At 72.6% G+C, this 56,253-nt stretch carries 52 protein-coding genes and 1 pseudogene (1 of these 53 cut by a window edge); 23 read left to right on the forward strand and 30 right to left on the reverse strand.

Annotation, left to right across the window (positions count from 1 at the left end):
• Positions 1-238: 238 nt before the first annotated feature.
• Together ACFZB9_RS18580 and ACFZB9_RS18585 are read left to right on the forward strand one after the other, a co-directional pair.
• Positions 239-1,414 carry a sensor histidine kinase gene (locus tag ACFZB9_RS18580; RefSeq protein ID WP_391448368.1) on the forward strand — a complete coding sequence of 392 codons (1,176 nt, stop codon included), beginning with the start codon at positions 239-241 and terminating at the stop codon, positions 1,412-1,414.
• 228 nt (positions 1,415-1,642) lie between these two features.
• The gene (locus ACFZB9_RS18585; protein WP_391448370.1) at positions 1,643-2,620 is read left to right on the forward strand and encodes a heme o synthase; all 978 of its coding nucleotides are present in this window, start codon (positions 1,643-1,645) and stop codon (positions 2,618-2,620) included.
• A gap of 133 nt (positions 2,621-2,753) precedes the next feature.
• On the opposite strand, the gene ACFZB9_RS18590 is transcribed toward ACFZB9_RS18585, so the two are convergent.
• From ACFZB9_RS18590 to ispG, 6 genes are all read right to left on the reverse strand, one after another.
• The gene (locus tag ACFZB9_RS18590; RefSeq protein ID WP_391448372.1) at positions 2,754-3,008 is read right to left on the reverse strand and encodes a hypothetical protein; all 255 of its coding nucleotides are present in this window, start codon (positions 3,006-3,008) and stop codon (positions 2,754-2,756) included.
• A 390-nt stretch (positions 3,009-3,398) separates the two neighbouring features.
• Positions 3,399-4,445 (reverse strand): Rieske 2Fe-2S domain-containing protein, encoded by a 1,047-nt coding sequence (locus ACFZB9_RS18595; protein WP_391448374.1) that lies wholly within the window; start codon positions 4,443-4,445, stop codon positions 3,399-3,401.
• 118 nt (positions 4,446-4,563) lie between these two features.
• Positions 4,564-6,006, reverse strand: coding sequence for a cytochrome P450 (locus ACFZB9_RS18600; RefSeq protein ID WP_391448377.1), 1,443 nt, complete (start codon positions 6,004-6,006; stop codon positions 4,564-4,566).
• A gap of 41 nt (positions 6,007-6,047) precedes the next feature.
• The gene (locus ACFZB9_RS18605) at positions 6,048-7,103 is read right to left on the reverse strand and encodes a terpene synthase family protein (protein WP_391448379.1); all 1,056 of its coding nucleotides are present in this window, start codon (positions 7,101-7,103) and stop codon (positions 6,048-6,050) included.
• A gap of 15 nt (positions 7,104-7,118) precedes the next feature.
• Complete coding sequence (locus ACFZB9_RS18610; protein ID WP_391448381.1) at positions 7,119-8,195, reverse strand: polyprenyl synthetase family protein; 1,077 nt, start codon at positions 8,193-8,195, stop codon at positions 7,119-7,121.
• Positions 8,192-9,325: a flavodoxin-dependent (E)-4-hydroxy-3-methylbut-2-enyl-diphosphate synthase gene (gene ispG, locus ACFZB9_RS18615; protein WP_391448383.1), complete on the reverse strand. Its 1,134-nt coding sequence runs from the start codon at positions 9,323-9,325 to the stop codon at positions 8,192-8,194. Before ispG ends, ACFZB9_RS18610 begins: the two co-directional genes overlap by 4 nt.
• 455 nt (positions 9,326-9,780) lie before the next feature.
• Between ispG and ACFZB9_RS18620 the strand changes: the two genes are divergently transcribed.
• Both ACFZB9_RS18620 and ACFZB9_RS18625 read left to right on the forward strand, forming a co-directional pair.
• Positions 9,781-10,110 carry a polyhydroxyalkanoate synthesis regulator DNA-binding domain-containing protein gene (locus ACFZB9_RS18620; RefSeq protein ID WP_391448385.1) on the forward strand — a complete coding sequence of 110 codons (330 nt, stop codon included), beginning with the start codon at positions 9,781-9,783 and terminating at the stop codon, positions 10,108-10,110.
• Positions 10,111-10,183: 73 nt separating this feature from the next.
• Positions 10,184-11,689, forward strand: coding sequence for an ABC1 kinase family protein (locus tag ACFZB9_RS18625; protein ID WP_391448387.1), 1,506 nt, complete (start codon positions 10,184-10,186; stop codon positions 11,687-11,689).
• Positions 11,690-11,720: 31 nt separating this feature from the next.
• Here the strand turns inward: ACFZB9_RS18625 and ACFZB9_RS18630 are convergent, their stop codons facing one another.
• The 11 genes and pseudogenes from ACFZB9_RS18630 to ACFZB9_RS18680 form a co-directional block, all read right to left on the reverse strand.
• Positions 11,721-12,827, reverse strand: coding sequence for an amidohydrolase family protein (locus ACFZB9_RS18630; protein WP_391448389.1), 1,107 nt, complete (start codon positions 12,825-12,827; stop codon positions 11,721-11,723).
• A gap of 444 nt (positions 12,828-13,271) precedes the next feature.
• On the reverse strand, positions 13,272-14,420 hold the full coding sequence (locus ACFZB9_RS18635; RefSeq protein ID WP_391448391.1) for a D-alanyl-D-alanine carboxypeptidase family protein: 1,149 nt from the start codon (positions 14,418-14,420) through the stop codon (positions 13,272-13,274).
• A gap of 513 nt (positions 14,421-14,933) precedes the next feature.
• Positions 14,934-16,367: an LCP family protein gene (locus ACFZB9_RS18640; protein ID WP_391448393.1), complete on the reverse strand. Its 1,434-nt coding sequence runs from the start codon at positions 16,365-16,367 to the stop codon at positions 14,934-14,936.
• A 111-nt stretch (positions 16,368-16,478) separates the two neighbouring features.
• Positions 16,479-17,489: an SDR family NAD(P)-dependent oxidoreductase gene (locus ACFZB9_RS18645; RefSeq protein ID WP_391448395.1), complete on the reverse strand. Its 1,011-nt coding sequence runs from the start codon at positions 17,487-17,489 to the stop codon at positions 16,479-16,481.
• A 35-nt stretch (positions 17,490-17,524) separates the two neighbouring features.
• Positions 17,525-18,724, reverse strand: coding sequence for a glycosyltransferase (locus tag ACFZB9_RS18650; protein WP_391448397.1), 1,200 nt, complete (start codon positions 18,722-18,724; stop codon positions 17,525-17,527).
• A 121-nt stretch (positions 18,725-18,845) separates the two neighbouring features.
• Positions 18,846-19,082 (reverse strand): hypothetical protein, encoded by a 237-nt coding sequence (locus ACFZB9_RS18655; protein ID WP_391448398.1) that lies wholly within the window; start codon positions 19,080-19,082, stop codon positions 18,846-18,848.
• Between the two features lie 268 nt (positions 19,083-19,350).
• The gene (locus tag ACFZB9_RS18660; protein ID WP_391448400.1) at positions 19,351-19,716 is read right to left on the reverse strand and encodes a hypothetical protein; all 366 of its coding nucleotides are present in this window, start codon (positions 19,714-19,716) and stop codon (positions 19,351-19,353) included.
• Positions 19,717-20,054: 338 nt separating this feature from the next.
• A complete protein-coding gene (locus ACFZB9_RS18665; RefSeq protein ID WP_391448402.1) occupies positions 20,055-20,468 on the reverse strand; it encodes a hypothetical protein in 414 nt (137 codons plus the stop codon).
• An 81-nt stretch (positions 20,469-20,549) separates the two neighbouring features.
• Positions 20,550-21,401, reverse strand: a complete 852-nt coding sequence (locus ACFZB9_RS18670; protein WP_391448404.1) for a nucleic acid/nucleotide deaminase domain-containing protein — start codon at positions 21,399-21,401, stop codon at positions 20,550-20,552.
• Entirely contained in the window at positions 21,365-21,613 is a 249-nt protein-coding gene (locus tag ACFZB9_RS18675) for a GMC family oxidoreductase N-terminal domain-containing protein (RefSeq protein ID WP_391448406.1), read from the reverse strand. The genes ACFZB9_RS18670 and ACFZB9_RS18675 overlap by 37 nt, the downstream gene beginning before the upstream one ends.
• 22 nt (positions 21,614-21,635) lie before the next feature.
• Positions 21,636-21,803, reverse strand: a pseudogene (locus ACFZB9_RS18680) (lycopene cyclase family protein); the annotation flags it as partial.
• A gap of 477 nt (positions 21,804-22,280) precedes the next feature.
• Here ACFZB9_RS18680 and ACFZB9_RS18685 point away from each other — a divergent pair.
• Positions 22,281-22,796, forward strand: coding sequence for a universal stress protein (locus ACFZB9_RS18685; RefSeq protein ID WP_391448408.1), 516 nt, complete (start codon positions 22,281-22,283; stop codon positions 22,794-22,796).
• Between the two features lies 1 nt (position 22,797).
• Here ACFZB9_RS18685 and ACFZB9_RS18690 read toward each other — a convergent pair whose 3' ends face one another.
• The 3 genes from ACFZB9_RS18690 to ACFZB9_RS18700 all read right to left on the reverse strand — a co-directional run bounded on the left by ACFZB9_RS18690 (position 22,798) and on the right by ACFZB9_RS18700 (position 27,904).
• Positions 22,798-25,038, reverse strand: coding sequence for an FUSC family protein (locus ACFZB9_RS18690; protein WP_391448410.1), 2,241 nt, complete (start codon positions 25,036-25,038; stop codon positions 22,798-22,800).
• Positions 25,039-25,408: 370 nt separating this feature from the next.
• Complete coding sequence (gene zwf / locus ACFZB9_RS18695; protein ID WP_391448411.1) at positions 25,409-26,881, reverse strand: glucose-6-phosphate dehydrogenase; 1,473 nt, start codon at positions 26,879-26,881, stop codon at positions 25,409-25,411.
• Between the two features lie 447 nt (positions 26,882-27,328).
• Complete coding sequence (locus tag ACFZB9_RS18700; RefSeq protein ID WP_391448413.1) at positions 27,329-27,904, reverse strand: universal stress protein; 576 nt, start codon at positions 27,902-27,904, stop codon at positions 27,329-27,331.
• Between the two features lie 467 nt (positions 27,905-28,371).
• Between ACFZB9_RS18700 and ACFZB9_RS18705 the strand changes: the two genes are divergently transcribed.
• Positions 28,372-28,731 (forward strand): hypothetical protein, encoded by a 360-nt coding sequence (locus ACFZB9_RS18705; RefSeq protein WP_391448415.1) that lies wholly within the window; start codon positions 28,372-28,374, stop codon positions 28,729-28,731.
• 110 nt (positions 28,732-28,841) lie between these two features.
• Here the strand turns inward: ACFZB9_RS18705 and ACFZB9_RS18710 are convergent, their stop codons facing one another.
• On the reverse strand, positions 28,842-29,291 hold the full coding sequence (locus ACFZB9_RS18710; protein WP_391448416.1) for a universal stress protein: 450 nt from the start codon (positions 29,289-29,291) through the stop codon (positions 28,842-28,844).
• A 320-nt stretch (positions 29,292-29,611) separates the two neighbouring features.
• Here ACFZB9_RS18710 and ACFZB9_RS18715 point away from each other — a divergent pair, with 320 nt between their 5' ends.
• From ACFZB9_RS18715 to ACFZB9_RS18725, 3 genes are all read left to right on the forward strand, one after another.
• The gene (locus ACFZB9_RS18715) at positions 29,612-30,652 is read left to right on the forward strand and encodes an NAD(P)-dependent alcohol dehydrogenase (RefSeq protein ID WP_391448418.1); all 1,041 of its coding nucleotides are present in this window, start codon (positions 29,612-29,614) and stop codon (positions 30,650-30,652) included.
• An 88-nt stretch (positions 30,653-30,740) separates the two neighbouring features.
• Positions 30,741-31,427: a response regulator transcription factor gene (locus ACFZB9_RS18720; RefSeq protein WP_391448420.1), complete on the forward strand. Its 687-nt coding sequence runs from the start codon at positions 30,741-30,743 to the stop codon at positions 31,425-31,427.
• Positions 31,424-32,821, forward strand: coding sequence for a sensor histidine kinase (locus tag ACFZB9_RS18725; RefSeq protein WP_391448422.1), 1,398 nt, complete (start codon positions 31,424-31,426; stop codon positions 32,819-32,821). Before ACFZB9_RS18720 ends, ACFZB9_RS18725 begins: the two co-directional genes overlap by 4 nt.
• Positions 32,822-32,856: 35 nt before the next feature.
• On the opposite strand, the gene ACFZB9_RS18730 is transcribed toward ACFZB9_RS18725, so the two are convergent.
• A complete protein-coding gene (locus ACFZB9_RS18730; protein ID WP_391448424.1) occupies positions 32,857-33,507 on the reverse strand; it encodes a histidine phosphatase family protein in 651 nt (216 codons plus the stop codon).
• A gap of 175 nt (positions 33,508-33,682) precedes the next feature.
• On the opposite strand from ACFZB9_RS18730, the gene ACFZB9_RS18735 reads away from it, so the two are divergent.
• A complete protein-coding gene (locus tag ACFZB9_RS18735; RefSeq protein ID WP_391448426.1) occupies positions 33,683-34,711 on the forward strand; it encodes a GNAT family N-acetyltransferase in 1,029 nt (342 codons plus the stop codon).
• 122 nt (positions 34,712-34,833) lie between these two features.
• Positions 34,834-35,454, forward strand: a complete 621-nt coding sequence (locus ACFZB9_RS18740) for a TetR family transcriptional regulator (RefSeq protein WP_391448428.1) — start codon at positions 34,834-34,836, stop codon at positions 35,452-35,454.
• On the opposite strand, the gene ACFZB9_RS18745 is transcribed toward ACFZB9_RS18740, so the two are convergent.
• Complete coding sequence (locus ACFZB9_RS18745) at positions 35,451-36,968, reverse strand: MFS transporter (protein WP_391448429.1); 1,518 nt, start codon at positions 36,966-36,968, stop codon at positions 35,451-35,453. The two genes, ACFZB9_RS18740 and ACFZB9_RS18745, sit on opposite strands and share 4 nt — an antisense overlap.
• An 11-nt stretch (positions 36,969-36,979) precedes the next feature.
• The gene (locus tag ACFZB9_RS18750) at positions 36,980-37,792 is read right to left on the reverse strand and encodes a YoaK family protein (RefSeq protein ID WP_391448431.1); all 813 of its coding nucleotides are present in this window, start codon (positions 37,790-37,792) and stop codon (positions 36,980-36,982) included.
• 288 nt (positions 37,793-38,080) lie between these two features.
• On the opposite strand from ACFZB9_RS18750, the gene ACFZB9_RS18755 reads away from it, so the two are divergent.
• Positions 38,081-40,216 carry an FUSC family protein gene (locus tag ACFZB9_RS18755; RefSeq protein ID WP_391448433.1) on the forward strand — a complete coding sequence of 712 codons (2,136 nt, stop codon included), beginning with the start codon at positions 38,081-38,083 and terminating at the stop codon, positions 40,214-40,216.
• A gap of 74 nt (positions 40,217-40,290) precedes the next feature.
• Here the strand turns inward: ACFZB9_RS18755 and ACFZB9_RS18760 are convergent, their stop codons facing one another.
• Positions 40,291-41,844, reverse strand: a complete 1,554-nt coding sequence (locus ACFZB9_RS18760) for an MFS transporter (RefSeq protein ID WP_391448435.1) — start codon at positions 41,842-41,844, stop codon at positions 40,291-40,293.
• Between the two features lie 35 nt (positions 41,845-41,879).
• Positions 41,880-42,980, reverse strand: coding sequence for a hypothetical protein (locus tag ACFZB9_RS18765; protein WP_391448437.1), 1,101 nt, complete (start codon positions 42,978-42,980; stop codon positions 41,880-41,882).
• 237 nt (positions 42,981-43,217) lie between these two features.
• On the opposite strand from ACFZB9_RS18765, the gene ACFZB9_RS18770 reads away from it, so the two are divergent.
• Together ACFZB9_RS18770 and ACFZB9_RS18775 are read left to right on the forward strand one after the other, a co-directional pair.
• A complete protein-coding gene (locus ACFZB9_RS18770) occupies positions 43,218-43,670 on the forward strand; it encodes a hypothetical protein (RefSeq protein ID WP_391448439.1) in 453 nt (150 codons plus the stop codon).
• 512 nt (positions 43,671-44,182) lie between these two features.
• Positions 44,183-44,962 carry a hypothetical protein gene (locus tag ACFZB9_RS18775; RefSeq protein WP_391448441.1) on the forward strand — a complete coding sequence of 260 codons (780 nt, stop codon included), beginning with the start codon at positions 44,183-44,185 and terminating at the stop codon, positions 44,960-44,962.
• A gap of 64 nt (positions 44,963-45,026) precedes the next feature.
• Here ACFZB9_RS18775 and ACFZB9_RS18780 read toward each other — a convergent pair whose 3' ends face one another.
• Positions 45,027-46,490 (reverse strand): MFS transporter, encoded by a 1,464-nt coding sequence (locus ACFZB9_RS18780; RefSeq protein ID WP_391448442.1) that lies wholly within the window; start codon positions 46,488-46,490, stop codon positions 45,027-45,029.
• Between the two features lie 327 nt (positions 46,491-46,817).
• Here ACFZB9_RS18780 and ACFZB9_RS18785 point away from each other — a divergent pair, with 327 nt between their 5' ends.
• The 4 genes from ACFZB9_RS18785 to ACFZB9_RS18800 all read left to right on the forward strand — a co-directional run bounded on the left by ACFZB9_RS18785 (position 46,818) and on the right by ACFZB9_RS18800 (position 49,277).
• A complete protein-coding gene (locus ACFZB9_RS18785; RefSeq protein WP_391448444.1) occupies positions 46,818-48,101 on the forward strand; it encodes an MFS transporter in 1,284 nt (427 codons plus the stop codon).
• 19 nt (positions 48,102-48,120) lie between these two features.
• Complete coding sequence (locus tag ACFZB9_RS18790; protein ID WP_391448446.1) at positions 48,121-48,417, forward strand: hypothetical protein; 297 nt, start codon at positions 48,121-48,123, stop codon at positions 48,415-48,417.
• 110 nt (positions 48,418-48,527) lie between these two features.
• Positions 48,528-49,004: an SPW repeat protein gene (locus ACFZB9_RS18795; RefSeq protein WP_391448448.1), complete on the forward strand. Its 477-nt coding sequence runs from the start codon at positions 48,528-48,530 to the stop codon at positions 49,002-49,004.
• An 87-nt stretch (positions 49,005-49,091) separates the two neighbouring features.
• Positions 49,092-49,277 (forward strand): hypothetical protein, encoded by a 186-nt coding sequence (locus ACFZB9_RS18800; RefSeq protein ID WP_391448449.1) that lies wholly within the window; start codon positions 49,092-49,094, stop codon positions 49,275-49,277.
• Between the two features lie 7 nt (positions 49,278-49,284).
• Here the strand turns inward: ACFZB9_RS18800 and ACFZB9_RS18805 are convergent, their stop codons facing one another.
• Together ACFZB9_RS18805 and ACFZB9_RS18810 are read right to left on the reverse strand one after the other, a co-directional pair.
• A complete protein-coding gene (locus ACFZB9_RS18805) occupies positions 49,285-49,749 on the reverse strand; it encodes a universal stress protein (RefSeq protein ID WP_391448450.1) in 465 nt (154 codons plus the stop codon).
• The gene (locus ACFZB9_RS18810; protein ID WP_391448451.1) at positions 49,746-50,246 is read right to left on the reverse strand and encodes a universal stress protein; all 501 of its coding nucleotides are present in this window, start codon (positions 50,244-50,246) and stop codon (positions 49,746-49,748) included. The genes ACFZB9_RS18805 and ACFZB9_RS18810 overlap by 4 nt, the downstream gene beginning before the upstream one ends.
• A 465-nt stretch (positions 50,247-50,711) precedes the next feature.
• Here ACFZB9_RS18810 and ACFZB9_RS18815 point away from each other — a divergent pair, with 465 nt between their 5' ends.
• The 5 genes from ACFZB9_RS18815 to ACFZB9_RS18835 all read left to right on the forward strand — a co-directional run bounded on the left by ACFZB9_RS18815 (position 50,712) and on the right by ACFZB9_RS18835 (position 55,492).
• The gene (locus ACFZB9_RS18815) at positions 50,712-51,257 is read left to right on the forward strand and encodes a universal stress protein (protein ID WP_391448453.1); all 546 of its coding nucleotides are present in this window, start codon (positions 50,712-50,714) and stop codon (positions 51,255-51,257) included.
• A gap of 50 nt (positions 51,258-51,307) precedes the next feature.
• A complete protein-coding gene (locus tag ACFZB9_RS18820; RefSeq protein ID WP_391448454.1) occupies positions 51,308-51,835 on the forward strand; it encodes a universal stress protein in 528 nt (175 codons plus the stop codon).
• A 167-nt stretch (positions 51,836-52,002) separates the two neighbouring features.
• Positions 52,003-54,054 (forward strand): SpoIIE family protein phosphatase, encoded by a 2,052-nt coding sequence (locus ACFZB9_RS18825; RefSeq protein ID WP_391448455.1) that lies wholly within the window; start codon positions 52,003-52,005, stop codon positions 54,052-54,054.
• 88 nt (positions 54,055-54,142) lie between these two features.
• Complete coding sequence (locus tag ACFZB9_RS18830; protein WP_391448456.1) at positions 54,143-54,790, forward strand: response regulator; 648 nt, start codon at positions 54,143-54,145, stop codon at positions 54,788-54,790.
• 105 nt (positions 54,791-54,895) lie between these two features.
• Positions 54,896-55,492, forward strand: coding sequence for a TetR/AcrR family transcriptional regulator (locus ACFZB9_RS18835; RefSeq protein ID WP_391448458.1), 597 nt, complete (start codon positions 54,896-54,898; stop codon positions 55,490-55,492).
• Positions 55,493-55,573: 81 nt separating this feature from the next.
• Here ACFZB9_RS18835 and ACFZB9_RS18840 read toward each other — a convergent pair whose 3' ends face one another.
• A protein-coding gene (locus ACFZB9_RS18840; RefSeq protein WP_391448460.1) for a CARDB domain-containing protein crosses the window boundary here: on the reverse strand, positions 55,574-56,253 show its 3' portion. Its footprint extends 2,323 nt past the window's final position; 680 of the gene's 3,003 nt are visible here — the last part of the coding sequence; its start codon lies off the right edge, out of view; its stop codon occupies positions 55,574-55,576.

Genomic DNA, 56,253 nt, shown 5'->3' on the forward strand with positions numbered 1-56,253 from the left:
GGCCTGCCCCGGAAGCGGGCTCCGGCCTGATCCGGGCAGCTGTGATCCGACAGCCATCCGGGCGAGATGCGCCCCCGGTGCCCCCGGGCACGGGCCCGCGCCGCGCCCTGACGGCTACCGTGAGGCCGGTGCCGCGGCACCGGCCGGCTCCGGCGGCGGGCCGCCCCACCATGCCCGTGCGAACCCAGCCGATTGGTGTGCGATGACGACCCGGTGGCGTGATCATCAGCTCAGCGGGATGGCCGAGCTGACCTATCGCTACGTCGCCTGGCTGCGCCTGCCCTTCCTGGTCCCCCTGCTGCTGGCCGGCTGGGACTGGCCCGGCCATTCGGTGGGCGTCTGGTTCTACGTCACCCTGGCGGCCTACGCCGCCTGGGCCGTGGTGCGGCTGGTGACCGTCTACCGGCAGCCGCCGGGCGGGCTGCGCGGCGCGGTGGGGGCCGCCGTCGTCGACGTCGTCGCGGCCGGCGCGCTCTCCGCGCTCTCCGGCGGCCAGGCCTCCGCGGTGCGCTACGCCTACTACGTGCTGCCGATGGCCAGCGTGCTGTGGCAGCTGCCGCGGGTGACGGCCTGGCTCGGCGGGATCTGCGTCCTGGCCTACGCGGTCCTGGCGATCCCCACTCTGGCCAACGGCCCCTCCTCGGGGCGCTGGACGATGGTCGTGGACGAGGCCTACCTGCTGTGGGACGTCCTGACCTGCGTGCTGGTCGCCGAACTGCTGCGCCGTCAGGCCGCCTCCGTCGGCCAACTGCTCGACACCCGCGAGTCGCTGCTGCGCGACGCGCTGGCGGCCGAGACGCGCGAACGCACCGAGCTGGCCGACGCCCTGCACGACAGCGCCGTGCAGAACCTGCTGGCCTCGCTGCACGACCTGGAGGACGCCCAGACGGCCACGCCCTCCGCCGCGCTGGACCGGGTCGAGGCCGAAGTGCGGCGCACCGTCCAGGAGATCCGCGACGTCACGTTCGAACTGCACCCGCAGGTCCTGGCCTCCATCGGGCTCTCGGCGGCGCTGCGCAGTCTCGGCGAACGCTCCGCCCGCCGGGGCGGTTTCACCGTCCACTACGACCTGGTCCCGCGCGGGGAGGTCCCCAACCAGGCGCTGCTCTACTCCGCGGCCCGCGAACTGCTCAACAACACCGTCAAACACGCGGCCGCCGACAACGTCTGGCTCTCCCTCGGACCGGACCACGGCGACAACGTGCTGACGGTGCGCGACGACGGCGCCGGCTTCGACCCGGCGATCATCCAGTCCCGCCTGCGCGACGGCCACATCGGCCTGGCCAGCCACTACCTGCGGGTCGAAAGCGCGGGCGGCCGCTTCACCGTGGACAGCACCCCGGGCGGGCCCACCACCGTCGAGGTCCGCCTCCCGGCCCAGGCCTCGGGCCTGACGCCGGGACGAGGCGGCTAGCCGAAAGCGCGGCCGCGGACCTGCCCGGCTCCGCCCACCGGAATCCGGCTCGCGCTACGGGAGGTGGTAGTTTGGGGGCTTCCGACCTACTGCGTCCCGCCTACGGCATCACGCAACCCGGGTCGGGGTGGCTGTGCCTCACCTCCCCACCGCTCACCGCCCTTCGACGGCTGTGCGGCCCGGCTCGACGGTCAGGGCCACCAGGTTCTCCTCGCAAGGTTCCGCACCATGGATGTCGTCCTCGACACGACCGCGCACACCTGCCCGCCCGCGCCCGACACTCCCCCGCCGCCCGCCGGGCCCCCGCTTCCGGACCGTCCGACCGCCGCGGCCCGGGTGGCCGCATTCGTCGCGCTGACCAAACCACGGATCATCGAGCTGCTGCTGGTGACCACCATCCCCGTGATGTTCCTGGCCGCCCGCGGCGTCCCCGACCTGGCGCTGGTCCTGGCCACCTGCACCGGCGGCTACCTCTCCGCGGGCAGCGCCTGCGCGTTCAACATGTACCTCGACCGGGACATCGACGCGCGAATGGACCGCACCGCGGGCCGGCCCCTGGTCACCGGGGTGGTCTCCCCGTGCGAGTGCCTGGTCTTCGCCAGTGCGCTCGCCCTCGCCTCGGTGGGCTGGCTCTGGGTCCTGGTCAATCCGCTCTCGGCGCTGCTCGCGTTCGGCGCGCTGCTGTTCTACACGGTGATCTACACCATGCTGCTCAAGCGGCGCACCTCGCAGAACATCGTCTGGGGCGGCATCGCGGGCGCCGTGCCGGTCCTGATCGGCTGGTCGGCCGTGACCGACTCGGTGTCCTGGACGGCGGTGGCGCTCTGCCTGGTGGTCTTCTGCTGGACCCCGCCGCACTACTGGCCGCTGTCCATGAAGACCCGGGCCGACTACGAGCGCGTGGGTGTGCCGATGCTGCCGGTGGTGGCCGGCACCACCGTGGTGACCCGTCAGATCGTGCTGTACAGCTGGGCGATGGTCGCCGTGTCGCTCTCACCGTGGCCGCTCGGCCAGGTGGGCTGGTTCTACACCTGCGCGGCCGTCGTGCTCGGCGCCTGCTGGCTGCGCGAAGCCCACGCGCTCCACGCGCGGGCCAGGGCCGGCCTGCGCGGCGCGCGGCTGAAGGAGATGCGCCTGTTCCACTGGTCGATCAGCTACATCTCCCTGCTCTTCACCGCCATCGCCGTCGATCCCTTCCTGCACTGACCAGGCGGACCGGCCCTGCTACCGGAGCGCGTTCACGATCTCCCGCATCCCGGAGCGGCCCGCGTGCCCGCTGACCGTCAGCAGCCTCAGCTGTGCTCCTGGCCGCACCGCTACCGCACAAGTACCCGGTGATTCAGGGGCGTTGTGCGGTGGCATTGATCCAGCGGACGGCGAAGACGGCGCCAGGGGCGTGGGCCCAAGCGCGCAGGCGCTGGGCTTCGGCGACGTGGCCGGCGGCGGCCACCGCGTCGGCGCAGCCCGGTGCCACGGCCGCGGCCAGGCCGAGGATGATGGTGCCGGGCCCGCAGCCCAGGTCCACAACGTCCATGCCTGCCGACAGGTGGGGCAGGATGAAGCGGGCGTGCGTCCGGGCCCGCCGGTCGGACATGAGACCGCTGGCCCCGGGTTCGTTGCCCGGTGTGTAGCGCTCGCCGTGCTCACGGGCGCGGGCCGCTCGCGGCCGTCCCTGTGGCGCGTACTGCCCGACGGGCCGGGCTCCCGCCCCCTGTCGAGCCTCCTGTCACCACGGCCCTCCGGCATCGGCCGACCGGCGGACCAGGCGTGGGACCGGAGTGTCAACTGTCCGTCGCAACCCGCCTGGCGGCGGACGACCGGACACTGCGGGAGACGATCGATCGCGGACGCTCCGTGGTCGGTGACGGCGTCACGGTGACCGGCGGACGAACGGTCAGCGGGCTTCGGCGACCATCGGAAGGCAGCCTGAGGCGCCGAAGTCACACGCTCGAAGGACCGTGAACGCCGCCGGCCCGACGTCCGGTCAGGGGGACGCGGGTTCTGGCATGTCACCGTGTCCCGACGGGGGCGGCGCGCTGTAGAACTGGCGGGCCCAGCGGCGGTACTCCATGATCGGGCCGTCTCCCCTGCTGAGTTTGGGGTGCTCGACGTACCGCTTGTGCCGCCAGATGGGGAAGTCCTTTGTCGTGTCCTTGAGGTAGAACGGTGATACCGCCTGCGTCAGGATCTGGGAGAGCGTCCTGGCAGCCAGTCCGGCGGGGGCGTCGAACAAGGACGAGCGGATGGTCGCCGTCCAGTACGTCTGCACCTGGACAGGGTCGATCGGGGTGACCATGACCTGGCCCAGCAGGTCGGCGGAGAAGCGCGGAATGTGCACGGCGTAGTGGGAGCACCCGAGGCCGTGCACGGTCATCAGGATTTCCGTCTTCACCGAACCGATGAGCGGAAAGACCCGGTCCAGCGTGAGCGGGATGTCGAGACGGGGTCCGTTCACCCGCAGCGGATGCGTCATTCCGGCATTGTGGAATCCGTGGATGGGCACGAAGTGCGCGACGTCGACACCGTTTTCGAAGAACTCCTGTGGGTGGTCGACCAGCGGGAACGTCTTGTGTGTCGGCGACGGGAAGCCGTCCGACGGAACGGCGGGGATCTCCCAGGTCGGGGCGGAGCCCTGGGCGTGGCGCCAGATCATGACGAAGCCGTTGGTCTCACGCGCGGCCCAGACGTTCAAAGAGGCCCGGGGCGGCGGTGAACCGTCTCCGGTACGGACACACGCTCCTGTCGGACCGTAGGCGAAGTGGTGGAACGGGCAGACGATGTTCTCGCCGTCCACCGTGGCCCCGAAGCCGAGATGGGCGCCCAGGTGGGGGCAGTACGGGTCCACCACGCGCACGGTCCCCGCACGGGTGCGGTAGACCACCAGGTCCTCGCCCATGAACCGTCGCCGCAGGACCTTCCCCCGGGGCACGTCCTCGCTGAAGGCGATGGCGAACCAGCCGTCCGGGTAGGGCAGTCGGGCGCGGTGGGGCGAGTCGGAGGGGGTCGCATCCGAGGAGCCGCGGAGGTTCATCGTGCGCCTTCCGAGTCGGGCCACCAGGCGGGCAGCACCGTCCCGCCACGGGTTCTGCGGTTGGAACGGGCGAGGGCAGCGGCGTCCCGGCAGCGGCCCGGGTCCGGTTCACAGGCGGTCATGGCCTGCCGGAGCTTTCCCGGGCCGTGCCGGCATCCGCCTCGGGGCGCGGGGTTGGCACGGCGGTGTGTCGCGGGACGGCGATCATCGGTAGTGCGTCCGGCCGGGGCATTTCGGCCAGGACCGGCTTGACGGTGGAGCCCGGGACCGGTGTGAGCCGCCAACGGGCCGTGATCGTCGCCACCGAGATGAGCATCTCGGCCCACGCGAACCCCTCGCCCGGGCACTTGTACTTTCCCTCGCCGAAGGGAATGGGAGGTCCCTGCGGCGTGCGGTCGGGGAGCCACCGGTCGGGATCGAGCCGCTCCGGATCCGGGAAGGTCCGCGGATCGCGGTGCAGGGCGTACTGACTGTACGCGACCTCGGTGCCGGCGGGGAACCTGGTGCCGCCGAGCGTGACCTCCGTGGTGGCCCTGCGGGTGATCAGCACGAGTGCGTACAGCCGCGTGACCTCCCGCAGTACCCGGTCAAGGTATTCGAGCCGGGGCAGGTCGGCGATGGTGACCGGCCCGCTGCCCACCACCTCGTCGACCTCGGCCTGGACCCGTGCCTCGATCTCGGGGTGCCTGGCCAGTTCGTGGAAGACCCACGCCAGAGTGGTGGCCGTGGTTTCGGTCCCTGCGAGCAGCAGCGTCACGAGCTGGTCGCGGATCTCCGAATCGGCCATGGCCTGGCCCGTCTCGGCGTCCCTGGCCTCCAGCAGCTTGGACAGCAGGTCGGGACGGTCGGCCCCCTCGATGCGCGCGTGCCGGATGACCTCGTCGATGACCCGGCGCAGGCGGACGCCGGCAGCGTTGAACCCGCGGTTGAGCTGGATCGGGAGCCGGTCGAGCACCTCGGGGGCGACCGCCCGCACGACGACGCCCCGCGACAGGACGACCAGGGATCGCCACACCTCGTCGAACGCCGCCTGGCTGAGCCCGGAGGAGAACAGCGACTCGGCCACGATGCCCGCGGTCAGCTCGTGCATCGCCCGGTCCACCTGGACCACTTCGTCCGGCTGCCAGGACATCGCCAGGGACCGCGCACGGCGCTCCATGATCTGGGAGTACACGGCCGTGATGCGCGTGCGGTGGAGCGCGGGTTGCACCAGCCGCCGCTGCCTGGCGTTCTCCTCACCGTCGGTCGTCGCCATCCCGCCCCCGAGGGCTGCGCGGGCCCGCTCGAAGAACCTGCCCTTGCCGAACACCCGGGCCTGGGTCACCAGGGCCTGGTGGACGAGGTCCGGCGTGGTGAGGAAGTACAGGGGCAGGCTGCCCAGGTCGACGCGCACGATGTCGCCGGCGTGTTCCACCGACTGCAGGAACGCCAGGGGGTCCAGCCAGAGCGATACCAGATGACCGACCACGGGCAGCCGTCCGTGCAGCACGGGCACGTCCGTCAGGCTGCGAGGCTCGGCACCCGGCGAGGAGGGGGCCTGGCGGGGTGGTTGCGGATTCATGCGGAACTCCCTGGCTGGGCCGGAAGAGGGCGGTGTGCGGGTCACGGGGTGAGGTGTTGCCACCACCAGGCGATGGAGGGGTAGGGCAGCGGTGCCGGATCGAGTCCGGGCGGCGGGGTGGTGGTGACCTCCAGGGCGGGGGCGGCCATGGCGTAGCGGGGGTTGTCGCGGTGCCAGTGGACGACGTTGGCGACCATGTTGCCGAGGTCGGTGAGGAAGTGCCCCAACTGCGGGCTTGCATGGGCGGCCAGTTGGTCGCGCAGCCGGATGAACAGCGCCATGCTGCGGTTCCAGATGCCGATGGCCTGGACGACGGCTTGGCCCTTCGGACAGCGCAGTTCGTTCATGAGGCCGATGACGAGGTTGTTCTGGCCGTCCCCGGCGCGGGCGTCCTTGGCGAACGAGGAGAGGTCGTTGATCCACAGCAGCAGCAGGCCGGCGATCTCCCGCAGGGCTCGCAGGGCGGGGTCGTCGTACTCCCGCGCGGTCATCTCCTGGCCGTTGCAGACCTCGATCATGGCGAAGAAGGCCTCGAACCCGGACACGCCCAGGCGCAGCACCAGTTGGGTGTTGAGGTCGGGCAGGCGGCCCCGCAGCCGGTAGCTCATCTCCCAGGGGATGGACTGGTGGTAGATGCGGTAGCCGGCCGTGACGCGGCCGTACTGCACGGGGGTGGCGAAGCCGCGGAAGGTGCGGACGATGTCGAGGTAGGCGGGCATGAAAGGGGTGTCCGACAAGGCTTCGTCCGGGGCCTCCAGGGCCCGCTGCATCGCAGCGCACACGTCGATGACTTCGTGCGGGGAGGCGCAGGACTCGAACCAGTCGTCCATGGCGAAGGCGTAGAAGAACCAGCGGCCGGTGGCTTCCAGGCGGTCGACATACCCCTGGGGACTGCTGTTGGCCACGAAGGCCGCGCTGCGGCTGCCCAGCAGGCCGGCCCGGTCCTCCGGGTCGTCCGGGATGGGGCAGCGGTCCATCCACTGCGCCGCCCGTTTGTCGATCGTGTCGGCCTCCGGGTGCGAGGACGGCGCCAGCGGGCAGTAGAGCGGCGGCAGCCCGAGTGACGGGGTGGAGCTGTGCGCGGATGTCCCGGGCATGTGCATCCCTTCTCGTCAGGTGGTGCGGGTGGTGGCGGCGCGGGCGAAGTGACGCAGCAGGGCCAGTCCGGCGGGGAGCAGGTGTGTGGTGTCGACGGCGCCCAACGCCTGGTCCCGCTTGTCGGTGATCATCTGTTCGGTGGCGGCGCGGGCTCCGGTGCCGGTGAGGACGGTGCGGACCTGCTCGGCGTCGGCGGCGGCGAGCTGCGGGTGGCCGTAGAGGCGCCGCAGGGTGCACTGTTCCACCACGGTCGCCCGGGCGAGTGCGGTGGCGGCCAGGACCGTGTGCTTGCCCTCGCGCAGGTCGTCCAGGGCGGACTTCCCGGTCTGGGCCGGGTCGCCCCAGACGCCAAGGAGATCATCACGCAGCTGGAAGGCTTCGCCCAGGGGCAGGGCGTAGGCCGTCAGGGCGTCGAGTTGGCCGGCACTGGCACCGGCGAGGGTGGCACCCAGGTGCAGGGGACGTTCGATGGTGTACTTGGTGGTCTTGTAGCGGATGACCCGCCAGGGGGTGTCGGGGTCCGCCGTGAGGTGGCCGGTGGCGGTCAGGTCGAGGTACTGGCCGGCGAGGGTCTCGGTGCGCAGGGCGTTCAACAGCGGCCAGACGAGGGCGAGTTGCCGAGGCGTGATGTCGGGGGTGTGGAGGAGTTCGTAGGACCAGCCGAGGGCGAGGTCCCCGAGCAGGATCGCGGCGTTCACCCCGAGGCGGTCGGCGTCCGGGCGGCCGGTGTGGTGGGTGGCGAGGGCGCGGTGGGCGGTGGGTCGGCCACGGCGGGTATCGGAGTTGTCCATGATGTCGTCGTGGATGAGGGCGAAGGCGTGGAACAGCTCCAGGGACGCGGCCACCCGCCACACCGCGGGCGGCGGGTCCTGGTCGGTGATGGTATGCCAGCCGGTGACGCACAGGACGGGGCGGATCCGTTTGCCGCCCGCCGCGATCATGTCGCGCAACTGGCCGGTGAAGAGCTTGAGTTCCGGCAGGTCGGGGGTGGCCCGTTCCTGTTCGTCGAGGAATCCGTGGAGCAGTTGCTCGACGGTGGTGCGGATGGCGGCCGGGTCCAGCGGGGTCGGACGCACGGACAGTGTGGTCACGGTGCGACCTCCTCAGTTGTGCCCGGGCCTTCGGCCAGGCGCAGGGCTTCTTCGAGCAGGACCTCGACGATCCGGCGTTCGGGGACGGTGCGGATGACTTCGCCGTGGACGAAGATCTGGCCTTTGCCGTTGCCGCAGGAGACGCCGAGGTCGGCTTCGCGGGCCTCCCCGGGGCCGTTGACGACGCAGCCCATGACGGCGACGCGGATGGGGTGGGGGAAGCCGTCGAAGGCGGCTTCGACGCGCTGCGCTAGATGGTGGATGTCGACCTGGAGGCGGCCGCAGCCGGGGCAGGAGACGATCTCCAGCTTGCGGGGGCGCAGGCCCAGGGACTGCAGGATGTGGGTTCCGGCCTTGACCTGTTCGACGGGTGGCGCGGAGAGCGAGACGCGGATGGTGTCGCCGATGCCTTCGCTGAGGAGGATGCCGAAGGCGACGGCGGATTTGATGGAGCCCTGCATGGCGGTGCCGGCCTCCGTGACGCCGAGGTGCAGCGGGTAGTCGCAGGCCTGGGCGAGGAGGCGGTTGGCCGCGACGACGGTGAGCGGATCGTGGTGCTTCACCGCGATCTTGATGTCGGTGAAGCCGTGTTCCTCGAAGAGCGAGCACTCCCACAGCGCCGACTCCACGAGCGCCTCGGCAGTGGCGGAGCCGTGTTTGGCGAGCAGGCGCGGGTCGAGGGAGCCGGCGTTGACGCCGATCCGGATCGGCACCCGCGCCGCCGATGCGGCGGCGGCGATCTCCTTGACCTTGTCGTCGAACTTCCTGATGTTGCCGGGATTGACGCGCACCGCGGCGCAGCCGGCGTCGATGGCGGTGAAGACGTAGCGGGGCTGGAAGTGGATGTCGGCGATCACCGGGATCGGGGACTTGGCGACGATGGCGGGCAGGGCATCGGCGTCGTCCTGGGAGGGGACGGCGACGCGCACGATGTCGCAGCCGGCGGCGGTGATCTCGGCGATCTGCCGCAGCGTGGCGTCGATGTCGGCGGTCAGGGTGGTGGTCATGGTCTGGACGGTGAGCGGCGCGCTGCCTCCTACGGGGACGTCGCCGACGTGGATCCTTCGGGTGCGGCGCCGCGCCGGAGTGCGCGGGGGCGGCCCGGGCAGCCCCAGATCGATGGAGCCCATGGCTATTCCTCCAGCCTCAAGTGGTTGGTGAGGGAGCCGAGGACGGCTTCGGTGATGCCCGAGGCGTTGAGGCCCGCGTGGGCGAGGAGGGCCGCGCGGGCCTGTGGGAAGCGAGCGCCCTGCTGACCCGATCACGGGCGGGCGGAGGACGCCTGGAAGCCGGCGGTGCCGTCCCGCTCTCCTTCGAGCCGAGAGAGCGGCAAGGGCTATCGTGAAGCATGGGTGGCCCGCTGTAACCCCCTACCGCAGGCGCACAACAGCACCAGCGGCGCGCGCCAGGAGCGATGGTGCTACGGAGTGCTTCCGGGAGCGGCCAAGTACACCTGGGCACTCATGAGTTCACCGTGTAGCCATAATGGGGAGACAAAGCGCAGGCGTCATGAACGCGCAGCGGCACCCCACCGTCGGCAGGTGAGCCGGCGGCCCGGACCCTACAACGCCGTAGAGACATCGTCATGGCAGACCCACCCTTCGCAGGCGGCACACCTCTGCCGTCCGAGCGACTTCTGTGCCGCCAGAACAACGGCACCCTCTACGACACCCGTGAACAACGGCCCGTCACCGAGGCAGAGCTTGCCGACGAGATCCGCGCGGGAGGCCGGTTCCGCGCCTACGACCGTGCCACCGGCCACGACTGCACCTACCAGGTCCTCCTCCTGGTGCTTCGCGCCGCCGCCCCTCCCGGGGCCGTGCGGAGCACGGGCAACCTGGGAGCGCTGCCGCACAGCCCGGTCCGCGGCGGCGGGCCGACCAACCAGGAAGCAGGAACGGCGGACCCGGTGTGATGCCGCCGGACAGCCGGACATTCTCCGGTACCGACGCAATGCGAGGATCGACCACCCGCTCATTGGAGGCTGTATGCCCGGTCGGGCGCGGCACGTGTCCGGCGTCCTGGGACGTCTGCTCGTCGACGAAGCACTGCGCTCGCGGCGCAAGGTCCGCGACGGTGACTCCTGCGATCCCCACCAGGATGACGGACGGGAACGTGCGCGCGCGGTGAGCGAGGCGCTGCAGTCGCTCGGCCCGTTCTACATCAAGGTCGGACAACTGCTCTCCACCCGACCCGACTTCGTGCCCGCGGCGATGATCGACGAGCTCGGCAGACTCCACGACCAGGTCACCCCGGCCCCGTTCACCCTGTTCGAGCCGGTCCTGGCCCAGGACTTCGGCGACCGCTGGCCCCGGGTGTTCCGCGATATCGACACCGAGCGGCCGCTGGGGGCGGCCTCACTCGCACAGGTCTACCGTGCCGAACTGGCCGACGGCACCCCCGCGGCGGTGAAGATCCAGCGCCCCGGCGTGGCGGCGCTCATGGCCCAGGACATGGACGTCCTGCGCAACGCCGCCCGACTGATCGCCAGAGCCATGCCCCGCTTCACCGCGGTGATCGACCTGCCGGCCATGCTCGGGGTGATCTTCGACGCCATGGCGGGCGAGAGCGACTTCCGCCGCGAGGCGGGGAACATGCGCGCCGGCCGTCGGCTGACGCAGGACTTCAAACACCTCACCGTCCCACGCGTCCTGCTCACCCCCACCCCACGGGTGCTGGTGCAGTCCCTCGCCCCCGGCACCTCCATCCGCGACGCGGACCCCACCGCGTTCACCGAGAGCGAGCGCACCGGCATCGGGCAGGACCTGCTGGCATTCATGTACCGGGGTTACTTCCTCGACCGGTACTTCCACGCCGACCCCCACCCCGGCAATGTCTTCGTCGCCCCGGGCCACCCCGCCCACCTGATCGACTGGGGCATGACGGGCCGCATCGACAGCGGCCTCAGCCGGAGCCTGGTCCTCGTCCTGCTGAACGTCGCCGCCAACGACGGCACCGGCCTGGCGAGAACCTGGACCGAGATGGGACACCCCACCGCCTGGGCGGACCTGCCCGGCTTCCGCAGCGACATGATCGCCCTGGTGCCCAAGGTCACCTCCGCCTCCCTGGCCGAACTCAACTTCGGCGTCACCCTCACCGCCGTCCTCGCCTGCTCCACCCGGCGCGGCATCCAGACCAACCCCGTGATCTCCCTGCTCGGAAAGTCCTTCGCCAACCTCGAAGGCTCGATCCGCCACCTGTGCCCCGAACTGTCCCTCATCGACGTCTTCGAGGAGAACCTGCGCTCCATCATCTTCGGCCTCGCCCAGGAGACCCTCTCCGAGCAACAGGCCGCACGCACCGCACTCGAACTCATGATCGCCACACCCGGCACCCTCCAGCAGGGACGCGACATCCTGCGCAACCTCTCCGACCACGACGCCCTGCGCACCACCACCCCGCACACGAGCAACTCCCAGAAGACAACCGCGGCAGCCCTCCTCCTCGCCGCCGCCATCACGTGGAAGGCCCACACCCGGAACCGGAGCAGGTGAAACCGGAGCAGGTGAAACGGGCGAAGCCGGTTCACAGCAGGCGGCCGATGCGGTAGACGGAGCGCACGTCCCGCAGGGCGGTGAGGTCGTGCAGGGGGTTGCCACCGACGACGAGGAGGTCCGCGTCGGCTCCGGCCTTCAGACAGCCCTTGACGCCGGTCAGCGCGCAGGCCGCGGCGGCGACCGACGTGACGGCGGCCAGGGCCTGGGCCGGGGTCATGCCGATGGGACCCGCGAGATCGGTCACCGCGTACGGGAGGACGTCGTGGGGCTTGTAGCGGCAGATGCCCGCGTCGGTTCCCGCCGTGATCGCAACGCCCGCGCGGTGCAGTCGGGCCCAAGTGGGGCAGAGCCGACGCATACAGTCCGTCAGCAGGGGAGAAAGCGGCTCGCCCGGCAGCACCCCGACCGTGAGACTCACCGTCGCACCGCTGCCGATGATCCGGTCCACCAGAGGGGGCGTAGGGCGGGGACCGTCCTCGGTGAAGAACGTCAGGTGTTCGAGGGTGTCGAACCCGGCGTCCAGCACTCGGCCGATCGCTTCGGCGGAGTGCACGTGGGTGGCGGTCCTCATGCCGAGGCGGTGTGCCTCGTCGACCACGACGCGCAGGTCCTCGGTCGGGTACTGGGGCAGGTGCATGAACGTGCCAGGAGTCATATGGCCGCCGCTGGCCATGACCTTGACCACCTCGCAGCCGCGCTCGTGGCGTTCCCGCACCGCGGCGATCAGCGCCTCGCGCCCCCAGGCCTCGCCGCCCAGGAAGTGGCAGTGACCGCCCGGGCTGGTGATCGGCGGCCCGGCCGCGACGATATGGGGCTGCAGATACGGCCGGGCGGCGGCCTCGTCACGCAGTCTCAGCGCCAGATAGCCGCGGTCCCCCAGATCACGCACCGTGGTGATGCCCGCTGCCAGCGCCCGCGCGGCCGCCCGCCGCATCCCGGCCAGCACGCTGTCGTCGTCGCGCGCCGCGAGATGGTCGACCGGGGCGTCGCCGGCATCGAACACGAGATGAACGTGGGTGTCGATCAGTCCCGGCAGGATCCACGCGTCCGCGCCGTAGTCGATGACCTCGGCATCTTCCGGGGCCCGGGCCCCGGTCGTGTCGACGGCCTTGATCCGGCCCTCCTCGACCAGCACCGTGCCGGGCCCCAGCGCCGTCGTTCCGTCGAACAGGCCACCGGCCCGCAGTGCCTTCAGCATCAGCCCGTCCCTTCGTCCGGCTCCGGGAAACGGGCACACGGACGCGCCGCACGCCTCCCGGGCGATTGACCGTGCCATCCATCGAACCCGCCCACCCCGCAGCCGGCCCTCCCCCGATCAGCCGACCCGGCGCCTGAAACCACCGTCGGCCGGACGGTTCGACTGCGGGGGAGACCGCGCTCCCCTGCCCGGTCCGACCGCCGTGCGGCCCCCGAGCGTCGATCCGGCGGGGCACCCGGCGGACGGTTCAGCCTTGGTGGAGCTGCTGACAGCCCATCACGGGCTGAATCACGCACCGGCGGATGCGGGCACCATCCGGGAGCAGATCGCCCAGGGCCGGCGCCCGCCGGGCGCTCCGACCACGGCGGTCCGCGGCCGGGATCAGGGCCGTACGCGGGTCAGTCGCGCCGTGAAGGACGGTGCGGGAAGGTCGTTGGCCAGGGCGATCGGTACGGTCGGGGCGTCCGGTCCGCTGCCGGCCGTCACCGCACCGACCGTGGTTCCGGCTTTCGCTCCGTGTGGCGGGGGTGTGCCGTGGTCGCCGAGCGTGATGCCCAGGGGTTGGCCGGGAGTCCCGACCACGTTGAGGTCTTCGGTCGCGGCGACCGGTGTCCGGCCGCCCAGCTTGTCGTCGATGTAGCCGACCACCTGGCCCTTCTTGATGACGGTGGCTGAGGTCAGGGCGTTGCGGACAGCGTCGATGATCTTCTTGCTGTTGTCCTGGACCAGGACGAGGCTGTTGGAGCCGTAGGGATCGGCTCCTTGGACATGCTGGTCCAGCATGGTGCCGAGGATCAGCCGGTCCTTCCCGCCCACCGTCTTGTAGGCCGCCCAGGAGAGGGTTCCGCCGGCCGCGGTGTTCGAACCGGTCTTGATCCCCCGCACGCTCAGGCCGGCCAGGAGGAGGCGATCGTTGTTGTTGTTGATCCGCTGAGGAAGGCCCGGAATGTCGGCGTTGGGCATGGCGACGACCTGGCGGAAGGCATCGGACTTCATCACCGCCTCGGCCAGCTTCAGCTGGTCGACCGCGGTGCTGACGGTTCCCTGGTCCAGGCCGCTCGGATCGGTGTAGGTCGTGTTCGCCAGTCCCAGCTCCCGCGCGGCATCGTTCATCTTCTTGACGAAGGCCGTCTCGGAGTCGGAGGCGGTGTCCCAGCGCGCGAGCAGCCGGGCGATGTTGTTGCCCGAGGGGATCATCAGCATCCTGAGCATGTCCTGCTCGCTGAACTTCTGTCCCACCGTGAGTCCCTCGATGCGCGACTCGTCCTTCGCTGTGCCGTCCTGAACCGCCTTCGCGTCGACCGTGATCTGCGGTCCGCTGTCGTCCCTGTCCTTCAGGGGGTGGTCCCGCAGCACTATGTAGGCCGTCATGACCTTGGCCACGCTGGCGGTGGGAACGGGCTTCTGCTCGCCGAAGGCTCCGACAGAGCCCGACCCGGCGACGGTGACCGCGGCCTGTCCGTGGTCCGGCCACGGCGGGGAGAAGGCGCCACCGGGGAAGGAGAGCGATGACTGCGCGTCATCGCTCACCAGGGCCAGGGCCGGGAGGGGCCGCAGTTCCTGGACGATCCCGAAAGCGGTACCCAGCGCTACCACCGGTGCCCCGCAGATCGCGACCCTCCGCACAAGCCCGCGCCGTGCGGGCCGGCGCGGCGCGTTCGTGCGGCCGGGACTCCCGCTGTCTGTCGACACGGCAGGCTCCGACGAGCCGTGGGCGCCGAAAAGGTCGTTCGCCATGGTTCTCTGCTCCTCCTCAGTGCCGGTGCGCGGGGCCGGATCGCTCGGGCGTGAGCACTCCACGGCGGCTCGGAGGCATATCCATGGAGTGTCTTCTCTCCGCTCCTTCAGGCCACCGGCACAGTGGTGCCCTTTTCAGGACATCTGGGTCCGTTCTTCCCTTATCGGGACGCAGCTCCAGGCGAATCCGTTCCCAGCTGCCCCAGGTCCGCCTGTCCGCACCGCGGATCCACCCACCCCCTTGTGCGCGGTCCGGCCATCGCGGGGCAGGAACCCCCGGTCGGCCGACGGGAGACCCAACGCCGATCAGGGCGCCGAGTTGGGCACATCCGGGCTCTTGGCGAATGCCTCGGTGGGTGTCATGGGGATGCCGTCCAGGTTGGCGGTTCGGAAGGTGCTGACCTGGGCGCAGCCGCTGGAGTCGTCGGCGGTCGCGGGGTTGGCGTTGCTCAGCGCCGCCCGGGGGTCGACCGGTGCGGGCGCTGAGGAGGTACCGCCCGCGATGTCCTTCTGCGGGGCTCCCGTTCCGCTGGTCGAGGCGGTGAGGGGCGCGGACGGTGGCACGACGGAGGGCGCGGCGGCGGGGGTGGTCGTTGTGGAGGTGGCCTGAGCCGCGGCAGCGGAGTTGTCTCCGCTGCCGGTGGTCAGCGACTGGTCGTTGATGATCGTGGTGAAGAGGTTCTTCGCGGCAGGGGAGACCAGGACGCGGTTGGGATTCGAGGGGTCGGGCTGGTTCTGCATGGTGGCGAAGGTGATCCGGTCCATGGGCACCTTGTTGAGGTCGTCCGCCAGGCCCACCAGCTGCGTGATGCTCTTGAGGCCGTCATCGACCGTCAGCGCCTTGGTGGCGGCGTTGGCGAGGGAGAGCACTGCGGCGGGGTCGGTCATGGTGCCGGCGCTCTTGAGCTGACGGACCATCGAGCCGAGGAACATGTGCTGGGCCACCGTGCGCCCCAGGTCACCGCCGTCGCCGAAACCGTGGCGCGTGCGCACGAACTGCAGCGCGGACAAGCCCTGGAGGGTGTGGGTGCCCTTCGTCAGCTTGAGGTGCGAGTCCGGATCGTAGACGTTGTCACTCACGCAGACCGGCACGCCGCCGACCGCGTCGGACATCTGCACCACGCCGGTGAAGTCGACCATCATGAAGTGGTCGATGGGTATGCCGGTCAACTGGTGCACGGCGGCCACCGCGCAGCCCGGCCCGTAGTCCAGGGTGCTGTTGATCTGCCCGAACCGCGCCTTCATCGACGTGTTGTTCCGCCCGTCGGTGCAGGCGGGCAGGTCGGTCATGGTGTCGCGCGGGATGCTCATCACCGTGGCGTTGCTGCGGTCCGCCGAGACGTGCAGCACCATCTGTACGTCGGCGTTGGCGCCGGGGCCGCAGTCGCCGCCGATCGCGCAGTCGGCCGCGTTGTCACGGCTGTCGGAGCCGATCACCATGATGTTGATCGGGGTGCGGCCGAAGGCGTCCGGCTTCTCGTGTCCCGCGTCGCCCGAGGTGCCGGCGAAGAGCGGCGAGTGTCTGATGTTGCCGTTCAGCTTCTCGTAGAGGTAGCCGAAGGCCCCGGCGGTCACCAGGACCAGGCCGGCCGTGGTGCAGGCCAGGATCCGCAGGCCCCGGCGCCTGAGCTTCCGCTTGCTCCTGCGCTCAGCCGCCCGGCCACCGCCCGCCTCGGCGCTCTGCGTACCGCGGTGCACCCGGTGCCTGCCGCCCGAGGCGCTCGCTGGTGTGTTCGTCATGCCCGCCCATCCTCGTTCGTCGACCGGTCCGGCCTTCACCGCGCGGTGCCCGGGCCCGCTCGCCCACCGGCCGGGGGAGCGGGCGCCGGCACCCGCTCCCCCGGCGTCGGCTCAGACCTGGTAGCGCCCCGGGGCGAGCAGGTGCAGGTGCTCGGCGACCCAGGCCGAGGTGCGGCGCAGGCCCTCGGCGAGGTCGACCCGGGGCTGCCAGTCGGCCAGGCGGCGGGCCTTGGTGTTGTCGGAGAGGAGGCGTTCGACCTCGCTGCCGCCGGGGCGCAGGCGGGTGGGGTCGACGACGATCTCGGCGTCGCGTCCGGAGGCGGTGATGAGTTCCTTGGCGAGGTCGCCGATGGAGACCTCGCTGCCGGTGCCGAGGTTGATGACCTCGCCGAGGGTGCGGTCGGCGCGGGCGACGGCGAGGAAGCCCTCGGCGGTGTCGGTGGCGTAGGTGAAGTCCCGGGTGGGGGTGAGTGAGCCGAGTCGCACCTCGCGGGCCCCGGAGTGGAGTTGGGCCAGCACGGTGGGGATCACCGCGCGGGCGGACTGGCGCGGGCCGTAGGTGTTGAAGGGGCGGACCACCGAGACCGGCAGCTCGAAGGCGTGCCAGTAGGAGAGCGCCGCCATGTCCGCACCGATCTTCGAGGCGGAGTACGGCGACTGCGGCTGCAGTGGATGCTGCTCGCTGATCGGCACGGTGATCGCGCTGCCGTACACCTCGCTGGTGGAGGTGTGGACGAGGCGGGCGCCGTGGCGCAGGCAGGCGGCGGCGATGTTCTGGGTGCCGACCACGTTGGTCTGCACATAGGCCTCGGGTGCCTGGTAGCTGTAGGGGATGCCGATGAGTGCGGCGAGGTGGAAGACGGTCTCGCAGCCCTCGACCGCGTCCAGGACCCGCCCGGCATCGCGGACGTCACCGGCGAACAGCTCCACCGGGCTGTCGGGGTCGGCCAGGTAGCGGGCCAGGTAGCCGCGTTCGGCGTACGGCTTGTAGTGCACCAGCGCCCGCACCCGGGCGCCGCGCTCGACCAGCAGGTCGACCAGGGTGCTGCCGATGAAGCCCTCGGCGCCGGTGACCAGCACCGTGCGTCCGCTCCAGTCGTGCGCGGTGATGGGGTTGTCCATGGGGAACTCCGTACTGTGCGGGTCGGGTTGGTGGTTCACTGGGACCAGGCGGAGGGCGGCCAGGAGGGGTGGCTGTCGGCGGGCGCCACCGGGTAGGGCGCGGGGGTCTGGCCGATGGTGCGCAGCACCTTGGCGGCGAGCAGGTCAGCCGCCCGGGCGTGGGTGCCGGGGTCGGCGGCCCGGCTCATGGCGAGCAGGCGGGTGGGGTCGGCGAGCAGTGGCTCGACGAGGGCGGCGAGCGCTTCGCCGGTGCAGGCGTCGTCCGGCAGGAGCAGGCCGGCGCCGGCTTCGGAGAGCACTCGGGCGTTGTGTGTCTGGTGGTCGTGGGGTGCGTGGGGGTAGGGCACCAGGACGGCGGGGAGGCCGATGCTCGCGAGTTCGGCGACGGTGGCGGAGCCGGCCCGGCAGATCATCAGGTCGGCTGCCGCGTAGGCGAGGTCCATCCGGTCCAGGTAGGGCACGGCGACGGCCACCGGGCTGCCGGCCAGCTTGGCCCGGACCTGATCCAGGGCCGCCGGGCCGGTCTTGATCAGCAGGCGCAGGTCGCTGCGGTGGCGCCAGCGGGCGGCCAGCTCGACGGCGGCCTCGGTCAGGCGGGCGGCCCCCAGGCTGCCGCCGTTGAAGATCACCAGTCGCACGCCCTCCGGCACCCCGAACTGCTGGCGGGCCTGGGCGCGCAGCGCGGACCGGTCGAGCCCGGCCACCGCGCCGACCAGCGGCATGCCGACCGTCTCGGCCCGCAGGCCGGACGGCAGGTGCTCCCGGGTGCGGTCGAAGGCGAGCGCCACGTTCGGGGTCAGCCAAGCCGCGAAGCGATTCGCCCGCCCGGGCACCGCGTTCGACTCGTGGATCACACTGGGAAGCCCGGCGAGCCGAGCCCCCACGATCACCGGCGCACTCGGATAACCGCCCATCCCGACCGCCACCTGCGCGCCCTGCGCCCGCAGGATCTCCCGGCACTGCCGCCCCGAACTCAGCAGCGCCGCGGGCAACATGAACCGGCGCAGACCGAGCGCCGAGTCGAACGGGATCATGTCCACCGTGTGCAACCGGTAGCCGGCCTCGGGGATCAGCCGGGTCTCCAGCCCGCGCTCGGTGCCCACGAACGAGATCACCGCCCTCGGATCGGCCCGCCGCAGCGCCTCGGCCAGGGCCAGGCCCGGGTAGATGTGCCCGCCGGTGCCACCGGCACCGATCACCACCGACAGGGGTTGGTCCGCGCGGTCTGTCCTCATGCCCAGCAGCCTGCTGGGCCGGTATAAGAGACTTCTCAGAAGCGTTCAATCACGGCAAACTGCCCAGCCCGGCGGGCTGCTGCCGGGCAGGCTACGTCGGGCCGGTGCCCGCACAGGTTGCTCACGAACGCGGGCGGGCGACCGCCTCCTCGTCCTTGGGGGTGTCCGCGGGCACCGTGCGCCCGCGCCGGGGTACGACGATCACCACGACTGACACCAGGGCGAACACCACGCAGCCGATCAGCGCGGCACGGATGTAGCCGGCGTTGCCCGACAGGCTGTGCCCGGTGGCGGTGTAGGCCTGCAGGACGGCTGTGGCGTTGCGGAGACCGGGCAGTCCGGAGAACCCGCGATCCACAGGGACCAGGACGCCGTCACCGCCGGACTGACCAGCCCCTGGAGCTCGGTCCAGGTCGAGGCACACATACACGAGGGTGTAGCTCCTCAAGCGCGCCGGATACGGCCGCGCCAACCTCGACCTTCTACGCAACCGCATCCCGCACAGGACCTGAACCCCAATCACAAGATCAGCGACCCATTCCGTGACCGCAAAGCCTCAGAAGTGGGGGAAATCGCTGATCGTTCACACCGTCCGACCCGCCAACAAACGTAGGAACCAATCGAGTTCAGAGCCTGTCGCCCTTGCACTGCGTGGTCTTCCACTCCGCCATCTCTTGCTGCAGCTCGCTGACGCGCTTACGTGCCTGCTCCTCGTCAGCAGCCCGCTCTTCAGGGGTGCGCTCACGTGCGGCGGGACGGGGGGTGGTCAGCAGATGATAAACGTGTCGGCGTGCGTCCTCCTCGGAAGCGAAGTAGCGGTCGATGTGGAGTCGGCCACGTTCGAGGCCACCCACGAACCAGCGGCCGTCCTCAGCTCGGTCCAGGATTCCACCTTCGCCGTACCAGCCGGGAAGCGCGTGACCGCGGATGCAGAATGAGCGGTCCGCCACTCCGGCCTCGTTCAGGGTGGCCAGCAACTGCTGGTGATCCATCGGTACACCTCTCCGATGCGGGGGCGCCTGTTTTTCGGATCCATGGAGCTCGATCTGCTGGGTCCGCCCGGCTATCAGCGTTGACCTTGAACTGGACGTCATCCTTCGTCTCAGATGCAGCGCATCCGACGCCGTCGCAGCCAGGCGCCTGCAGCACGATATGGCCCACACCCTGGAATCCAGGGTGCGGGCCATCTTCGATTCCGGTCCGTATCCGACCACTGCCCCTCAGTAGTCGCCGTCCTCAGAGATCCTCTGGCCGGCAAGACGACCTGGCGGCCTCAGTCCTCCTCGATGTTCTCGCAGAGGTCGCGGCTGATGCTGTAGGCCAGGCGGCGCTATTCGCCGACCAGGTCGCTTTCCCTGAAGACTCGAATTGATGATTCGTGGACCCCAACTGCCTCCTGATCTGTTCCCCAACCTGCCGCGGCGAGAATCCGATCGGCGGCGTTAGTCATAACCTCAAGACTGACACTGCCAAGGGGGATAGCGCGTTTAATAGCAAGTCCTGGTGAAGCAACAATAGCTCCCTTGATTTCGGGGCTGAGGCTCCACTCGACGAAGACTCCGCCTGACTCATCGCTGCTCGGGTCGTAGAAGACGACGAAAGATGATGAGCTGACATGTCGGCCCGCAGTGCAGTCTCCACCTTGGACGACCGGCAGTCCGACGTACTGCAGGTCGGCCTCAACTTCAGCAACCAGGCGGATGAGAGCCGTCTCCTCTTCCTGACTTACACGCTCAGGAAACACTAATACTCCCCTGTCCTAACTTATTTGAATTCTAATGCCGGGCCGGGTGGATCGGATTCATTCACTCGGCCCGGCAAAGAATCACCCGATACCGCGGTTCTTCTTGGCTGTCGCGATCAGTGTAGCGAGGTAGTCAGCCCATGCCTTGTTGAGCGTACGGCCCTCCGGAGTCTCCGGTGACGCATAGGGGATCACGTAGGTGATGATGGCTTTCTTCGTACGTGGGTCACCGCTCAGCAATGGAGCGCAGACATCTGGGCACGGTGCCCTGTCCGTGTGCAGTTCGATGACCTCGTCGCCTTGCTTGAGTTGGTTGACGATGTCCTGCTCGGCGTGTCCAGCAGAACCACCGCTGTTGCCGTAGACCAGACGCGTGCTGCCGTCTGCGCTCCGGACGTTGGCGACTGCCACATTCCGCTGCGCATCCCAGTAGCCGGAGGATACCCGGTAGTTGAAGGCGGCCGTGCTGAGTTCGTCACTCGCATAGTCGATCTGCCGTGGGCAGTTGTTATTGTGCACCAGGACTGGTGCGTTGCCCGCCAGGACATAGAACGTGTGGAGGTCACCTACGGTTAGGTCATAGACCGTTTTCTGCGGGAGCCCCTTCTGGTCGTTGATGGCTGCGACGGCACGTGTTGACCCGTCCGGGCAGGTGCAGGACGACCTGAACCGCGGGCACTGCCGACCTTCGTCGACCTCACCGGCGAGCAACCCGCCCTCCGGTTCGCCTACCGCGACCTCGAACTGGCCCGGATCGGCGGCTATCTGCTCATCGCCGGCACCGCCGAGGCCCTGGCTCCGTACCGCGCCACCCAGGCCACCACCGTGGTGACCTCGCTGGACGAGGTCCTGGCACTGACCGGGCGCCACGGCGGAGAGGTGCTCGACGGCCCGAATCAGGTCCCCACCGGCCGCAACCTGACCGTCCGCCACCCGGGCGGCGCGATCATCGAGTACGTGGAGTTCGACACCGCCACCCGGGCCCGGACGGCGGAGTAGGTCCTCATGCCGTGCTCAGCCAGCTCGGCGGCCACCCCGATGCCGGAGAGCATCAGCAGTTGCGGTGAGTTGTAGGTCCCGGCCGCCAGCAGCACCTCCCGCTCGGCACGCAACTCGACCGGCTCACCGTGGCGTTCGGCACGCACGCCGATGACCCGGGCGCCGGGCGTACGCCCTCGGTACGTGGATCTCGGGGGCGTCGTCGGGCGGCCCCGCCTCGACCAGCAGCACCCGGACACCGGGGTCCTCGCTCAGCCGGGCAGCCAGCACGCACCCCGCCGATCCCGCCCCCACCACGACGTAGTCGTACCCGTGCTGTGCGGTTCGTGCGGTCATGGGTTCTCGTCCTTCCGAAAGAGCGCGTTCCGCCCGCTTCCGGGCCCGCGCTGCTTCCGTGGTACCGCTTCCCGCCCCCGTGACGGTGTCCTGCGATCGGATGGGCGCGCGGGGGAAGGCGAGCCGTGAACGAGCTGAACGCCGGATACGCGGCCGACGTTCTCAACTCACCTTTTACACCTCATAGTTGATGACGACCTTTCGCATCGGCGAGAAAATTCCTATCGCCCAGGTGAGGAAAGCGAATTGCGGAAACATCCCCGGCTGTACCTTCGAGGCCGATGCGTTCCCCACTGAGGAAATGTGTCGGGCCCGAGGACGGCGAAGATCGTGGGCTTCCCCCTGCCGAGGGGCTGATCGGACGACAGACAGGCCCTGGCCGCAGCGAAACGATGAAGGGAGTCGCCGTCTCCGCCAGGGGACGTGCGGGACTGTCCGTTCGCCGGGACTGTTCGATACCGGGAACAGGGGATGTCGATGATGATCAACCGTGTCGTTGTCGGAGTCGACGGCTCGCCCGCCAGCGTGGGCGCGCTGCGGTACGGCGCGCAGGAGGCGGTGCTGTCCGGCGCGGCCCTGTGGCTGGTGCAGGCCCTCCCGCCCGGGGGCGAGGCCGTGTATGTGACGCGGCCCGCCTCGGTCGCCCTGTGCGAGGCCCGGGGCGACCTGGCCAGGGCCAGGCTGCGCGCCGCGCGTGACCAGGCTCTCTCCGGCTTCGAGGACAGCCCCGAGGTCGTCACCCGGGTCGTGCGCGGTCGTCCCGGTGCCGTCCTGGTGGCCGGTGCCGACCAGGAGGGTGACCTGCTGGTCCTGGGGTCCGATGCGCGCGGACCCCTGAGCGGCCCCCTGCGCCGGAGCCTGTCCGGCTCCGTCCACCGGCACTGCCTGGCCCATGCCCGCTGCCCGGTCCTGATCATGTGCGTCCCCGATCGGGTGTGCCGACGACACCACCGTCCACGCCCGGGAGCACCGGACCGCACGAACCCGAAATGATCTACACGGTCGTCGAACCGGTCACGGCCCGGCGGTACTGGGACAGGTCGTCCGCCACTCCCAGCAGCCAGGCCTCGACGGAGGCCAGGAACAGGTGGGTCTCCGTCACCTCCGGGACCAGTTGCTCGGCGACCTCCAGGGGGTGCGACCCGCCCGGCAGGCACTCCGGTGTTCGGTCCACCTGCGCGACGTCCCCGGTGCCGAAGGCGTCCGCGGTCCGCAGCGCCGTCGCCGCCACCCTTTCGGACAGGGCCGAGAGCGCCGCCACCGCGGCCGGGGGCAGGGGTGCGAGCCCCTCGCTCCGGTGGCGGACGAGGAGGAAGTCACCGCCGTAGACGATGAAATGGCCGGCTGCCAGGGCCGCCTCCCAGCCGGACGACGCCGTGTACTGGTGGGTGTGTTCCGACTGGTACTGCGCGCAGGACGCGTCGGCGAGCAGCATCGCGCGGCGCGCGGGCCGCAGCGGGTCCTCGTCCGTCGCCGGGCCGCTCACTTCGGTGACCACGGCACGGCACGCCGTGGCACCGCGGGCGAGGAAGTCGCCGATGTCCCTGCGCAGCGCGCCGTAGCCGCCCTTGGGCCAGGCGAGCAGGCTGGCGATGCCTCCGACCACACCGCCGATCAGGACGTCGGTGAGCCGGACCTCGGAGAGATGCCAGTTGGGAGTGGAGAGCTGACTGAAGATCACGATGAAGGTCAGGGTGAACAGGCCCTGCATCCAGGCCGGGCCGCACACCAGGCCCAGTGTGAAGCCGACGAGCATCAGGACGGGGAGCAGCGCCGCGTAGAAGGCGGGCACGTCGCCGACCAGGAAGAGCATGAGCGCGGCGACCGCGGCGCCGGCGATCGTGCCGAGGAAGGCGGGGCGCAGGGCAGCGCGGGTGTCCGAGGCCGAGGTACGCATCAGGCTGACGGTTGCCAGCAGCACCCAGAACCCGTGGGAGAGATCGAGCGCACCGACCAGCAGGCGGGCGGCGGCCAGCGCCGCCGCGGTGCGCAGGGCGTTCTGCAGGTGGACCGAACGGGGCGTCAGGTGGACTCCCAGCCGGCGCCACCACAGCACGGGCGCGGGTGCGAACGCGTACCAGAACACCTGGCGGTACGGTCGGCTCCGCTCTCCGGCCGGGGGCCGCCCGCCGAGCGCGATCCGGGTGGCTTCCGTCGCCACCCAGGTGGCTGTGGCCACTTCCCGCACCATCGCGTGGCGCAGCAACCGGGTAGCCGGGGGAGGTGGCCGCTCACCGACGCGACTGGCGTCGAACACGTCCAGGGCCGCGTCGAGGCCGTCGACGCGCGGCGGGGCGGCACCCGTGCGCAGCGCTTCGGCGTCGGCGCGCAGGGACGCCGCGACGTGATCCAGCAAGGCCGCCGCGGCCGGTGCGGCGGACTTCCCGTCGTGACCGTCGTGACCGTCGTGACCGTCGCGGCCGTCGCGGCCGTCGCGGCCGTCGAGCAGTCGGTCCAGCCGACCGCGGATGTGCCAGAGCGCCGCACGCGCCTGGTTGAGCGCCCGGTCCCGGGCCGAGGGCGAGGTGGGGCGTTCGGTCGACGGCAGACGGACCGGCCGGGCCGCCTCATAGGCCTGCTCGGCCTGTGCCTGCCGCTCGTACGCCGCCGTGGGGGGCGTCGTCGGGCTGCGCAGGTCGTCGGCGAGGGCCCCGCTGTAGGCGGCGACGGCGGCCACCGCGTCGGCGAGCACCGTCCGGTAGGGCACCGGTGGCGGGCCGGGACAGACCAGCCGTTCGGCGAGGCCGGCCAGCACGATCCCGATCGTGAGGCCGATGAGCCTGGCGCCCAGTGACCCCGGTGCGTACGGGGGAAAGCAGGGCAGCACGTAGAACAGCTGGAAGGCGATGGCCAGACCGGCCGGCCGCGGTCCGCCCACCGTGAGGAAGGCGATGATGAAGCCCACCACGAACATGCCGATGGCCGCCGCCCAGGCATGCACCGCCAGCAGGGTACCCAGGGTGACCAGGACCCAGCCGGCGGGCAGCGCCAGCAGCAGGGTCCGGGCCCGCTGCGCCGCGCCACCGGGAATCCGGCAGAACAGGCTCAGGGGAAGCGCGCCGAAGATGGCGTAGAGGGCGATCACCGAGTCGCCGAGGCCGTACCGGCAGGGGTAGAAGCCCGCGCACCCGGCGACGGTCACCCGCACCGCCCGCCGCAGCGCCGCCGGTCCCTGCGGCTGTGCACGCAGCCACCTGCCGGGTGCCCCGCCACCGAGGAGCCGCTCGGCCGTCACCGCCGCCCTCCCGGCCGGGGAGCCCCGGGGCGTCCGCGCAGTCCGTCGGCCACTGGAACACCTCGTCCACTCCGCTGGTCCCCGACGTGTGTCCCGACGGGGATCCGGTCGGCTGTCAGGTCCGTCCGGCCGGACCGGGCATGGTCCGGCCGGCCTGTCACATCGCGTTCCACGCCAGGCCGCCCCGCGCCGGGACCGGCTCCCCCGACCGGCGGACCACCTGGCCCCGCCCGTGAGCCGGCGTTCGGGGTCCAGAGGTCCGATACGTGCCGGAAGTCCTGGCGAGGGCTCCGACCTCCCGGACCGCCGCCTCCTCGGCCGCACCGACCTGCGCGGGACCGCAGACCGTCACCTGGATCACTGCTGCTCCCTACTCGTCGTCGGGCAGGTACCAGTGGTGCGGCGCGATGAGCCCGTCGATCGACCCGGGTCCCCAGGAGCCGGGCGCATACGGCTCCACGGGCCGTGGGTGGGCCAGGAGTCCGCCGGAGATCTCCCACAGGCGCTCGATGGAGTCCGAGCGGGTGAACAGCGACTGGTCGCCCAGCATCGCGTCCAGCAGGAGGCGTTCGTAGCCCTCCAGGCCGTGCCGGCGCCGGAAGGAGTCCGCGTAGCGGAAGGTCATCTCCGCGGCGCCGAGCCGCATCGCCGGTCCCGGTTCCTTGGTGAGGAAGCGGGCGCTGATCCAGCCGGGATCGTCGAAGTCGATCACCAGGGCGTTGCCGCGTTCCGCGCCGGGGCCGTCGTGCGCGTCGTCGGGGAACATCCGCCGCGGGGGCTTCTTGAAGTGCAGGGTGACGGTCTGGCGGCGCTTGGCCATCGACTTGCCGGAGCGCAGGTAGAACGGGACACCGGACCACCGCCGGTTGTCCACCTGCGCGCGCAGCGCGATGAACGTCTCGGTCTGGGAGTTCGGGTCCACTCCTGGCTCGGCCCGGTATCCGTCGTACTGCCCGCGCACCACGGCCGCGGGGTCGAGGGGTTCGAGGGCGTTGAAGACCTTGGCCTTCTCGTCGCGCAGGGGCTGCGCGCTGAGGGAGGCGGGTGGCTCCATGGCCACGATGCCGAGCACCTGGAACAGGTGGGTGACGATCATGTCCCGGTAGGTGCCGGTCTCCTCGAAGAAGGCGGCGCGGCCCTCGATCCCGATCGTCTCGGGCACGTCGATCTCGACGTGGCTGATGTGCTCGCGGTTCCAGACGGGTTCGAACAGTCCGTTGGCGAAGCGCAGGGCGAGGATGTTGTCGACGGACTCCTTGCCCAGGAAGTGGTCGATGCGGAACACCTGGGACTCGTCGAAGACGGCGTGCACGGTCTCGTTGAGCGCGCGGGCCGAGGCGAGGTCGGTGCCGAACGGCTTCTCGATGATCACCCGGGTGTCGCGGGCCAGGCCGGTGTCGCCGAGCATGCCGATGACGGAGGTGAACGCGGCCGGTGGGACGGCCAGGTGGCACAGCCGGCGCGGGCTGCCGCCGATGGCCTGCTCGGCGGCCCGGACGGCGGTGAGCAGCGGCTGCGGATCCTCCGGGTCGGCAGCGCCGAAGCTCAAGCGGTCCTCGAAGGCCTGCCAGCTCGCGCCGGTGGGCTCGGCGAGGCCGAACTCCCGCACCGCATCCTCGGCGTGCCGGCGGAACTCCTCATCGCTGAGCGCGTACTGGGCCGGTGCCGAGCCGACGATCCGGTAATCCTCGGGGAGCAGGCCGGCCTTGGCGAGGTGGAACAGGCCCGGGAGCAGTTTGCGCCGGGCGAGGTCGCCGGTCGCGCCGAACAGCACGATGACGTGGTGCTCGGGGCGGTCGGTGGTCATGGGGGCGGTCGGGGCCGCGGGCGCTGTGGTGGTCATGGATTCTGCTTCTCTGCGTGTCCGCCGAACTCGCCGCGCATCGCGGAGAGGATCCTGTCCGTGAACTCGCCGGGGCCACAGGGGGCGGGAGCGCGACGGGTTCGCCGGGCCAGGGCACCTGCGGTCGGTCCGTCCACAGCACATGGTGCGGCCCTCCTGCCGTCCTCGTCGGCCGGGACACGGCGCCGCGGTGTTCTTCCTCCGGATGGGCCATCCGACCCGCTTGAGGCGCCGACGATCGGCGGGGCGACGAACGGCGCCACGGCGAGCGGCTCCGCGGCGAAGGGCGCCGAGGCACGGCGGCCGGTGACGGCCAGCAGTGCGGCGGGGTGGTCGGTGAGCACGGCGTCGGCGCCCAGCCGGGCGGCCTCGCGGTAGTCGGACGCGTTGCCGCCCCCGGCGCGGTGGGCGATCACGAGCGGACGACGGCTGCGGTCAGCCCCCCGGTCAGGCTGCGGGTGCACAGCTGCCGCCTCCCGCCCTCCCCACCCCTCGGCCCCGGGAGTCGCCCGCCGGCCCGGGTGGCGCCAACTGGCCGACGCAGCTGCCCTGGACGGCGGAGTACCCGATGAGCACCGGGCACCGGGCGTGCTTGAGGCAGTACCGCCGGGCCGAGCGGCCGCGGAAGCGGTGGCCCGGGCGGTGACCGCCGACTCCCAGCACGAGGAGGTCGGTGTCGTGCCGCGAGCAGGCGACGAGGGCCGGGCCGGGCTGCCCCCGAAGGACCGCGGGCGAGAGCCGCACGCCGTCCGGAATGTCCGGGATGTCCGCGAGGACGGCATCGCAAGCGGCCGCGAGCCGCTTCTCGGCCGCCTTCTCGTAACGGCGGCACAGGGCGTCGAGGGCCGGGAAGGAGGTCGGCTTCGAGGGGCGCGGCGCGTCGCCACCGGGCAGCTCCCATGCCAGCACCGGGCAGAGCTCGGCCTGGTGGCGCAGCGCCTCGTACGCGGCCCGCCGCAGTGCCAACAGGCTTCCCGGGGAGCCGTCCACACCGACCACCACACGCTTCACGAGTACCGACATGCTCTCTCCACTCCTCCGGGTCCGGTCCGTGGTACGGCCCCCGCAGTCCGCCGCTGTCGCTCACCGTGGGGCCGCCTTCCACGCTAGGAGCCGGCCCGGGCGGACGGGTCGGCCGATCGGACCATGCGGTGGTGGATCCCGGCCGACCGCCCGACCGGTGGCGCATCAGCATCCGACCCCGAGACCGAGGGCCGGTCCGGCGGGTGTACGCCATCCGGTGGTATCGCCCCGGCCGAGCGGCCCGGAGCGAGGCCGGCGCCTTCTACGCTGGCCCGGTAGGCGGTGAAGAGCAGTCGTCAGGCCCGGTGGCACAGGACCCGTGCGTCCCTGGACCGTTCGGGGCGGACCGTGACCGAAGGTTGCCCAGCGCATGAGGTTCGACGAAGGTCCTGGCCCCGTCGCCGTGAGAACGTCGAGAACGTGATGCCGCGGTGAGCGCGCCCGGTCCTTCAACGCAGCCGCCCGCCGTGCCACCGCGCATCGGCGACGCGGCTGCCCTGGCCTGGCTGCTGGGGCTCAGCCTCCTCATCGTGACGCCCGACGTGCTGGCGGGCAGCTCCGTCCACCTCACGTCGATGATCATCGTGCTGTGCGCCCTGGCCGCCGGCCTGTGCTCGCTCCGCATGACCGTGGTCGCCGCGCTGCTGACCGCCACCGTCCGCCCCCTGCTCTACCTCACCGAACCGCCCGCCTCCGTCGCGGACGGGGTGGTCAGCGCGGTGGTGACGGCGATGGTCGCCGCCCTGGCGGGCGAGTTCTACCCGCTGGAGGACCGCCTGCCGGCCTGGCGAGGACTCGGCCGGGACGGCCGAGGCCCTGCGGCATGACCTGCACGCCTACGCCCCCGGCCGCGCCCGCGCCCGCGACGACGTGACGGCCCTGGTGCTCCGCCGGGTCGGCGGGAGCACCGGAGAAGGAACGGGCATCGGCCGGACCGTCAGTGGTCGAAGTCACGGAGCACCACGACCGGGCAACGCGCGTGCTGGACGCAGTACTGACTCACCGAGCCCGCCAGCACGTTGACGAAGGCGTGGTGCTCCCGCCTGCCCAGGACCAGCAGGTCCGCACCCGCCGCCCGCCCCAGCAGTTCCTCGGCGGCGTTGCCGAGCAGAACGGTCTGCCGGATCTCCACGGGCGGGTCGCCCCCGGCCACGTCGGCCACCGTGCGGGCCAGCGTGTGGCCGGTCTCCTCGCCCAGCCGGGGCTCCGGCTTGGCCATGACGACCCCGTACATCGCGGGATAGACCCAGCAGGCCACGGCGTCCACCACCGCGCCGGTGGCCCGGGCCTGGCCGATCGCCCATTCCAGGGCCCGCCGGGAGGAGGGCGAACCGTCCACCCCGACCACGATCCGGCCCTCGGCCGTGCTCTCGTTCACGCTGCCCATCACGTCCATCTCCTACCGGTCACGGCTGCCACCGGGAGGGTCCCGGCGTTCGGGCGGCCGGTCCCATCGACCGGCCCGCCATCCGCAGGCTCCCGGTGATGACCGGGCCGGCCCCTCGGACGCCTTCAACGCTAGGCAGCCGCGGCCCGCCCCCGGCACCCCCGACCGGTCGACCGACCGGTGGACCGCGCTCCCACCGATTCGCTCCGGACGACGCCGGGAATCCCGCCGGGTCGGCGTCCGCAGGAGAGTCGGCCGGGTGTCTCCGACAATGGAGGTAGTTCGTCGGCCGGACCAGGAGCTCTAGGAGAACCCCCGCCATGACCACCGTTTCCGCCTATGCCACGCCCGCCGCCAAGGCCCCGCTGGAGCGCACGACCATCGAGCGCCGCGCGGTCGGCGAGAGCGACGTAATGATCGACATCAAGTTCGTCGGGATCTGCCACTCCGACATCCACCAGGCCCGCGAGGGCTGGGGCGAGGCGATCTTCCCGATGGTGCCCGGCCACGAGATCGCGGGCGTGGTCGCCGAGGTCGGCCCCGGCGTGACGAAGTTCCGGGTCGGCGACCGGGTGGGTGTCGGCTGCATGGTCGACTCCTGCCGCCGGTGCGACAACTGCAAAGCCGGCCTGGAGCAGTACTGCGCCGAGGGCCCCGTGTGGACCTACAACGCCGTCGGCAAGGACGGGCAGCCCACGTACGGCGGCTACTCGCAGAAGGTCGTCGTCGACGAGAACTACGTCGTGCGCATCCCACTGGGCCTGTCCCTGGACGTGGCGGCCCCGCTGCTGTGCGCCGGCATCACCACCTACTCACCGCTGCGGCACTGGAACGCCGGCCCCGGCAAGAAGGTCGCCGTCGTCGGCCTCGGCGGCCTCGGCCACGTGGCCGTGAAGATCGCGCACGCGCTCGGTGCCGAGGTCACGGTCCTGTCCCAGTCGCTGCGCAAGAAGGACGACGGCCTGCGGCTGGGCGCCGACCACTACCACGCCACCAGCGACCCGAAGACCTTCGAGGAACTCGCGGGCAGCCTCGACCTCATCCTCAACACCGTCTCCGCGCCGCTCGACTTCGCCGCCTACGCCTCGCTGCTGCGCACGGACGGGACGATGGTGAACCTCGGTCTCCCCGAGGAGCCGGTGCAGATCGTGCTCCAGTCGCTCTTCGGCAACCGCCGCAGCATGAGCAGCTCAGGCATCGGCGGCATCGCCGAGACCCAGGAGATGCTGGACTTCTGCGCCGCGCACGGGGTGGCGGCCGAGATCGAGCTGATCCGCGCGGACGAGATCAACGACGCCTACGAGCGGGTGCTCGCGAGCGACGTCCGCTACCGCTTCGTCATCGACACGGCCACCATCTGAGCCCCGGGCGGACTTTGGGCGGACCCTCGCGGACCTTGGGCGGACCCTCTAAGAGAGTTCTAAAAGCGCTGTTTGAGAGGGTTGTCCCATGAGCAACGAGTGGAAGATCCTCGTCGTGGACGACGACCCGGAGGTCCGCGGCGCCGTCGAGGACGGTCTGGCCGTCGAGGGCTACGCGGTACGGGGTGTCGCCGACGGCCTCGCGGCCCTCTCCGAGCTCGGCCACTGGCAGGCCGACGCGATCGTGCTGGATCTCCTGATGCCCGTCATGGACGGCCTCGCCGTCTGCCGGCAGCTGCGCGCGCTCGGCGACCGCACTCCGGTCCTGGTGCTCACCGCACGGGACTCGGTCAGCGACCGGGTGGACGGCCTGGACGCCGGGGCGGACGACTATCTGGTCAAGCCCTTCGCGCTCGACGAACTGGCCGCACGACTGCGCGCGCTGCTGCGCCGCACGGTCCCCCACCCCAGTGACGACATGATCCGCGTCGGCGACCTGGCGATCGACCCGGCCGGCCGCAGCGGGCGCCGGGGCGAGCGGTCGATGGAGTTCTCGCGCACCGAGTTCGCCCTGCTGGAACTGCTGATGCTGCACGCGGGCCAGGTGCTGCCGCGCGAGATGATCGTGGAACGGGTCTGGGGCGTCGACTTCGGCCCGGACTCCAACTCCCTGGCCGTCTACATCGGTTACCTGCGCCGCAAACTGGAGGCCGGCGGCGAGCCCCGGCTGGTGCACACCGTGCACGGCATCGGCTACCGGCTGGACCCGGCGTGAGGGCCCATGCCCGCTGGCGGCGGCGCCGGCCGCTGCGCACCCGGCTGGCGCTCGCCGGGTCGGCGGCGGTCGCCCTGGTGGCGATCGGCGTGTGCCTGGCGGCCTTCACCATCGTCCGCTACGAGCTGCGCCACCAGCTCGACCTGCACCTCGTCCAGCAGGCCACCATGCTCCAGCAGCAGGAGCGCAGCCACCCGCCGGGCGTCGTCTACGGCGAGTGCGGCTACCTCGCCGCGCCCGCGTGCACGCAGATCGTCCCGGCCGCCACCCGGTTGGACCCGGCCGAGCCCTACCTGCTGCCGGTCACCGCGGAAACCCGCCAGGTCGCGGCCGGGCAGCGCCCGGCGTACTACACGGACATCCAGATCAGCGGACACCCGGCCCGGATGTACACCGCCAGGTTCGGCGGCACCCAGGCCGTCCAGGTCGCCCTGCGCTCGGACGCCGTGGACCGCGGGGTGCGCCAGGCCGGCGAGCTGATGGCGGCCGTGGCCGGGGCCGGTGTCCTGCTGGCCGGGGTGCTCGGCTACGTGCTGGCCCGCACCGGACTGGCGCCGGTCGCCCGGCTGACCGCCACCGCCGAACGGATCGCGGCCACCCGTGACGCCGGTCTGCGGATCGAGCTGCCGCCGGGCCGGCACGAGGACGAGGTGACCCGGCTCGCCCGCAGCTTCAACACCATGCTCGGCGAGCTGGAGCAGTCGGTCACCGCCCAGCGCCGTCTGGTCGCCGACGCCTCGCACGAGCTGCGCACCCCGCTGACGGCGCTGCGCACCAACGCCGAACTGCTCGCCCGCACGGACCGGTTGACGCCGGCGCAGCGGGACAGGGCGGCGGCCGGGCTGAACCGCCAGCTGCGCGAGGTCACCAGCATGGTGAACGACCTGATCGAGCTGGCCCGGGACGAGGAGCCGCAGCTGCTGCTGGAGCGGGTGCGGCCGGCCGCACTGGTCGAGCACTGCGTGGCCGCGGCCCGCGACCACTGGCCCGCCGTGGCGTTCGACCTGGCCGTCGCACCCGACACCGTCGGTCTCACCCTGCCGGGCGTGCCGGCGCGGCTCGTCCGGCTCTTCTCCAACGTGCTGGACAACGCGGCCAAGTTCAGTCCTGCGGGCGGCACGGTCGAGGTGACGCTGACCGGCTCGCCGCTCCAGCTGACCGTCCGGGACCACGGTCCGGGCATCGCGCCCGAGGACCTCCCCCATGTCTTCGACCGGTTCTACCGCGCCTCCGCCGCCCGGGCGCTGCCCGGCTCCGGCCTCGGACTCGCGATGGCCCGGCAGATCGCGCAGGCCCACGGCGCCGCGCTCACCGCCGAGTCGGCCCCGGGCGGCGGCGCGCTCTTCCGGCTGCGGTTCGCCCACGGCGTCACGAGCGAGGCGGCGGCGCCGTGACCCGGCCCCGGCGCACGCCCGCCGGCGGCGCGCGCTCACGCCTGCATCGCAGCAGCGGGCGGTGCCTGCTGCGCGACCGCGCGGGTGGGCAGGTTCCAGCCGCGGATCACCGGGCGGTCGTGTTCGGTGCCCAGCCGGCACACCGCGGCGTTGTCGAGCGCGAAGTGCGCGCCGTGATCAGCCGCGAGCCCCAGGTACCGTGCGGTCAGCACCCGCAGCAGGTGACCGTGCGACACGAGCACCACATCGCCCGAGTCCGGCGGCCCCGCATCGCCCAGGAACGGTGCGATCCGTGCCAGCACCCGGTCGCAGCGCTCGGCGACCTGCGCGAGGCTCTCGCCGGGGTGTTCGTGGCCGCCGGGGACCACTCCGTCCTGCCACAGGTCCCAGCCGGGCCGCCGCCGGTGGATCTCGGCCGTGCTCACGCCTTCGTAGCCGCCGTAGTCCCACTCCCGCAGATCGGAGGTGGACCGCAGATCCGACAGACCCGCCTGCACCGCCGTCTGAACCGCCCGCTGCAGCGGACTGACCAGGACGAGAGCCGGCCGGTAGGCGGCCAGCGCACCGCCCAGGGCCTGCGCCTGGGCCCGGCCGCAGTGGGTCAGCGCCACATCCGTGGTTCCGGTGTGCCGCCCGGCGCGGCTCCACTCCGTCTCGCCGTGGCGTATCAACAGCAGATCACCCATGTCGGGTCCTCTCCTCGGTCGTCCATACGGTCGCGCGGTTCGCGGCCGGGTACTCGACCACTCTCCCGCCGCGCCGGGGTGCCCCACCTCAGCCGATCGGCGGAAGCGGCGGACGACAGGCGGTCCGCCACCGGAAGATCGTCAGAGCGGTACGACCCACGAAAGGACGGCAGCCATGGAGGAGCAGGACACCACAGGGAGCCTGACGGCCCGGCCGCTGAGCGAGGACTCCGTCCCCGCCTGGCTGGAGCTGCACCAGGCGGTCGAGCACGTCGACCGGACCGGCTGGCATGCCGACGCCGAGGAGCTCACCGAAGTCCTGGCGGACCCCAAGCTCGACCTGGAGCAGGACAGCCTGGGGCTGTGGGACGGCGCGCGGCTGGTCGCGTACGCCGTGCTGTACACCCCGCACGGCGCACTGGACGTCGCACGCTTCGAGGGTGAGGCGGCGGTGCACCCCGACTGGCGTCGGCGCGGCCTCGGGTCCCGGCTCGTCGGCTGGCTGGAGCTGCGCGCCCGGGCCCGGCACGCGGCGGACCCGGAGCTGTCCGCGCTGAGCGGCGAGCTGCTGCTGAGCGGCCGGGCCGGGGACGAGGGGCTGCTGAAGCTGACGGAGAAGTGCGGCTTCACACCGTGCCGTTGGTGGTTCGAGATGCGGCAGCCGGTGCACGCGGACCGACCCGATCCCCGCCCGGCTCCCGAGGGCACCCGGCTGGTCCCCTTCGAGGCGGCGTACGACGAGGCCACCCGGCTCGCGCACAACGACGCGTTCCGCGACCACTGGGACTTCGCCCCGCTCGACCGAACCGACTGGCGCACCTGGGTCACCGGCGCCGGCTCGTTCCGGCCCGCGATGTCACGACTCCTGCTGGTGGGCGATGAGCCGGCGGGCACGGAGGACGGGGCGGGCACGGAGGAGGTGGCGGCGTACCTCCTGGCGGAGGAGAGCCCGGCGAAGACGGCCGTCACCGGCAGCCGGGACTGTCATATCGGCTACCTCGGCACGCGCCGGGCCCATCGCGGCCGGGGCGCGGCACCGGCACTGCTGGCGCAGGCGCTGCGCGCGGCGGGCGATGCGGGGTACGACACGGCGTCGCTGACCGTGGACACGGCCAACCCGTCGGGTGCGCTGGGTTTCTACCAGAAGTCCGGGTTCGTGGTGGACCGCGAGTTCGTCACCTACACCCGCCCGCTCGCGTCCTGACGGGTGCTCCGGTCTCCACCGGGCGGCACGGTCCGTGACCAGGGGGATCGTCGTCGCCCGATACGATGCCGCTACGGTCCGGCGCAGCCGCTGAGGACCGCGGCACAGAACAGGACCCCCGGATGAGCGACCATGACCGGCCCGCGGCGGCTGCCGGTGCACCGGCCGGGCGTTCGCGCGGTGCGGGCCACAGCCGTGAACTCCTGCTCAGTGCCGCCCTGGAACTCTTCGCCGAGCGGGGATTCGACCACACCACCACGCGGGAGATCGGCGAACGCGCGGGCGTCGACGCGGCGCTGATCGCCCGTTACTTCGGCGGCAAGACGCAGCTCTATCTGGCCGCGTTGGAAGCCGAGTCGGGCGAGGGCGCGCCCGCGGGACTGCTCGACGAGGACCGGCTGCGCGCCCTGCTCGGCAGGTCGACCCGGCGCGGCCCCGGTCCGGTGGTCCGCGCGGCACTGGTCGCACACACCGACCCCGCGCTCCAGGACGCCGCCCACACCCAGCTCTACGAACGCCTGGTCGACCCGACCCGCCGCCGCTTCGCCGAGGAGGGCGTCCCCGACCCGGAGCTGCGGGCCGAGCTGGCGGTGGCCGCCCTCGCCGGGATCCTGCTGGCCCGCCACACCGGCGCCCTCGGCACGCTCGCCGCGGCCGAGCCGGAGAGGCTGTTCGGGCTGGTCGGCGAACTGCTCGCGGCCGTCCATCCGGCCCCGGCCGCACCGGACGGGCCCGCGGCCTAACCCCGGGCCCGCGGCGGACGGGCCCCGTCGTCCGCCGCGGGCCCGTCCGCGGGCCCGGCCTCCGGCTGCGGGAGAGCGGCCGTGCGACGGACGGCCCGCGCGGCCCAGCGGGTGGTGGCGAGCACACCGAGCACGAGGATGGCGACGCCACAGCCGGTGATGACCCACCAGGCCGAGCGACTGGCCTCGGCGAACACGGCCGGGCCGACGTGCGTCCGGTGGTGCAGTCCTGCCGACAGGAGGGCACCGGTGACCGAGATCCCCAGGGTCTGGCCGACCAGGCGGCTGGTCATCGCGATGCCCCCGGCGACTCCGGCCTGAGCGCGGGGCATCCCGGAGACGACCATGTGGGTGGTGGGAGCGGTGAACATCCCGTAGCCGACGCCGATGAGCACGTATCCGGCCAGGATGAGCGGCCCGGCGGAGGCTTCGGCGTGCAGGAGGGTGAAGACCAGGCCGCTGCCCGCGACCGCCGTCCCGGACAGCAGGAGCGGCAGCAGTGGCCCGTGGTTACCGGTCAGCCGCCCGGCCAGCGGAGCGCAGCCCGCGGTGCCGACGGCCATCGGCAGCATCCACAGCCCGGTCCGCAGCGCGGAGAACCCACGGGCGTCCTGGAGGTAGAGCGTGGCGAGGAAGAGGAATCCCGCGCAGGCGGCGGTCGCACACAGGGCGATGACCACCGCCAGGGTGAACCGTGCGCTGTGGAAGAACCGCAGGTCGATCAGCGGCTCGGCCCGGCGACCCTCCCAGAGCGGCAGCACGGACACCGAGGCAGCCGCCAGGGCGAGCGCGGCCAGGATCACCGGGTCGCCCCAACCCCGCTGCGGCGCCTCGATGATGGCGTAGCAGAGCGGTGCGAGCAGGGTGAGGACCAGCAGTTGGCCGACGGGGTCGATCCGGCGCGGCCGTGCCGCCTTCGACTCGGGCACGTAGCGGGTGATGAGGACGAGGGCGCCCAGGGCGACCAGCATGCTGAGCCAGAAGATCGACCGCCATCCGACGCTCCCCACCAGCACCCCGCCCAACAACGGCCCGGCCACCAGCCCGATACCGGCGACGCCGCTCCACAGCCCGATGGCACGGGCCCGTTCGCGCTCCCCGGTGAAGGTGTTGCTGATGATCGACAGCGAGACCGGAGTGAGCATCGCACCGCCGATCGCCTGGATCACCCGGAACACCACGAGCCACTCCAGTGAGGGCGCCAGCGCGCAGAGCGCCGAGCCGAGCCCGAAGAGCGACAGACCGGCCTGGAAGGTGCGCCTGCGCCCGATCCGGTCGCCGGTGGACCCGGCGAGCAGCTGCAACGAGGCCAGCACCAGTCCGTACGAGGTGAGCGTCCACTGCAGTCCGGCGACGGAGGTGTGCAGATCGCGCTGCACGGTCGGCAGGGCCACGTTCATGGCGGTGAAGTCCAGGACGACGATCAGCATGCTCATCGAGCAGGCGGCCAGCACCAGCCGGCGGCGGCGCCGGTCGGGCGCTGCCACGGCGGCGCGCGGGGAACGGTCGGTCATGGCTTGCTCCTTCAGGCCCGTTGCACGGACCCCGGTGACACCGGGGCCGGCCGGTTCGGGCCGGTGGTGGCCGGACCGCCCGGATGGACGCGCACGGCGAGGGTGATGGCGGCCAGCACTCCGACGACGGCCAGCAGGGACCAGCTCAGCCCCACGCTCGTCATCAGGAATCCGCCCGCGGTGGCGCCGACACCCATCGCCAGCACGACGCCCAGTCGGCGCTCCGCCCGGGCCCGTCCGCCGCCCGCCAGCGGGGACTCGTGGACGAGGGCGATCAGCGCGCCGGTGAGGCCGACGGTGATCGGGAAGTCCGGCACGTCCAGCCGGCGCACGGTCGAACAGCGCGCACCCATCGCGAGCGCGAGCAGCGCGATCACCACGTAGCGGGTGGTGGCCGCGGTGGGCGGGGCGAGTGCCGCCACGGCGGTGGCGGCCGCCACCAGGGCGACCTCGACGGCCATGGCGTGGAAGAACCAGTGCTGGCGCGCCCGTCGGGTGGCCAGTTTGGCGGTCCGGGCGGCCAGCACGATGCCCAGGGCGAAACTGATGATGGCCAGCGCGGGGCCCGGGCCGGAGGGGCCGACGGTCTTGCCGAGCGCGAGGCCGAGGAAGATGACGTTGCCCGTCATCATGGCGATGAACACCCGTCCCAGGCCCAGGTAGCTGATGGCGTCCAGCATCCCGGTCACCGCGGTCAGTCCCACCAGAGCGGCGGGCAGCGGATCGCGCCCGCACCGGCGCGGGCCGCGGACGGCGCGCCGGGCGAGCTCCCGCACCCGGCCGCTCGGCCGGGCACAGGTGCTGCTGATCAGCGGGTGGGACATCGGACTTCCTCGCATCGGCGGGTGGCCGGGTCGGCGAGCCGGACCCGACCGGCCCGGCCCTCTGCTCCCAGTACACGCGGCACCGGTCGGCGCACCGGTCGGCCGGCCGACCGGTGTCGCGGCGGATTCGAAGCCCGTCGCCCGGCCCACCGATCGGTGGATGGACCGTGCGGGAAGGCTCCCGACCTGGGTTGCGCCACCCGCCGGGCCCACCGACGATCACTGTGTGATCCGACTCCGAACCATCCGCAGTACCGGCCGCGGCCTTCGCCACCAGGAGACACGGCGGTGACCGGGCCGCTCGGGTGGCTGCTGCGCCGGCCGGAGGGCCCCGGGGCGCTGCGCAGCGCGGTCTGGGTGACCGTGGCCGGATGCACCGGCTTCTACGTCCTGACCTACGGCTTCCACCGGCCGGTCATGGGCCTGTACGCGATGTTCGGCGCGCTGCCGCTGGCCCTGTTCTCCCGGCTGCCGGGGTCGGCCCGGGACCGCACCGGCCCCCAGCTCGCGGCCCTGCCGGCCGGGCTGGTCATGGTCACCGCCGGGACCCTGCTCGCCGTCAGCACCTGGGCCGCGGCCCTGGGCCTGTTCGTGGTGAGCTTCGTGGTCTGCTTCCTGGGGGTCGGCGGCCCCCGCCTGGCGGGTCTGGCCCCCGCGCTGCAGCTCTACTACGTGCTCCCCTGTTTCCCGCCCTACGAGCCCCACACGCTCGGGCAGCGCCTGGCGGGCCTGACCATCGGCATCGTGCTGACCGTCCTCACCGACCGGCTGCTGTGGGCCGGCCCGCGGTCGGCCCCGTACCGGGTCCTGCTCGCCGAGGCGGTCGCCGCGCTGGCCGACTACTGCGAGGCGACCGTGGAGCTGCTGTCCGGCGACGCGTCCCCGGCCGGACACCAGGTGCGGGCGCAGGCGGTGGAGCGGACCTTCACGGCGACCGGGATGTCCAAGGTGCCCCAGGCCGAGCGCCCCACCTCGGTCTCCGTACGGGACCACGGCCTCCTTCAGACCCGGGCCGCCGCCCGGCACGTCCGCTACCAGCTCGACGACCTGGCCGAGGACGCGCTGGAGCTGAACCCCGCCGCCGCGCACCTGCTGGGCCGGACGGCGGCCGGTCTGCGGCAGGCTGCCCAGGGGCTGCGCTCGGGCGTCCCGGAGCCGGCGGACGACGCCCTGCACACCTCCCTCAAGGCCTTCCACGCCGAACGGCTGGGCTCGCTCACCGGGGCCACACCCGTCCGCCTGCGCCAGGACGCGGTCACCCGGGTGGCGGCCGAGAGCGCGCTGGTGGCCGACGAGGCGGCCCGGATCGCGCTCGGTGCCGCTCCCGGCGTCCACCGGCACCGCCCCGACGGCCCGTTCGGTTACGCCGTACTCCCCTGGTACACGCTGTGGTGGCGGCGGCTTCGCCTGCACCTGACCCCGCACTCGGTCCTGCTGCAGAACGCGCTGCGCACCGCGCTGGCCCTGGGCGGAGCGCGGCTGATCGTCGGCCTGCTGGACGTACCGCACGGCTTCTGGGTGCTGCTGGCAACGCTCAGCCTGATGCGCACCTCGGCCGCCGACACCCGGGCCGCCCTGGTGCCCGCGCTGATCGGGACGGCCACCGGGGCCGTGGTGGCCACCCTGCTGCTGCTCGCCGTGGGCCAGAACACCGCCTTCTACGCGGCGGCGACACCCGTCGTCCTGCTGGTGGGCTTCGCCGTGGGCAGTGTGCTCGGCCCGGCCTGGATCCAGGGCGCGATGACGCTGCTCATCGTGCTGCTCTTCACCCAGATCGAGCCGCCCGACGTGCACCTGCCGGCGATCCGGTTCCTCGCCGTGCTGGGCGGCGGCGGCATCGGGGCGGTGGCCGCCCTGCTCGCCTGGCCGCGCGGCGCTCGGGGTCAACTCCGGCACACCATCTCGGACTTCACGGTCCAGGGAGCCCGTACCGCGCGGGCGGTGACCGCCCGGCTCTGCCAGGGCGGCGCCGCGGACGAGGACCCGCTGCGGGCGGGCCACCAGGCCATGGCGCTGGCCCAGGCCGTCTATGTCCAGTACCGCGCCGAACGCCCCCGCTCCCCTGCCCCCGAGCCGCACTGGGAGAACGCGATGATGCCCGGTTACCAGTCCCTCACCGGCGGCGAACTGGTGCTCCTGGGCGCGAACGGCCGCTGCGGCCCGCTGCCGCCCGAGGCCGTCACCCACCTCACCGCCCTGGCCGACCGGACGGCGGCCGAGTGCCTGCGCGCCGCCGCTGTCCTGCGCGGGGAGGCCGAGCGGACGGCCCCGGCGGCAGCGCACGCCTACCCGGCCCAGGCCTCGCCGATCCTGCGCTGCGCCGTCCAGCAGGCCGCCGGCACACCGCCCCTGGACCTGCTGCTGATCGCCGACACCGAGGCCTGGCTCACCGCGGTCGCCCGCTCGGCCAGGCTGGGGCGCTGAACCGCTCGCCGAGGGCCGCGCGGGCCGGCCCTACGCCGGTGCAAGACGTCGGTCACCGCCGGCGGCGTACCCGGTCAGTGGCTGTTCTCGGTGGGGCGCAGGTCGGGTGGGATCAGGGTGCGGGCCAGGACGGCGGCGATCAGGGTCAGGGCGGCGGCCGCCAGGCAGGTGGTGACCAGGGCGTGGGTGTAGGCCGTGGCGATCACGGCCACCAGGTCCTCGCGCGCGGTGCCGGTGAGCGCGTCCGCGGCGTGGACGGCCTCGCCCACCGAGTCGTGCACCGCCTGCTCGGTGGGTGCCTCCAGGTGCAGGGACGGCAGGTTGTGGCGGTAGAGGGCGGTGGCGAGGCTGCCGAGGATGGCGACCCCCATGGCGGCGCCCAGTTCGTAGCAGGTCTCCTCGATGGCGGCGGCGCTGCCGACCTGGGCGACCGGGGTCGCGGCCATCAGGGTGACGGAGGCGACGGTGGTGGCCACGCCCACGCCGAGCCCGAGGACCGCCAGCGCGATGGCCATCAGCGGGTAGTCGACCTCGGTGAACCGCCGGAAGATCCACGGCAGGACCAGGCCCAGGGTCATCACGGCCAGGCCACCGCCCAGCACCTGACGGATGGGGAAGCGGTGCATCAGGGTCGGCGCGGCCACCGAGGCGGCGATCAGCGCGAGTGGAGCGGGCAGCAGCCGCACCCCGGCCTCCAGCGGGTCATAGCCCCGCGCGTACTGGAACCACTGGGTGACCAGGAACAGGACGGCGCCGATGGCGACCATGCCCAGGAAGATCGCGGTGGTGGCGATGCTGAACGAACGGTCGGTGAAGAGGCGCACCTCCAACAGCGGGTGAGCCAGGGTCAGCTGACGGCGCACGAAGACGGTCAGTGTGACGGCGGCCAGCGCCAGCAGTACCCAGGGCACCCAGTCGTCCGGTCCGCTCTTGCCGAGTTGCTTGATGCCGCCGGCCAGGGCGAGCATCCCGACGATCGACTGGCCCACTCCCCACCAGTCCCAGGTGCCCACGCGCGGGACACGGGACTCGGGCAGGAGCCACGCTCCGAAGGCGATGACGAGCAGGGCGGTGGGAATGTTGAGGAGGAAGGCGGAGTGCCAGCCGTAGTCCTGGACGAGCAGGCCGCCGATCACCGGGCCGAGTGCCATGCCACCGCCGAAGACCGCGGACCACACCGCGTAGGCGAAGGCCCGCTCGCGCGCGTCGGTGAACACCTCCCGCAGGATCGACAGGGTGGAGGGCATGATCGCCGCGCCGCCCACCCCCAGCAGGGCGCGGGCGGCGATGACGTGCCAGGCGGCGGTGGCGAAGACCGCCAGCAGCGAGGCGAGCGCGAAGACGGCGAAGCCGAGCAGGAGCAGGCGCTTGCGTCCCCACCGGTCGCCGAGCGCCCCGGCGGTCACCAGCAGGCCGGAGAGGACCAGCGCGTAGACGTCGATGATCCACAACTGCTCGACCGACCCCGGCTGGAGGTCGGCCACCAGCGAGGGGAACGCGACGTTGAGGATCGTGGTGTCCATCGCGATCAGCAGCAGACTCCCCGACAGGATCGTCAGGACGATCCACCGGCGTGGATCGGGAGCCGGATGCCGTGCCACGGACTGCGGGGCGGAGGAGGTGTCCACGCGTTCATCCCGTCAGTGCGTCCGGGGGGACGCTGTCACTCCCCGGCGACCGGGGCGTCCTGGGCCTGGTTGTAGAGGTCCTGGATGCGGTCGCCGAAGTAGGGGGCGAGCTGGTAGTCGAGCTTGTCGAAGTTGCCGATGCCGATCGAGTTGACGATCCCGACCCCGGTCTCCTCGTCGAAGCCGAGGAACCACGGACTGCCCCACACCTTGCCGACCGCCCCCGGGCAGTACAGCGCCTGCGGCAGGTGCGGGGCAGGCGGCGTGTTGGGGTCGTCGACCGAGCGGCCGCTGCAGTAGTAGAGCGCCTCGGGCTTCTGCGACCAGTACCCGAAGAGGTAGACGTTCGGGTGCGGGTGGATCACCTGGTTGAACGCCACGCCCTGGCCGCCGACCGTGTCCACCAGCGCACGGCCCGGCGGGATGCTGACCACGGTGGCCGCGCCGACGTCGTAGTTCTCGTCCACGTCCCGGTGCCACTCGGGCAGCGCGAAGAGCTGGGTCGCCATCCACAGGCCGAAGGGCGCGCAGCCGTCGTGGTAACCGGGCGCGAAGACCCAGCTGGTGATCGACGAGTCGATCAGGTCGGTGCAGGAACCCTTGGTGAGCACGACGCTCTTGTTGTGGCTCTGCACCGCTACGCCGTCGCACGCCACCGCGCCGATGACGGCGGGTGAGGTCAGGAAGACCGTGCCCAGGGTCTGGTTCACCAGCCCGTGCCCGTGCCACGGGCTGCCACCGTCCGGAAAGTCCCGCCGGCCGCTCGACGTGGGGGCCGGGCCGGTCACCGGCGCAGCGGCCGGGACGGCGGGCTGCACCAGCGTCGGCTCGCCCCGCCGGAGCGCCTGCCCGGCCGTACCCACCGACCGGAGCCGCGGCGAACGGGGCTCGGCGGTGAGGTGCCTGGCACCGCGCATCCGTTCGGGAGTCCAGAAGTCGGACAGCTGCCGCGGGTCCTGGCGCAGCGCGGCCACCCGGACCTCGCCGGGGGCGACGGCAGGCGCGACGGAGACGGTGGAGGCACCGGGTGCGGTGGGTACGGCCGCCCGGGCTCCCGCGGCCATCGGCAGTGCGGCGGCGGTGATCAGGGCCACTTGCAGCCCGATGGCCCGACGGGCCCGCGTGTGGAATCGCATGACCATCACGTCGGCGTCCACCGGACCGGACCTGATAGCCCGATGGGATTCAACCCGGAGAGTTCCGCGCCCGAATCAGCCGTCCGGTCCCCCGACCGGCCGACCCCCGACCGACCGGCGCGGCGGGAGGCTTGTGACGGCGACTCAGCGGCCGTCCCTTCCGGCGACCCGGGTAGCGCCCCCACACGGTCCGATCCGGTCCGTGGAGCCGATATCGAGCAGAGGACGTCGATTCCCATGCGTATCAACACCGTCGCGGCCTGCTCGGCGATCGCCCTGTGCGGCGCTCTCGCCCTGACCCCCGCCGCGGCCTCGGCCTGCGCGGCCAAAGGCGCGCCCAGCGGCGTGGCCAAGGTCTCGGTCCAACCGCGCACGGCCCACCCGGGACAGACCGTCACCGTCCTGGGCGCCTGTGCCAAGGGCCCCGGAGCGACGCTGAAGTCACTCACCTCCAACGCCGGAAACGTGAAGATCACCGACCGCGACCCGCAGCACATCCGCGGCACGCTGCGCGTCGACTTCGGCCCCAGCGACTACCACGTGGTCCTCGTCTGCGGCAACAGCCAGGGCGGCACGCTGCTCCCGGTCACCGCCGCGCCCGCGGCAGCCGCCGCGCCGCACCACCAGCACCGCGCGGGCTGCCACCTCGCCGTCCCGTACGGCGTGCGGGGCTGGCACTGCGCCCGGTAGCCACCGTCCCACCGACGTCGTCCTCGACAGGACCGCGCACGCCTGCCCGCCCGACGCTCCGACGCCGGCGGGCCCCCGATCCCGATCCCAGCCCCGGCCCCGAGCCACCCGAGCCGCCCGACCACTGCGGCCCGGGTGGCCGCGTTCGTCGCGCTGACCGAACCGCGGATCATCCTGCGCCCGCCAGTGTCTGACGGTCCGTCAATTCGAGTACCGCGACGCCGGCCTGGCGGCCATCCCCCGACCCTGCCGGTCACCGCCACCGCCGCGTCCGCGACGACGACCGCACCGCACCGCACCGCGTCCAGGGCGCGCGGGTCGGGTGCGCGGGTCCGGGCGTCCACCGATCGGCGGCCCGCGTTCCACCGGCCGGTCCACCGATCGGTGGATACGTCCGGTCCGCCGCCGGTTCCAGAGTGAACAGCACCGCGCACCCGCCGCCCGGGACAGGGCGTGGCAACCGGCGCAACCCCCACCCCTGCTGAAGGCGGGGGCATCCACGGAGGTACCACATGACGAACAAGCCGATCAGGTTCGGCGCGCGGATGGTCGCCCTGGGCGTGGCCGCCACCGCGGCCGTGTCCCTCGCCACGCTGCCCGCCGCCGCGGACAGCGGGCCCACCGTCGACCAGCTGATGGCGGACTGCGCCAGCGGCACCGGAAAGTGCACCTTCAACGACCCGGTCGTCAACAGCGCCTATCTCGGCGACTACCGCCAGGTCTCCGACACCCTCTACAACTGCAGCGCCTCACCCGCCACCCAGGGCCTGGGGTGGTCCGACAGCGTCGGCTCCTCCGACTCCCTGGACGTGTCCGTCACCGTCGGCGGCAAGATCGCGGGCATCGTCGAGGCGAGCGTGACGGCCAAGTACGGGCACACCTGGACCACCTCCCACACCGACAGCGGCTCCCTGGGCATGACCGTCCAGCCGGGCGAGGTGGGCTGGATCTCGCGCGCGCAGGTCATGCAGCAGGTCTCGGGCAAGTGGCAGACCCACTACGACAACCCGCACTGGGGCCACTACTACTGGTTCTGGAAGGACACGATCACCAGCCCCGCCCCGAACGGCACCGAGGGCGTCAGCAACGCGGTCGTCATCAAGAGCCGCCCCATGACCGCCGCCGAGAAGGCCTCCTGCGGCGCCGCGAACGCCCAGCTGGTCCACGGGCCCAACCTGCACCAGGACGAACCCTCCGGCCACGCCGGGTCCGCCGGCCCGCACGACACCACCCCGCAGCCCGGCGACGCACCTGTCGCGACGCCGCCGGCGGAGACCTCCACCAAGCAGTAGAAACGCGCCGGCCCGACCGTCACGCCCGGTGCGGCGTCAACCGCTGCCCCGGGCGTGGCGTCGGTCACCGGTGCTTCAGCCCGGCGCCGGTGGGTCGGCTGGTGGACGGCGCGGGTGCCGCCGTGGCGGGGTCGCCGGTGCCGCCACGGCGGGGCAGCACGACGGTCACCACGGTGGCCAGCACGAACACCGCGCAGCCCAGCAGGGCGGCCATGGTGTAGCCGGCGTCGGAGGGCAGCGCGTGCCCGGCGGCGGTGTGGGCCTGGAGCACCACGGCGCTCAGCGCGCTGCCGATCGCGTAACCGACGTAACGCAGCACCTGGTTGAAGCTGATGGCACTGCCGGTCTCCTGCGCGGGGACCGAGCCGACGATCAGTGCGGGCATCACGGCGAAGGTGCAGCCGACGCCGAGTCCGGCGATCCCCATGGCGAGGAACAGTTCCCACAGGCCGCTACGGGCGAAGCCGAAGGCCGCCAACGACGCGAGGGAGACCACGCAGCCGACGGGCAGCACGAACCGCATGGAGGTGTGCCGGGCCAGGACCGGTGCCAGCTTGCTGGCGGCGACGCTGGTGACCGAGAAGGGCAGCAGGACCAGGCCCGTGACGACCACCGAGGCGCCGAAGCCGTAGCCGGCGCCGGTCGGCGTCTGCGCGAAGCGGGTGACCAGCGACATCAGCAGGTACATACCGACGCCCGCGATCAGGCCGGTCACGTTGGCGGTCAGCACCGTCCGGTTGCGCAGCGTCCGCAGGTCGACCAGCGGGTGGGCGGTGCGCAGCTCGTGCGTGCTCCACACGGCCAGCAGCACCAGCGCGACCGCCAGCAGCCCGAGCAGGCGGGCCGACGCCCAGCCCCAGGACTGCCCCTCGCTGAGGGCCAGCAGCAGTGCGGCCAGGGCCGCGCCCAGGAGCAGCGCGCCCAGGGTGTCCAGCCGCCGTGCGGGCAAGTGTCCGGAGTGCGGCAGGACGATCGCGGCGACGACCAGGGCGACGGCGCTGATGACCGCACCGAACCAGAAGCCGCCGTGGATGCCGAAGAGCTGCGTGATCAGTCCGGTCAGCGGGTAGCCGAGGCCGACCCCGGCCACCGTGGTGATCGAGAGCATCGCCACAGCGGGGCGCGAACGCTCCGCGGGCAGGCTGTCCCGCGCGGTGGCGATGGCCAGCGGGACCAGGCCCAGCCCGGCGCCCTGGAGCGCCCGCCCCACCAGGAGGAAGGGGAAGCCGAGCGGGAGGGCCGCCAGCAGGCTGCCGACCAGGACGACGGCGGCCGAGCCCAGCATCACCGCACGGCGCCGGGGCCCGTCGCCCAGCCGTCCGACGGTGGGCGTGGCGACCGCTCCGACCAGCATCACGATGGTCAGCGACCACTGGGCGTCGGCCAGCGACACCTTGTCGGCCTGGGCGATGCGCGGAACCAGCGGTGCGCCCAGGCTGCTGATCACCGCGACCACCATGCCCAGGAACACGAGCACCGGCACCAGTGCCCGCTCGCGCGGCGTGGCGTGTGCGAGACGCGTTTCCATGGCGCTCCTCCTCTGTCATCAAACGATGTCAGCAGATGATGACATCAACTGATGACACAAGTGTACGCGCCACCGCACCAGGGCCGGAAGGCGGCACCGGGACGGACCCCGAGCAACCCGGCCGTCCCCCGATCGGTGGTGCGGGGATCAGCCGCCCAGCGGGCCGTTCCGCCGACCCGCGCGGGGCACTCCGGGTGCCAGGCTTGACCGAACTGCCGCCCGTGCGCTGCCCGTTGTGGGCACCCGAGGCGCGCCGCCCGGCCCTGCGCCGGTGCCGTCGGCCCTCCGGGCAGCCCCCACCGCCACCAGCCCGCGTCTGGAGTGCCCGTGTTCCGCCCCTACCGCGACCTGTTCACCCACCCCGGCACCAAGCCGCTGGTCGCCGCGGGCCTGATCGCTCGGGCGCCACGCGCGATGACCGGCATCGCCATCCTCGCCATGGTCACCCAGCGCACCGGCGACTACGCCCTGGCCAGCGCCGAGTGCGCCACCTACTCCCTCGCCTGCGCGCTGCTGGCACCGCTGGTCTCCCGGCAGGCCGACCGGCACGGACAGCGCCGGGCCGCCCGGCCCGCCCTCGCCCTCGCGCTGACCGCCCTCGCCGTCCTGGCCGGGTGCAACTGGTCGGGCGCACCGGCCTGGACGGCCTTTCCCTGCGTGGCCGTGGCCGGCACGATGCCCGATGTCGCCGGGATGATCCGGTCCCGCTGGACCGCGCTCTACCGGGGCGACCCGAGACTGCACACCGCCTTCTCCGTCGAGTCGGTCTCCGACGAACTCACCTTCATCGCCGGCCCGATCTGCGCCCTGACCCTCGCCACGCTCGTCTTCCCCGAAGCGGGCCTGCTCTGCGCGATGCTCTTCGCCCTGGTCGGCGTCTGGGCCGTCACCGCCCAGCGCCGCACCGAGCCCGAGCCCGTGGCCCGGCCCACGACGGAAGGACGGGCGGGATCGGTGGCCCGCAACCACGGCCTACAGGTGCTGGTGCTCTCCTTCATCACCTTCGGGAGCATCTTCAGCTCGACCGAGGTGATCACGGTGGCCTTCGCCACCGAACGCGGGCACCCGGCCGCGGCCTCCTACGCACTGGCCTGCTACGGCGTCACCAGCTGCCTGGCCGGTCTGGTGGTGGGCGCCCTGCATCCCCGGTCCGCGCTGCCGGTGCGGCTGCTGACGGGCTTCGCGGTGCTCACCCTGAGCACGGTGCCGCTGGTGTTCGTGCACAGCCTGCTCACCCTGGCAGCCGTGCTGCTGCTGACCGGGGCGTGCATCTCGCCCACCATGATCACGGCGAACCTGCTGGTGCAGCGGCTGGTGCCGGCCTCCCGACGCAACGAGGGGCTCACCCTGCTGCTCTCCGGCCTGAGCATCGGCCTGGCCGCCGGCTCCGTGGTGGGCGGCTGGGCCGTGGTCCACCTGGGTGCCGGCCACGCCTTCGTGGTGCCCATCGGCTGCGCGTTGTCCGCGCTGCTGACGGTGCTGGCCGGCCAACGCACCCTGCGCCACAACCAGCGGGCGGAGGACGACCCGCCGCGACGCGCGGGCGCGACCCACGCCGAGCAGCGCGTCAGCTGCCGACCCGGCCGAAACGAAGGAGCGCACCACGGATGACGTCCTCCCCCAGCCTCTGGTGGCCCGGCGCGGACCGCGGCTGCCGATGGGCGTGGACGCGATCGGCGCGGTGGTCCTGGTCCCCGAGCACGGCAGGCTGCGGGCGCCGGCCGGCGCGGGCGCCGGGGTGGCGGCCGGCCAGGTGATGGACGGCCTGCCGGCCCTGCACGAATCGAACCGCCCGGCCGTGGATCTGCACCCGCTCGTAGGGGGCCGCCGGGCCACCGCACGCGGCGGCGACCTGAGGCCCTGGGTGCCGTCCTCCCCCGGTCGATCGGCCGATCGGCCGATCCGGGCCCCGGGTGCGGCGTCCTAGGGTCGGTCGTGGCGGTGGACATGCTGCACCCGGGTCCGCCGCCGCGGGACGGTCCAGGACCGCCCACTGGCCATCAACTCCGATGTACAGAACCGAAGGAGGCGAGTCGCATGGCCGACGTCTCACACCACACGAGTGACCTCTCCACCCACCCCGACGTGTCGGAGATGCGGGCCCGGTACGCGCGCATGCTGGACGGGCCGCAGGGAGTAGCTGTCGACGGGCTGGTCTTCCTGACCGGCCTCTACCTGGCGATCTCGGCGTGGGTGGTGCACTTCAACGCCACCAGCCCCGAGCTGACCGCCTGCAACCTGATCGTCGGCCTCGGGGTCGCCGCTCTCGGGATCGGGCTGACCGTGGCACCCGCCCGGATGCTCGGTCTGACCTGGGCCACGGCACCGGCCGGCCTCTGGCTGATCGTCTCCCCGTGGATCGCCACGGCGGGCCACCACGCCTCGGCCGGCATGATCTGGAACAACGTGATCGTCGGCGCCCTGACCTGCGTGCTCGCCCTGATCGCGACCCGCATGGTGCGCGGCGCGGGCGAGCCGGGCTCCGGCGGCGGCCGCGCCGCCCGCCGGGGTTGATCCGCACCGCGACCGTGGGCCCGGGCCGTCTGCCAGCAGACGGCCCGGGCCCCGTCACGCCGCCCCGCCACGACCGCCCGCACCGCAGTGGTCCTCCCCGAGACCGGGGTACTGGGGGCGTTGGGCCGCGCGCTGGTGGGCATCTGGGCGATCACCGCCCTGCGCGCCACCGAGCCGGCCCCGGCCGACCCGCGAGCGGCCGGCCCGCCGCACGCGAGCGGACCCGGTACGCGTGACGCGTACCAGGTCCGCCTCGTCGGAACGGGTCACTGACCGGTCATCAGCTCCCGGGTGCGGGAACCACAACCACGGGGCAGCGGGCGTGATTCAGGCAGTACCGGCCCACCGGCCCCGCCGGCGCACCGGCGAAAGCGTGCCGGCCCCGGCTGCCGCCCAGGACCAGCAGGTCGGCGCCGTGGGCCCGGGCCAGCAGCTCCTCGGCGGCGTGGCCCAGCAGCACGCTCTGCCGGACCACGACCGGCGGCCGGTCCCCGGCCACCTCCGCGACGGCCCGGGCCAGTGTCCGCCCCGCCTCCCGGTCGCAACGGGACTCCGGTCGAAGCGTGACCACCCCGTACATCGTCGGGTAGATCCAGCAGGTCACCGCCTCCAGGACGGCCCCGGTCAACCGCGCCTGGTCCAGCGCCCAGCGCAGCGCACGGCGCGAGGGCGGCGAACCGTCCACGCCGACCACGATCCGGCGTTCCTGGGAGCAGTCGACGGCGCACGCGGTCTCGGCGGTCATCGCCGCCGCCCTTCCGCCGGCCGACCCTGCCCCGGTGGCACCGCGACGTCGGTGTCCGTGGGGTGGACGAGCAGGACCGGGCAGTGCGCGTGCTTCAGGCAGTACCGGCCGACCGAGTGCCGGTGCGGCCGCAGGCCGTGGCCGCCCTCCCCCAGTACCAGCAGGTCGGCACTGTCGGCCGCACAGTCGACCAGGACCGGGCCCGGGCTGCCCCGGACCACCTCCGGCTCGACCGCCAGGCCGTCGCCGCGCTCGCCGACGGCCTGGGCGCAGGCCTCGGCCAGCGTGCTGCCGGCCGCCTCGGTCCAGATCCGCCGGTACTCCGGCGGCGAGGGCCAGCGCGCCTCGGCGGCCTCGCCGCCGGGCGGCACCAGGGCCAGCACCGGCCGCAGCGGCACGCCGTGCCGCTCGGCCTCCTGCGCTCCTAGGCGCAGGGCCGCCAGGCTCCCGGCCGATCCGTCGACTCCGACGATCACCTGTCGCACCGTCCTGGACATGGCTGCCACCTTCCTTCTTCGCTGTCGGCATCCGCTCGGACGCGGCCGGGCCGGACTCCACCGGCACTCGGCGCTGACGAGCGGACACGGCCAACGCTAGGAGGGCCGGGTCTGCTCCCAGGTCCCCCGACCGGTGGGCCGGGCGGTGGAGGCCGGCGGGCGGACGGGCAGCAGGACAGCGAAGGGCATCTGTGGGCGGAAGGCCGACGCCACCGGCACCACGGGCAGTTCACCCCGGTGCGCGGCCCGCTGCACGGCCCGCTCGGCAACCGCGTGCGGGCGCCCGATCCCGGGCAGGCGTCGACCCGATCCGGAGCGGACTCAGCGGACCCCACCTCCCCTGGCGGATCGGCCGATCGTCGGACAGACCCCGGCCCTCGCGGCTCCTAGCGTGGTGAGTGACCCCGCGGACGACGACAGTCCCGGGGCCCGTCGATGGCAGGACCTCTAGGTTGGGAGAGCAGGATGTCGGTACTCGTGAAGCGCGTGGTGGTCGGGGTGGACGGCTCCCAGGGCAGCCTGGCCGCACTGAAGCAGGCCGCCTACGAGGCGATCCGCCACCGCGCCGTGCTCTGTCCGGTCCTGGCCTGGGAGCTGCCGGGCGGCGAGGTGCTGCCCTCCTCGCAGCCGAGCCCGTTCCCGGCCTTCGCGGACGTGTGCCGGCGCTCGGAGCAGGAGGCCGAGGAGCGTCTCGCGGCCGCCTGCGACACCGTCCTCGCGCAGATCCCGGAGAGCCTGGACATCTGCCCCCGGGTGCTGCGGGCCCAGCCGGGACCGGCCCTGGTCGCCTGCTCGCGACGGCCCACCGACATGCTCGTGGTGGGCGTCGGCGGCCACCGCCGCGGCTACCACCTGCGCCACCGTTCGGCCCGCCGGCACTGCCTCAAGCACGCCAAGTGCCCGGTGCTGGTGGTGACTCCGGATGAGCACGCCACGCCGGCCCCGGGCAGCGACCGTACCGCGACACGCAGCTCCATTCGCGAGCTGCCGGTGCCCATGAGGCTTCGGTAGGCCCGGGCCCGGCCCGCGAGAAACCCCGACCGAACGGAAGTGGAAGAGCAATGAGCAGCACCATCACCCGCGTTGTCGTCGGCGTCGACGGTTCGAAGGACTGCCTGCCCGCGCTGCGGCAGGCCGCCGAGGAGGCCCGCCGCCACCACGCCGAGTTCGAGCCGGTCATCATCTACTCCTCCGTCCAGGGCGACTACGTCGACCGGCGGTGGCCGCCGGAGGGCCCGATGGCCAGGCAGCTGCACGACCAGGCCTACCGGAAGCTGATGGCGTGCTGCGACCGCGCCGTCGGCGGCCTGCCGGACGACCTGTCCTGCACACCCACCGCAGCGCTCGGGTCGGTCGCCCCGCTGCTGGTCAGCGCGGCCCGGGGGGAGGACGTGCTGCTGGTGCTGGGCGGCTGCCCGCACGGACCGGTGCACCGGCTGCTGAAGGGCTCGGTGAGCCGCTACTGCGTGCGGCACTGCACCGGCCCGGTCCTGCTGGTGCCACCCCAGGACCCGAGCCTGGCGCCGCCCCAGGACCCGACCCAGGAGCTGGCTCAGGACCTGGCGACGGAGCAGCACGCGCGCAGCTGACCTGTGGGCCCCGTGTCCACCGAATGGCGCAGCCGTCCGTCCTCCGGCCCGAGCCGGGGCGCGACCGTGTGCCAGCCTGGCGGAAGGACACCGCTCACCGCCACGACCGGCGCAGCACCGAGAACACCGTCGCCCCACCCCCCGACTCGCCCGTCGAGAGGTACCCGATGAGCCGGACGCCGGAAGAGCCGGCCCACGCCGAAGGCGCCGCCGCACAACGCGGCGAGCAGCCGACCGGTCCGGCCCGCGCCGCGTTGGCGGCGCTGGCCTTCGAGTCCGCCCCCACCGGCCTCGCGGTGCTCGACGCGACCGGACGCGAACGCGCCGCGAACCAGCAGTGGGCCGCGCTGCTCGGGCCGGGCCCCGACACCCCGGACGGCTTCGTGTGGACCGAGCGCCTGCCCGCCGCCGTACGCGACGCGGCGCGCGCCACCGTGGAGCACGCCCGCAGCCAGGGCCGGGGCGCCGTGGCCGGTCGACTGCTCGCCGTGCCGACCGGTGCCGCCGGCGGACGGACGCTGCTGCTCAACGTTCGGGCCACCGCCACGCCGGGCCTGTGCGTGGCCGAGGTGGACGAGGTGACCGAGGAGGTCGCCGAGCGGCGGCTGCAGCTGCGCCTGGCGCTGGAGATCGCCTCGATGGCCGCCTGGAGCATCGACCTGGCCACCGGGGAGGACCGCTGGTTCGCCGGTTCGGACGAGCTCTTCGGCCTGCGATCGCAGCGCTCCCACATCCGCGACCAGTTACTGGCGGCGTTCGCGCCCGAGCACCAGGACACGATCGCGCCCACCTTCGCCCGGGCGGCCCTGGACGGTGACGGTGTCTTCGGGACCCGGTTCGCGATGACGGACGACGCCGGGCGCCGCCGCTGGATGCGGGTCGACGCCCGGGTCCACCAGCTGGGCCGGCCGCCGCACCGCTGGCTGATCGGCGTCACCCGGGACATCACCGACGAGACGACCCGTCGCAGCGCCCTGGAGGAGCGGCTGGCGGCCGAGGCGGAGCGCTCGGCGCAGATCGAGGAGGTGGCCACCGCGCTGCTGTCGGCCTCCACCGCGGGCGACGTCGCCTCGGCCGTCACCGACCGCTTCCACCAGGGGCTCGGGGCGATCGGCGCCCTGGTGCTGATCCCGGAGAACGGGCTGCTGCGGCCACTGGCCACCTCCGGCGCCGGAGCGCGGGCGGGCGAGGCGATGGACGGGCTCCCGGTGGACTCGGCCGTGCCGGCCTCCCAGGTGATCCGCAACGGCGTGCCGTACTTCGTCCGCTCGCACGAGGAGTTCCGGGCGCTGAGCGAGGGCGACCCCTACGACCTGCTGGCCGTGACCGCCGCCCGGTCCTGGGCGATGCTGCCGCTGTGGCGCGGCGACCGGCTGCCGGGCGCGCTGATCCTGGGCTACGCCGAACAGCACAGCTTCCGGCCCGAGGAGCGCACCCTGCTGCTGGCGCTGGCCGGCCTGACCGGCCAGGCGCTGGAGCGCTCGGCCCTGGTGCAGCAGCGGATCGACCTCGCGCAGGCCGTGCAGCACGTCCTGATGCCCGAGGAGTTGCCCCAGCTGCCCGGGCTGCGGCTGGCCGCGCGCTACACGCCCGCCGGCGACGGCATCGCGGTCGGCGGCGACTGGTACGACGCCTTCCTGCTGCCCGACGGCCGCTACGGCCTGAGCATCGGCGACGTCGAGGGCCACGACGTGCAGGCGGCCGCGACCATGGGCCCGGTCCGCACCGCCCTGCGCGCCTACGCGCAGACCGAGCCGAGCCCGGGGCAGGTGCTGGCCGCCACCAACGAACTGCTCTGCGCGCTGGGCGGCAGCTACTTCGCCACCTGCACCTACCTGGTGATCGACCCCGCCCGCAACATGCTGAGCGCGGCCACCGCCGGCCACGTGCCGGGCATCCTCGGCCACACGGACGGCGCCACCCGCCTGCTCGCCCCACCGCCGGGGCCGCCCCTGGGCGTCCTGCCCAGCGCCGACTACCCCACCGTGCAGCACTCGCTCGCCACGGTGTGCTGCCTGGTGCTGCTCACCGACGGGCTGGTGGAAGGACCGCAGATCGATCTGGACGCGGGGCTGGCGCTGGCCTGCGAGACGGTCGGCGCGCACCGGCACAGCGATCCCGAGGTGCTGGCGGCGGCCCTGCTGCGGGCCTCGCGGCTGACCGGGCACCTCGACGACGCCAGCCTGCTGGCCGCCCGGTGGGACCCACCGGGCGGCTAGAGGCGGCCACCCCGCCGGGAAGCGGGGTGGCCGTGAACCTGCCTATCGTGAAGGCCACGGATGCCACGAGGCGGAAGGCGGTGTCAGGGTGTCCACTCCCCCTACCCAGGTGACGGTGGTGGTGGCCGACGACCACCCGGTCTACCGCGAGGGCATCGCCCGCGGCCTGCAACTGAGCGGGCAGATCACCGTGCTGGCCGAGGTGGGCGACGGGCAGGCGGCGCTCGCGGCGATCCGTGAACTGCGCCCGGACGTGGCCCTGATCGACTACCGGATCCCCGAACTCGACGGTATCGCCGTCATCCACGCGGTCGTCCGCGACAAACTCCCCACCCGCACCCTGCTGCTGTCGGCCACCACCGACAGCGCCGTGGTGTTCCGGGCGCTGGAGGAGGGCGCCAGCGGCTACCTGGCGAAGGACGCCAAGCGCTCCGAGATCGTCGAGGCCGTGCTCAAGGTGGCCCGCGGCAAGCAGGTGGTGGCCGAGGACCTGACCGGCGGCCTGGTCGACGAGATCCGTATCCGCGCCGACCGCGAGACGGTGGTGCTCACCGAACGCGAACGCCAGGTGCTGCGCGGCTTCGCCCAGGGTCAGAGCATCCCGCAGCTCGCCGCCGAGCTGTACCTGGGCGCGAGCACGGTCAAGACGCACACCCAGCGGCTCTACGAGAAGCTCGGCGTCTCCGACCGGGCCGCCGCGGTGGCGGAGGCGATGCGGCGCGGCCTGCTGGAGTGACCAGCAGGGCCTGGGGGGTGAACAGTCGGCGGAGTGGTCCGCCATCCCGATAGAAGTATCGATCTCTCCACGAAGGTAGAACGATACTTCTGCTAGCGTCGAGTCATGACGACGAACGTTCCCGGAGCACCGCGCGAGCGGATCCTGGCCGCGGCGATGAGGCTCTTCTACGCCCAGGGAGTGCGGGGCGTGGGCATCGACCAGCTGATCCGCGAGTCGGCGGTGGCGAATGCGACCTTCTACCGGCACTTCCCCTCCAAGGACGAGGTGGTGCTCGCCTATGTGCGCGAGCACGACCGGCTCTTCCGCGAGGCCGCCGCGGCGGCGGTGGCGGCGCGCCCGCCGCGGGAGGCCGTGGCGGCCCTGTTCGAGGGGATCGCGGAGCAGTTCTGCGAACCGGGCTTCCGCGGCTGCCCGTTCATCAACGCCGCCGCCGACTACCCGGACCCGGGGCACCCGGTCAGCCAGGCGATCCAGGAGCACATGGACTGGTTCCGCGCCCAGCTCGTGGAGCTGCTCACCGCCGCCGGCCACCCGGACGCCGAGGGCGCGGCCGACACCCTGCTGATCCTGCGCCACGGCGCGATGAACCACAGCCGCTTCGCCACGCCCCGGGCCGCGCGCAGCGCGCTGCTCGCGGCGGTGGCCACCGTCCTCGACCAGTGCCCGTCCGGGGCCCGCACGGGAGCCGGGGCACCCTGACCCAGGCGTGCGGCCCGCGAACCGTGGGTTCGCGGGCCGCACACGGGCCAGGGGCCCGCCCTTCAGCTGAGCGACACGGGCCTAACGCTGCCCGCCGCCCGGACGCCTGCGGGCCCTGGTGGACCGGACGATGAGCGAGCCCAGCGCCAGGAGCGCGACCGCGGCGGTGCCGGCGGCGATCACCTGGGCGCCGGTGGTGGCAAGGGCGCCGCCGTGGCCGTGGTCCGAGGCGTGGGGCGCCTCGGGCACCCCGGGACCGCTGCCGAGCTGGGCGACGGGCTGGACGGCCGGCACGGCGCCGGGCTCGTGCCCGTGACCGCTCTCATGGTGGCCACCGGGCTCGGTCGCCGGGCCGGGGGCGGGGTGCTTTCCGTCCCCGTCACCGGGAGGCCGGCCGTGATCCCCGCCGGGGTGGTGGCCGTCGCCGTCACCGGGCTGTCCGGGGCAGCCGCCGTGGTCGTGGTCCTCGCAGGGGGTGCAGGCCACGACGGTGAGGGTGTTGCTGGTGGCGGTGACACCGGTGCCGTCGGGGGTGGTGCCGGCGGCGGTGGCGGTGTCGGTGATCTTCCCGGCCGTGACGTCGGCCGCGGTGGTGGTGTAGGTGGCGGTGCAGGTGGTGGAGGCACCCGGCGCCAGGGTGGTGACCGGGCACGTGACGGCCGGGCTGCCCGGCGCCGCATCCGTGACGGCGAGTGAACTCAGCGGCAGGTTACCGGTGTTGGTGACGGTGAAGGTGTAGTGCAGGGCCTGTCCGGCGGCGG

It is taken from the genome of Kitasatospora sp. NPDC008050 (assembly GCF_042957465.1).
GTDB lineage: Bacteria > Actinomycetota > Actinomycetes > Streptomycetales > Streptomycetaceae > Kitasatospora.

Excerpts from the sequence above, each read along its gene's own strand:
- ACFZB9_RS18580 (WP_391448368.1), top strand. The coding sequence starts at position 239 with ATGGCCGAGCTGACCTATCGCTACGTCGCCTGGCTGCGCCTGCCCTTC.
- ACFZB9_RS18640 (WP_391448393.1), bottom strand. The coding sequence starts at position 16,367 with ATGACGAACACACCAGCGAGCGCCTCGGGCGGCAGGCACCGGGTGCAC.
- ACFZB9_RS18835 (WP_391448458.1), top strand. The coding sequence starts at position 54,896 with ATGACGACGAACGTTCCCGGAGCACCGCGCGAGCGGATCCTGGCCGCG.
- ACFZB9_RS18810 (WP_391448451.1), bottom strand. The coding sequence starts at position 50,246 with ATGTCCAGGACGGTGCGACAGGTGATCGTCGGAGTCGACGGATCGGCC.
- ACFZB9_RS18715 (WP_391448418.1), top strand. The coding sequence starts at position 29,612 with ATGACCACCGTTTCCGCCTATGCCACGCCCGCCGCCAAGGCCCCGCTG.
- ACFZB9_RS18660 (WP_391448400.1), bottom strand. The coding sequence starts at position 19,716 with ATGGATCACCAGCAGTTGCTGGCCACCCTGAACGAGGCCGGAGTGGCG.
- ACFZB9_RS18750 (WP_391448431.1), bottom strand. The coding sequence starts at position 37,792 with ATGTCCCACCCGCTGATCAGCAGCACCTGTGCCCGGCCGAGCGGCCGG.
- ACFZB9_RS18795 (WP_391448448.1), top strand. The coding sequence starts at position 48,528 with ATGGCCGACGTCTCACACCACACGAGTGACCTCTCCACCCACCCCGAC.
- ACFZB9_RS18730 (WP_391448424.1), bottom strand. The coding sequence starts at position 33,507 with ATGGGTGATCTGCTGTTGATACGCCACGGCGAGACGGAGTGGAGCCGC.
- ACFZB9_RS18595 (WP_391448374.1), bottom strand. The coding sequence starts at position 4,445 with ATGAACCTCCGCGGCTCCTCGGATGCGACCCCCTCCGACTCGCCCCAC.
- ACFZB9_RS18650 (WP_391448397.1), bottom strand. The coding sequence starts at position 18,724 with ATGAGGACAGACCGCGCGGACCAACCCCTGTCGGTGGTGATCGGTGCC.
- ispG (WP_391448383.1), bottom strand. The coding sequence starts at position 9,325 with ATGGGCTCCATCGATCTGGGGCTGCCCGGGCCGCCCCCGCGCACTCCG.
- ACFZB9_RS18620 (WP_391448385.1), top strand. The coding sequence starts at position 9,781 with ATGGCAGACCCACCCTTCGCAGGCGGCACACCTCTGCCGTCCGAGCGA.
- ACFZB9_RS18600 (WP_391448377.1), bottom strand. The coding sequence starts at position 6,006 with ATGAATCCGCAACCACCCCGCCAGGCCCCCTCCTCGCCGGGTGCCGAG.
- zwf (WP_391448411.1), bottom strand. The coding sequence starts at position 26,881 with ATGACCACCACAGCGCCCGCGGCCCCGACCGCCCCCATGACCACCGAC.
- ACFZB9_RS18740 (WP_391448428.1), top strand. The coding sequence starts at position 34,834 with ATGAGCGACCATGACCGGCCCGCGGCGGCTGCCGGTGCACCGGCCGGG.
- ACFZB9_RS18765 (WP_391448437.1), bottom strand. The coding sequence starts at position 42,980 with ATGCGATTCCACACGCGGGCCCGTCGGGCCATCGGGCTGCAAGTGGCC.
- ACFZB9_RS18590 (WP_391448372.1), bottom strand. The coding sequence starts at position 3,008 with ATGTCCGACCGGCGGGCCCGGACGCACGCCCGCTTCATCCTGCCCCAC.
- ACFZB9_RS18605 (WP_391448379.1), bottom strand. The coding sequence starts at position 7,103 with ATGCCCGGGACATCCGCGCACAGCTCCACCCCGTCACTCGGGCTGCCG.
- ACFZB9_RS18775 (WP_391448441.1), top strand. The coding sequence starts at position 44,183 with ATGACGAACAAGCCGATCAGGTTCGGCGCGCGGATGGTCGCCCTGGGC.
- ACFZB9_RS18685 (WP_391448408.1), top strand. The coding sequence starts at position 22,281 with ATGATGATCAACCGTGTCGTTGTCGGAGTCGACGGCTCGCCCGCCAGC.
- ACFZB9_RS18805 (WP_391448450.1), bottom strand. The coding sequence starts at position 49,749 with ATGACCGCCGAGACCGCGTGCGCCGTCGACTGCTCCCAGGAACGCCGG.
- ACFZB9_RS18710 (WP_391448416.1), bottom strand. The coding sequence starts at position 29,291 with ATGGGCAGCGTGAACGAGAGCACGGCCGAGGGCCGGATCGTGGTCGGG.
- ACFZB9_RS18585 (WP_391448370.1), top strand. The coding sequence starts at position 1,643 with ATGGATGTCGTCCTCGACACGACCGCGCACACCTGCCCGCCCGCGCCC.
- ACFZB9_RS18825 (WP_391448455.1), top strand. The coding sequence starts at position 52,003 with ATGAGCCGGACGCCGGAAGAGCCGGCCCACGCCGAAGGCGCCGCCGCA.
- ACFZB9_RS18625 (WP_391448387.1), top strand. The coding sequence starts at position 10,184 with ATGCCCGGTCGGGCGCGGCACGTGTCCGGCGTCCTGGGACGTCTGCTC.
- ACFZB9_RS18735 (WP_391448426.1), top strand. The coding sequence starts at position 33,683 with ATGGAGGAGCAGGACACCACAGGGAGCCTGACGGCCCGGCCGCTGAGC.
- ACFZB9_RS18780 (WP_391448442.1), bottom strand. The coding sequence starts at position 46,490 with ATGGAAACGCGTCTCGCACACGCCACGCCGCGCGAGCGGGCACTGGTG.
- ACFZB9_RS18815 (WP_391448453.1), top strand. The coding sequence starts at position 50,712 with ATGTCGGTACTCGTGAAGCGCGTGGTGGTCGGGGTGGACGGCTCCCAG.
- ACFZB9_RS18645 (WP_391448395.1), bottom strand. The coding sequence starts at position 17,489 with ATGGACAACCCCATCACCGCGCACGACTGGAGCGGACGCACGGTGCTG.
- ACFZB9_RS18820 (WP_391448454.1), top strand. The coding sequence starts at position 51,308 with ATGAGCAGCACCATCACCCGCGTTGTCGTCGGCGTCGACGGTTCGAAG.
- ACFZB9_RS18720 (WP_391448420.1), top strand. The coding sequence starts at position 30,741 with ATGAGCAACGAGTGGAAGATCCTCGTCGTGGACGACGACCCGGAGGTC.
- ACFZB9_RS18745 (WP_391448429.1), bottom strand. The coding sequence starts at position 36,968 with ATGACCGACCGTTCCCCGCGCGCCGCCGTGGCAGCGCCCGACCGGCGC.
- ACFZB9_RS18770 (WP_391448439.1), top strand. The coding sequence starts at position 43,218 with ATGCGTATCAACACCGTCGCGGCCTGCTCGGCGATCGCCCTGTGCGGC.
- ACFZB9_RS18700 (WP_391448413.1), bottom strand. The coding sequence starts at position 27,904 with ATGTCGGTACTCGTGAAGCGTGTGGTGGTCGGTGTGGACGGCTCCCCG.